The following is a 57,671-nucleotide window of genomic DNA, read 5'->3' on the forward strand; positions in this document are numbered from 1 at the left end:
TTGTTTCATGAGAAGGCCTCTTTCTATATGTATTTGCCGTCGAAGCATACATATATGATAGAGTGCCTTCTCTTTTTTTACTAGTTAATTTTTGGTAATTTAACCTCGAGAACTATTTTACACTTACAATCATTTATGCGATGATTTTCTATCCAATTGTTCAGATGGCTCTAGAAGAAAGATTTTTTATTAATGTTACTTCTATTGCTGGTATTTATAATATATTTGCAATGGTTCTGGTTTGGTATCTTTTTAATAAAAGGATTAGAAAAAAACAACTTGTTATTTCAAGGGCAAAAACTAAGAAGAATAAATATTAGTGGCAGGAAAATACAATCTTATTGCAGGTTTACTAAGCTATTAACAAAGCTATTCCTATTTTGTGATGATAAGAAAGTTTATCTTTGTATACTTTATCTTTTAGCTAAACTTTATTTTTTAAAAATTCAGGGCGCGACGAAAGAATGATGGTTAATATTTATTGTGTAAAATTTTATTATGAGGGATGAGTTTTGAATAATAAGGCAATTACTTTTGTGAAAAACTTCTCATATACCTTGTCATCAAACTTAATATCAATACTTATTTCAACATTAGTTATCTTAATTGTACCGAAGTTGATAGGTGTAGAAGAGTATGGGTATTGGCAGTTGTATCTATTTTATTCATCTTATGTAGGTTTCTTACATTTTGGCTGGAATGATGGAATATATCTTAGATTTGGCGGTAAGGAATATAAGGAGTTAAATAAAAATCTGCTTTTTTCACAGTTTTGGATGTTAGCAATTTTTCAAGTATTAATAGGTTTGATTATTATTGTCATTTCAATTGTATTTAGTACGGATGTTAATAAGCTATTTATACTTAAAATGACCGCACTATGTATGTTGATAGTTAATGTAAGGCTCATGTTGATTTATATTTTGCAGTGTACGAATAGGATTAAAGAATATGCACAAATAACAATGATGGAAAAGGTACTTTATTGTTGTCTCATTCTAATATTTTTATTAGTGGGAATTAGGGAATTCCAGATATTGATTATTGCCGATATAATGGGAAAACTTATTGCCCTAATTTACTCAATATATTGCTGTAGGGATATAGTATTTAAAAAAGTTTCTGCATTCTATTTCAATTTTAGAGAAACATTCGATAATATTAATGTAGGAATAAAGCTGATGTTTGCTAACATTGCAAGTATGTTCATTATTGGAATTGTTCGATTTGGCATTGAACGAACCTGGGATGTTTCAACATTTGGTAAAGTATCACTAACCTTAAGTATCTCCAATTTCATGATGGTTTTTATCAATGCTGTTGGTATCATTATGTTCCCGATACTTAGACGTACAAACGAGGAAAAACTTCCAAATGTATATACAACTATGAGAACCTTTCTAATGGTTCCTTTGCTTGGTTTACTTTTGGCATACTATCCACTGAAGGTTATTTTATCTGGGTGGTTGCCGCAATATTCTGATAGCCTTCAATATATGGCGCTTCTTTTCCCATTATGTGTATATGAAGGGAAAATGGCTTTGTTAATTAATACCTATTTGAAAACTCTAAGAAAAGAGAAGTTGATGCTTGCTATTAATCTAGTATCGGTGGTATTAAGCATATTTCTTACAATTATGTTTACTATATTCTTAAAAGATTTATCATTAGTTATAGTGTCAATTGTGGTACTTCTAGCCTTCCGGTGTGCTTTGGCGGAGTTATTTTTATCAAAAATTCTTAATGTCTCTGTAAGTAAAGATATATTACTAGAAATGGCAATGGTACTAATATTTATTATATTGGGTTGGTTTGCAACCTTATGGGTTGGAATAGTAATTTATTTAGTTGCATATTGTTCATATTTGTTGTTTAAGAAAAAGGATATTAAGTTTACACTAAAAAATGTAAATCAATTAATGAGAGGGTAGAAGTAACTGCTTAGGAAGTTAATTTTTTTGTAATTTGATAAGGTAGCTGGAAATGCATTTAAAGTAGTAATACCGGATTCAAATAATATTAATACTAAATACCCAAGAGAAATCTTTGCCATATTTGGGTGGCAATGTGTAGTAACAGAAAGGAAGTGCGGAATGTAATGAAGGGAATAATATTAGCGGGGGGCAGTGGGACTCGTCTATACCCATTAACTATGGTAACAAGTAAGCAATTATTACCGATATACGATAAACCAATGATTTATTATCCGTTATCAACGTTGATGCTTGCTGGAATACAAGATATATTAATTATTTCAACTCCAGAAGATACTCCGCGTTTCGAATCCTTATTAGGTAATGGTTCACAATTTGGAGTAAATTTAGATTATAAAGTTCAGCCAAGCCCTGATGGATTAGCTCAGGCTTTTTTAATTGGGGAAGAATTCATTGGTCAAGATTCAGTTGCTATGATTCTAGGGGATAATATTTACTACGGTAGTGGTATGAGAAAAATACTTAAACGTGCTGCAGCTAAGGAAAGTGGCGCTACAGTATTTGGTTATCATGTAAAAGATCCTCAACGGTTCGGTGTTGTAGAGTTTAATGAGGCTGGAAAGGTGATTAGTGTCGAAGAAAAGCCAGAAGTACCAAAATCTAATTATGCGATTACTGGGTTATATTTTTATGATAACCGTATAGTTGATATCGCTAAAAATGTCCAACCTTCAGAACGTGGTGAACTCGAAATCACCTCAATAAATGAAGCGTATTTAAATATTGGAGATTTAGACGTAGAGCTATTAGGTAGAGGATTTACTTGGTTAGATACTGGAACACACCAAAGCCTGGTTGAAGCTACAAATTTTGTTAAGACTGTTGAAGAACATCAAGGAATTAAGATTGCGGCTCCTGAGGAAGTTGCATTTATAAATGGTTGGATTACCAAAGATCAATTGTGGGATTGTGGTGAAAAGCTTAGTAAGACTGGTTACGGACAGTATTTAATGAAAGTAGCCAACGGAGAAATACAATATTAAGAATTGAAAGAAGTGAAATTAAAAGTGAAAATTACACAGACTAATTTAGATGGTGTTGTCATTGTAGAGCCAAATGTATATGGTGATCATCGTGGTTGGTTTATGGAAACATATAATAAATCAGTGCTTGCTGATTATGGAGTTAATATAGAATTTATTCAAGACAACCAATCTTATTCAGCAACAAAGGGTACTTTACGAGGGTTACATTATCAAATGAATCCTAAAGCACAAACGAAACTTGTAAGATGTACAAAAGGTATTATTTTTGATGTGGCAGTTGATATTCGTGAAGGAAGTCCTACATATGGGGAATGGTTTGGCATTGAATTAAGTGCTGAAAACAAAAAACAATTACTTGTACCAAAGGGCTTTTCACATGCATTTATGACATTAACGAACGATGTAGAGGTTCAGTATAAAGTAGATGAAGTATATTCTCCAGAGAATGAAAGAAGTATTTTATGGAACGATCCAGAAATCGGTATAAAGTGGCCCAATGTTATACCTGTATTGTCTGCTAAGGATGAAGTTGCTCCATTATTAAAAGATGCTGATAATAACTTCGTGAGTGGTGAATAAATGATGAAAATTCTCGTAACTGGATATGGAGGTCAGCTTGGCTATGATGTAGTCAGGGAAGGTACCAAGCGCGGGTTAGAAATGATTGGTACAACATCGAGTGATTTGAATATTACAGATGAGAATAGGGTTTCGGAATATATTCATCAATTAAACCCGGATGCGATTATTCATTGTGCAGCTTATACTGCAGTTGATAAGGCAGAAGATGATAAAGAGAGCTGTTATGATGTTAATGTCAATGGAACAAGGTATTTAGCAAAAACGGCTAAGGAAATAAATGCAAAGTTTGTCTATATTAGTACGGATTATGTTTTTGATGGAAAAGATGAAATCTCTTTTGCAGAGAATTCTATCCCAAATCCAGTTGGCTACTATGGAAAAACGAAGCATCAAGGTGAGCAAATAGTTCAGTCATTGCTAGACCATTTTTTTATTGTACGTATTTCATGGGTTTTCGGTATAAATGGAAACAATTTTGTTAAGACAATGCTAAGATTAGCAGAAACTCGAAATGAGTTAAGTGTGGTTGGTGACCAAATTGGTTCCCCTACCTATACATTCGATTTAGCCCGTTTTTTGATAGATATTATTCAAAGTGATAGATATGGAATATATCATGCTACTAACGAAGGTTTTTGTAGTTGGGCTGAATTTGCAAAGGAAATTTTTAAACAAGCAAATGCTGATGTAAAAGTAAACTCCATTTCTACAGAAGAATACCCAACACGTGCAGTACGACCAAAGAACTCGAGAATGTCAAAGAAAAGGCTTGTAGAAAATGGCTTTGCTTCTTTACCACATTGGAAAGATTCTGTAAAAAGATATCTTAAGGAATTAACACAGGAGGTGAAATAGATGAGAAAAAAGAAAGTACTCGTAACGGGTGGAGCTGGTTTTATTGGTGGTAACTTTGTTCAATATATGGTTAACAAGTATCCTCAATATGATATATATAATTTAGATTTATTAACTTATGCAGGTGACTTAACAAAGCATAAGAATATAGAAACGAAAGATACTTACTTTTTTATAAAAGCAGACATAGCTGACCGTGAAACAATATTGGCACTGTTTGAAAAAGAGGAGTTTGACTATGTTGTCCATTTTGCTGCAGAAAGCCATGTTGATCGTTCAATTACTGACCCAGGAATCTTCGTTCAAACGAATATTACTGGAACACAAGTTTTATTAGATGCGTCAAGAGCAGTTGGAGTAACTAAATTTGTACATGTATCGACAGATGAAGTTTATGGTGAATTAGATTTTGACCCAACAACATTTTTTACAGAAGAAACACCTTTGCAACCAAATAGTCCTTATAGTGCAAGCAAGGCATCATCTGATTTATTAGTTAGAGCATATCACGAAACATATGGATTGCCTGTAAACATCACTCGCTGTTCTAATAATTATGGACCATATCACTTCCCTGAGAAACTAATTCCATTAACGATTTCTCGTGTATTGAATGACAAGAAGGTTCCAGTTTATGGTGATGGAAAAAACATTCGTGATTGGTTACATGTAATTGACCATTGTGCTGCGATTGATTTAGTTATGCATAAAGGTATAAATGGTGAAGTATACAATGTTGGTGGTCATAATGAACAAACAAATTTAGAGGTTGTTAAGACGATTATTAAAACGTTAGGTAAATCTGAGGAGTTAATAGATTTTGTTAAGGATCGCTTAGGCCATGATAAGCGTTATGCAATCGATCCTACTAAGTTAGAAAATTTAGGATGGAAACCTACTTACAATTTTGAAACAGGAATTGCTCAAACTATTCAATGGTACCTAGATAACAAAGAGTGGTGGGAGCAAATTATTAGTGGCGATTATCAGAATTATTTTAAGAAGCAATACAATATAAATAAATAGAGTAATAACATCAATAATTGAATCGGAAGTTATTGAAATTTGGAAGAGGTAATGTTCATATGAAAATTACAATCGCTGGAACAGGTTATGTAGGCTTATCAAATGCTATATTATTGGCTCAAAACAACGAAGTAATTGCATTAGATATTATTCAAGAAAAAGTAGATATGATTAACAATAAAAGGTCTCCAATTATTGATAATGAGATTGAAGAATATTTAGCAACTAAAGAACTAAATCTAACTGCTACTACAGATAATTATAAAGCCTATAAGGATGCAGATTATGTAATCATTTCTACGCCAACAAATTATGATCCAGAGAAAAACTACTTTAATACTAGAACTGTTGAAGCGGTTATTGCTAATGTACTATCTATTAATCCGGATGCTGTAATGGTAATCAAATCAACCGTTCCAGTTGGTTATACAGAAAAAATAAAAGAAAAATTTGAAACCGAAAATATTATTTTCTCACCTGAATTTTTACGTGAAGGGAAAGCTTTATATGATAACTTATACCCCTCACGCATTATCGTAGGTGAACAATCAGATAGAGCTCGAGTATTTGCTGACTTGTTAGTTCAAGGAGCTATTAAGGAAGATATTCCTGTGTTGTTTACTAATTCAACAGAAGCAGAGGCTATTAAACTATTTGCCAACACTTACCTTGCGATGAGAGTCGCATTTTTTAATGAGCTCGATTCTTATGCAGAGGTTAGGGGATTAGACAGTAAGCAAATTATTGATGGTGTAGGTCTGGATCCGCGAATTGGTAATCATTATAATAATCCTTCCTTTGGCTATGGTGGATACTGTCTGCCTAAAGATACAAAACAACTATTAGCGAATTATGAAGATGTTCCAAATAATATAATGACAGCTATCGTAGATGCAAACAGAACAAGAAAAGATCATGTTGCCGAAATGATTATTAAGAAGAATCCAATAATAGTTGGCATCTATAGGCTTACAATGAAAATGGACTCAGACAACTTTAGACAATCAGCTATTCAAGGTGTCATGAAGCGAATTAAAGCTAAAGGTATTGAAGTTGTTGTATATGAGCCTGCCCTTCATGAAGAGACATTCTATAATTCAAGAGTAATAAATGACTTTGAAGAGTTTAAGAAAGTATCAGATGTAATTGTCACTAATCGTTTGTCTGATGACCTACGTGAAGTAGAAGATAAGGTGTATACTAGAGATTTGTTTAGTAGAGATTAATAAATTTTTACCCGCTGAGCTGTCTTATTTGGCAGTTTGGCGGGCTTATTTGTTTTGGTCTTATACTTTAATTCGTTAATATATTAAAGCAGCTTATTGAATCACGTATTAAACGTAAGTTCATTTTACCACTGTTATTTTCGATCCCAATATTCTAAAAAGGTAAATCCCCATCAAAAACATCGTCTTCTGATTCTGATGTTTCTTCCACACCGTCTAGGTTATGGTACTCCAAGATGTTCATTTCATTTTTTTGTTCAAGCTCAGCTTTTTCTTCTTCCCAATCTTTTAGAAACCCCTGCTTGAAGAAATAAGTAGGTTCCCCACAAGTTTCACAAAATCGTGCATTACCGGGATTATTGTGGAATTGGTGATCTACCACATTGCCGTAGCCGTCATATTCTGGTGTACCCTCACACGTATTATAAAGTTTCGTAGAACATAGTTTACAATGGCTAGCATTAGTTGAAAAAACTTCATTTTCACATTTAGGGCATTTCACTACCCTCATATTATGATCAACATCGTATCCCTTTTCATATCTCATCTTCGATGCTCTCCTTCCCTTGAATGTAAAATGTGTTAGTTTGGCCGATACTTTGGTGATCTCTTTTCAGCTACTGTCCCATAAATAGAATTTGGTTCATCATATTTTGTAACCATTATATCTTTCCAATCCTTCAAAAAGCCTTGCTTATAAAATAGTGTTTGGCATGCAGCTGACCGCTACTGGAAATGAAAAGATGGCATGGCGATTGAGGAAGAAAGGTAAGCCTCGTAAGAAGAAAAAGTAAATATAGTTCCAACTTAAACCACTGAGTTAGCTTAATCGGCTACTTGGTGGTTTTTTTATTTTGTCTGAGGTTAGTTATATTTACGCAAAATATGATATGGTAAAATTATCAAATAAACTTGTCTTTTTTGGGAGGCAATCAATATGTACAATGTATCCAATGATAAGGCGATAAAAATTGGTGCAACTACTTTTGCAGAACTGAATTACAAAGAAAGTGATATCGAAGAATTGCTTAGAAAAAATATCGATATGATATGTGATGAAGAAGAATCGATGCTCATTGTCGGTAAGCAAGTTAGAAACGCCCAACATGGAATAAGCGATCTTACGGCTGTTGATAATAAGGGGAATATTGTTTTAGTTGAGATTAAAAGAGATCGTAAGGATATCGAAGGGCGAAGAGAGGCCTTTGAATTTCAAGCCATACGATATGCAGCCAGCTATGCAACTATTGAGGACCCAGAGGATTTGGTTAATAAAATATACGCTCCATACATCGAAAAATATCGTAATGAATTTGAAGAGAGCTCCTTAACTAGTGCCGAGCTTGGGACTATAAAACTGACTGAGTTTTTGCGGGAAAATGGTGCAGAGAGCAACTTTAATAAGAGTCAAAAAATCATACTAGTTGCTTCTGACTTTGATGAACAAACATTATCGGCTGTTGCTTGGCTCAATAGTAACAATGTTGATATCAGTTGTTTTAAAATGACACCGTACAAAATTAACGATCAAGTGTATATAAACATTGAAAAGGTTTTACCATTAAGTACATATAAGGATTACTATGTAAATTTCTTAGACAGCCCAATAAAAAGCAGTTCGCAGAAAAAAGGCTTCACACGGCGAGCACTGCCTAAAATTAATGAAATGCTCGAATGGGGCGTTGTTAAGGCCGGTGACACGATCGTTGCAAAAGGTCGGGAAGATGAAGGCACGCTTTTGGCTAATGGGAACGTTGAAGTGAATGGCGAAGAAATTTCCATGCAGAAATGGTTAAAGGAACTATTTGGCTGGTCTAGTATTCAGACTTATGTGTTTGCTGTTCATAAAGAGACTGGAAAGACACTTTCACAAATACGGGAAGAGTATATGGAGAAGGAACAGGAAAAAGATATATAAAAACAGTTTATAAAGGAAAAAATTATACTGTTAGCGTATAATATAGTAAATGGGAGTATTTTGAGGATAATAATACATTTAAGGGAGGGATTCAGAATGGATTTGTATGGCAAAGTCTTTAGAGATATAAAAACAAACGATATTGTTTTACGTCCATATAATCCCGATAAAGAAAAGTATTATGAACTCATAAAGGCTGCCAAAAACGAGGGGTTAAAACAAGTCATAATTAATTCCGAAATCATGACTAGTATTTTATATAACACTATTGAACAGGATGGAATAGTCCTTAAAGTAAATATGACGGAAAATACTGATCAAGACGTAAAAGACAATGTGCAATTAATTATAAAAAAATTAAGATATGATAAATTGGTTTTTTCAAAACTAAAAGATGAACTTGAGTGGGCAGAGGATAGCAATTCAATTGACATAACTAGCATAGAAATATATTTGCATAATAAAAAGTACCAAATATTCTCAAATGGGATTGTTGCTGGTAGCGATTTAAATAAATTGTTTGTTAACAATATTAAGGCCGTATTGGAAGAATATTTTAATGGCTAAATCAAAAGCTGAAGTGAAAAAGGAAGTAAAAAAAGAAATAAGAAGTAATCTAAGGGCTATGTCAATATTGGTCATTAGCCTAATATTAATAAACTTTGATATTTCTATTGCACAATATTTTAACCTTGGCGATAATCCTCGTATTAAATGGACGCTTGACTTTGGTATTTTTAGTAGCATTATAGGCATCATTTTTTCAGTCATCCATTATTTTTATGTAGCTAAAAAACTGTATATTGATATTAACATTGTAAATAAAATTGAAGATATTAATAAGATAACCATACAGGGTGACAAAACTGTTGTAATCTCATTAAAGCTAGCCATTAAAGGAAAGTTTAAGGATTTAGCTTCTCCTGTAATAATATACTTCCCTGATTGGCTTGATTTCCAAACGAAACCAAAGCCATACATAGAAGTAGTGGAAAGTGAAAATAAATGCTTAATACATTTAAATAAACTAATTGCTAATAAAGATAATATTGATTTGGACAAGGTAATAAACTTTGATTTAATGGGAAACGCAGAGGAAGAGGATACGGACTTAATAGAAGCCCAAATTATATCCTTGGGTGTATAAGTTTTTTAACCTTAGTATTCACAATTCAGGAATTAAAGTAAAAAGAAAGTGAGTGTAATAAATGGCTCTTTCAAGGTGGACAGATAACTCAGACAATGATATGAATCAAATAATTGAAAACATGTTAAATTATCAGGAATGGCACACACCTGAAAAAGATCCACTTACCAATGAAAATCTGAATTTTTCAGTTAGCAAATCATTTGCTGAAAATAAAGAAATGATTATTAACGGCAGTACTTTGCATTACAACTATCTAAAGTATGAATATGAAAGAGTACGCCCTGGTGAAGAGGAAAACGAGCTGCGTTCTTCTAGGATCTATCCTTTATCTGGATTTGTTATAATTTATACAGATGGTGTTAAAACGCAATACATTATTAATCGTTCCGGCAATGCTTTTACAAAAACTATATTAAGAAAACTAAATGATTACAGTGGTAAGCTAGAAGTAACAGAAAATCCATTTAAAATAAGTGAGGACCTATTTATTTGGATGATCTCTCAGGTTCTAAACGAAGGTGATGAATCTATTGATGAAGACACAGTAATTTATTTAAAACAAATTATTGGGTTTAAAGGTGCTACTACTGATAAACTAGCAACTGTTATAGGGTCAGGAAATAGAATTATGAATTTGTTAAGTACGTTGGCTTTTTTATTTGAAAATGAAAAAGTTACTTACATTAAACCAATTGTTGAATATGAGAATGATACAATTGAATTTTCAATGGATATAAATGGAACAATTGATATAGATTTAGAAAGCTATGTCGGCGATTTTATGATGGATCCTGAAGAAGAAAGAGAAGCGAAAGTAATTCTTAAAACGTCGTTAGAAATTCTGCCGAAAATTATAACTAACTATTATTTAGATCGGGAAAATGAGGTATGGTCAGATAGTATTAGAAAAGAGTTTTTCAAGGGAATAGGTGAAAAAATACAATACAAAATAGATGAATTAACTAGTTAGTATTTAGGATTATATCCTATAGAAGAAACTCGTCTAAGATAGCTCATTGCCATTAATGGTGATGGGCTTTTTTGTTTGCCTTCATTACATATGTACATCTATTACGCATAGTATCTATTCTTGCAAAAATATCATTATATAAAGATAAAAAAGATGAATTAGATACAATATCTAGTATTTTGAGGTTGGTAATAATTCTATATATAGTTTTTTATCTTTATCGAATCATGGGGTTATTAATGAATCAGAACTTATATAGCGAAGCCTTACAGTACGAACAACTCACACAGACGATATACCAAGCTATTTTACAGAATGAAGCGAGTAATAATAACCAGGTTGAGCATAATGTTGAAGTGATGGGTCGATCAGGTGTTAAACATCAGATTGATGTTTTATGGGCTTTAAGCAAGCCGGAATTGAACACACTGTGTTAATTGAATGTAAAAACTATACCACCAACTTAACCCTAGAAAAGGTCAGGAATTTTTTTGGAGTGCTTCACGACATTGGGAATGCTCAGGGGATTATTGTAACAAAAACTGGTTACCAAAGCGGAGCCGCAGAGTTTGCTAAATTTTATGGTATTAGTCTTAAAGTATTAAGGAGACCAAACGATGAAGATTGGGAAGGCCGAATCAAAGATATTCATATCAATATTATTGCAAAAACTTTAGCAAGTAGTGAGGATAAGCCGTTATCAGTCCAAATGTTTTTGAGGGCAGAGAATGAAGAGCAACGGGTTCACCTCCAAAAATTTCAAGAGTATGGACGGTTAAATGCACCATCGGGCCCTGATTTGCAATTCTTAGATAAGAATGGTCAGGTTGTTTGCGAAGAAATACGTTGGTGGCTCCCTAAACACATAGATACCTTGAATAAAGAAGATGGTGGACCTTATAGCCAGGATATAAAGCTTGAGGATAAGTATGTCCTAATTAATGAAGGGGAACAAGGTGAAACTTTGGTAGCTGTTGACGGACTTAAAGTAACTTACTATGTTGAATCATATAGCAATGAGGTCATTAGTCATGGGGAGCAAATTGTAGAAGCAATTCTAAAGGAATTTAATACTAATGATGTCGAATATGTAAAAAGAAAACGTTAAATTTCTGAATATCATAAATGGATTCTAATATTTAATAACCCGTTGAGCTGTAAATGTAAACTATACCCCATTTAGTGGACTGATTAAAAAAGTCCTAACTGGGGCTTATTATGTTATTTAATTATTACAGTTATAATGAGACTTTTAGTTGATTGAGTATGTATTTCTTAAGCTGAATGCTAAGGCTGCATTTCAAACGATTCGAATGATTTTGGAAAATGAGCACCCCGCTTCTATTCCCCTCAATTGATTTGTCCTTTTCATGAAGTGAATGGTTCATACTATCACTGAAATTATCCGAATCACTATATCTTTATTCCACTCCTTTTGCAAAAGAGTCATATAGTTGGACATCGAATGCCAATAGATAACAAGTTGGCTCAACAAATTAAATTAATTATTTATGATAAAGATAAAAGCCAAAGCATGCCTTCAACAAGTTACCTTTTTGTAAGAAATCAAGGACCGAGGGTGGGACGACCATTTGGTCAAAGTTTTGTGCGATTAAAATTAAAAGAGTTTGTTAGACGTAATCAAATTTTGGATGAGTCTGGTCAACTTTTTAATTTGAAACCACATCAATTTCGTCATACTTATGCAGTTAAAATGTTAAATGGTGGCGCTGGTCTGGTAACGGTACAAGACTTGCTAGGGCATGCTTATCCAGATATGACTTTGAGATATGCAAAATTATTAGACCATACTAAGAGAAAAGTTTTTGATTCAGTCATTAATCAAGGAGTATTTGAATTAGACTAAAGGAGTTTGTCGGATGTTAACCATTTTATCTTGGATATTTGTCGTATTATGGATGATGCTTATATTTTACTTATCACACCAGCCTGCAAAGAGTTCACAAAAATTAAGTTCCAGTGTGACAGATGCTGTATTTGGTAGACATAAAGGGACGAAGATGAGTCAATTACATCATTATATAAGGAAAGGCGCACACTTCTTCGTTTATTTTGTGCTTGGAGTTTTAATTATGATTGCATTATTGGTGAGTGGATGGAGTGATCTTAATGCAGTAGGTATTACTTTTGTAGTGTGTTCGATTTATGCTATGTCTGATGAATTCCATCAACGTTTTGTACCTGGAAGAGGTGCACAGGTGAGTGATGTATTGATTGATGTCGCTGGGGCTAGTTTGGGGATTTTATTGGTGGCTTTATTTGTAGTGTTATAGATTGAAGGCACTGGGTTGGTGTGATTTACCTGGAAATTTAGTGGATGAAGCATGGATTCAGTTAGGCAAGTAAGGTAAAATATAGGTAATGTTTTTGTTTGGGGGAGTGGTTAGATGAATTGGAGAGACCAATATAATAGATGGAATCAGTATAAAGAACTAGACCAGGCTTTGAAGAATAGCTTAGTAGAGTTAAGTGAAAATGAACAACTTTTAGAAGAAGCCTTCTATAAACCATTAGAGTTCGGTACAGGCGGAATGCGTGGAGTGTGGGGACCTGGTACAAACAGAATGAACATTTATACTGTTCGTAAAGCGGCTAAGGGTTTGGCTTTGTATTTAGAGAAGCAGTCTGCAGGCTTTAAAGAACGCGGTGTGGTGGTTGCTTATGATTCGCGGTACATGTCGAAAGAGTTTGCGATTGAAACTGCACGCGTGTTAGGTGTGCACGATATTCCTACATATATTTTTACGTCATTAAGGCCTACACCTGAGTTATCGTTTGCGGTTCGACATTTGGGTACAGCAGCAGGGGTTATGATTACCGCAAGTCATAATCCGCCTGAGTATAATGGTTACAAGGTCTATAATGAGACAGGGGGACAGTTGCCACCTGTTGAAGCAGATGAATTAATTAAGCACGTTAATTCGGTTGAAGATGAGCTCATGATTGGTGTTTTATCTGAACGAGAACTTGAGGATGCGGAATTATTGAAGTGGATTGATCAAGAGGTGGACAAAGCTTATCTTCAAGAGTTAGATCAGCTTGTAGGACAAGCAGGGGATAGTGATTTAAACATTGTTTTTACCCCATTACACGGGACGTCCAATCAACTGGTGCGTGAAGGGTTGAAGCAAGCTGGTTTTGCAAACGTTCATGTAGTTGATGAACAAGCTGAACCAGACCCGGAATTTTCAACTGTCGCATCTCCTAACCCCGAAGAGCACCAAGCGTTTGAAATGGCCATAGAGAAAGGCGCTGACGTTGGGGCTGATATTTTAGTCGGAACGGACCCAGATGCCGATCGATTAGGAGTTGCTGCGATTAATGCTGAAGGTGAGTATCAGGTATTAACCGGTAACCAGTTAGGTGCGTTGATGCTGGATTATATTTTGTCTAATAAAGAGGAAATTCCCAGGAATGCTGTTATGATCAAGACCATTGTTACGTCTGAACTAGGACGAGCCATCGCGAGTGCTTATGGAGTTGAGACGTTAGATGTGTTAACCGGCTTTAAATTCATCGGAGAGAAAATTGAAGAATTTCATCAAAGCGGCGAGCGTGAGTTTGTGTTTGGCTATGAAGAGAGCTATGGTTATCTAATCAAAGATTTTGCGAGAGATAAAGATGCCGTGCAGTCGACACTTGTTGCGGCGAAAATGGCTGATTACTATAAATCACAAGGTAAGACGCTATTTAGTGCATTAGAAGATCTGTATGAGCGGTTTGGATATTATTTAGAGGACTTACATTCGATTAAACTTGAAGGCATTAACGGTTCGAAACAAATTGATGCCATGATGAATGACTTTAGGTCAGAGCCTATCGAGCAAGTAGGAGAGTTAACGGTTAAAGCAGTAGAAGACTACCAAACTAGCACGAGGACTTGGCTTGATACAGGTGAAACAGAAGAGATTGATTTACCAAATTCTAATGTTGTGAAATTCATTTTAAGTGATGATTGCTGGTTCTGCTTACGCCCATCTGGTACTGAGCCAAAGATTAAGTTTTACTTTGGTGTTAAGGGTGAGACGAGGGAAGAGGCGGGAGAGCGATTGGCTGAACTGAAAAGTTCAGTATTGAAACGTGTTGAAGTTCTTGTATAATCAATTCAAATTAAACGTATTTTAATACATTATAAAGACGGGGATTTCTTCCCCGTCTTAATTTTATTTCCATTCACCATAATAGGCATGTGAAAAGATTTCATAAATTTCTTTTTCTCCTAATGGCATTGGACTTCTAGCTAATAAACGTGTTTGTTTAACAGCATTTTTAGTTAGTCTTTCTAGATCTTTCTCTTCGATTGCATAATCAGATAATCGAGTTGGTAGTCCAACATCTGATACAAGATTATAAAGTTCTTGTATAACCTCATGTACGATTTGTCGATTTGTTTTATTGTTTGTTGATATAGAAAAAACATCTGCTAGATCTGCCATTTTATTTAAACATGATGGCCAGATATAATTATAGACATAAGGTAACAATACAGCGTTTGACTCTCCATGTGGTATTTTAAATAATCCTCCAAGTGGATAAGCCATTCCGTGTACTCCAGCTACTCCTGCATTATAAAATGACATCCCAGCAATTAAGCTTCCTAAAGCCATCTCATCACGAGCATCGTAAGCTTTAGGGTTCCAAACTGCTTCACGTAAATTACCTAAAATTCTCTTCATTGCATCTTTTGCAAGTGCATCTGTAATAGGGGATGCATTTACTGAGGTATACGCTTCAATCGCGTGTGTTAAAGCATCGACACCACTAGCTGCTGTTACTTTTGGTGGTAATGTATAGGTTAAAACTGGGTCTACAATAGCGTAATCAGCTAAAAGATATTTATGTGTGATGACGTCTTTTGTATCCTCTAATGAAAAGACTGCAATATCAGTAATTTCAGCACCTGTACCTGCTGTAGTTGGTATAAGAACTGAAGGAATTCCTTTTGACTTTAATTCTTTTGTTCCAGATAGATTGAGATAATCTTCAATGCTTCCTTCATTACCGGCTAGTACAGCTGAAGCTTTTGCCAAATCTAATGCACTACCACCGCCAATACCAATAACTAAATCTGGATCATGACCTTTAACGTCACTTAAAACCTCATTTCCTACATTAATAGGTGGCTCGGGCACGACGTTTGTGGAAATGGTATAACTAACGTTTTGTTCTTCTAGTAAACTTATAATAGGGTTAATGACATCTAATTCTTTTAAAATTGGATCAGTTAAGATATATACTTTTTGAATAGCTAATACTTCTGTAATAGATTTTAGTTCGTTTATAGAACCCTTTCCGTGGAAAATGTTCTGTGGAGTAACAAATTTGCTCATTTTATAACCTCCCATAAGATGTTAAGATGCTGTGTGCATTTGCGCGCGGTTTTCTTCCTTTTTTGTGGTTAGAATCGTATATATATACATAGTGGCCATACCGATTAGTACTCCTGAACCAGCAGCGGCAAATGGATTGCTGACGTTGAAACCAATTGGTAAGTAAATGACCCAATAAGAAACCGTTCCAGCTAATAGTGAAACAATTGCTGCTGAACGTGTTGCCCGTTTCCATAGTGCACCAACAACTAGAGGTCCAGCCGTTGCGGATACGATTCCACCAATACCAATCCACATGAAAATAGATAAATATTGTGGTGGGTTCCAAGCAATTAATGCTGCAGCAAAAATTACTACGAAAGTTGAATAACGACTAAGTAGTAACTCAATACGTTCTGCTTTTTCTTTTTGCATACTGATTTTTGGAACAATTGTTTTTCTGAATAAATCGTTAGCTAATAACTGTGTTAACGAAACAATTAACCCATCGGATGTTGACATAATTGCTGATAATACTGTCACTGCTAAGAAAGCTGCAATCACTGGTGGGAAAATTTCAGTGAATAATACAGGAATAACAGCGTCTGCTCTAATGTCAGCTGAAGGGTCTATAACAGCAATTCCTAACATACCACCTAGACCCATGAGTGGTAGGATGGTAGCAAATATTGTACAGTACATAATAAGACGCTTCATATCATTATTTGATTTTACAGCTAAAAACTTATTACCTAAATGTGGTAAAATAGCAAAAGGTAAGTGGGCAACAAATAATAATGCCACTAGCCAAATACTTCCGTATGTTGCATCGCCAGGAATGAATAAGTTATCAAATCCACCCGATGGATTTCGTTCATTAATTGTATTTATCATATCTCCAAAGTTTCCTGGAACTCCAACGGCAAATAAGAAACAAATGACAACCACAATTGATGTAATAACCATTAAGAAACCTTGGATTGAGTCCGTTAGAATATCTGAGTGTGAGCCACCCATAAAGACATAAATCGCTAAAACAATCCCGGTTAAGATGATTCCGACTGTATAATCTACTCCCATCATCATTTGGAACATGGTAGCTGCAGCGACTAATTGAGAAACTACATAGAAGATTAATAGAATCGAAATGATGGTTAAGATAATTCTTAAGAAATCACTTTTGAAACGATCACCAATAAACTCTGGTATTGTACGAGTACCAAATTGGTCACCGTATCGTTTAATTGTTTTTGCGACAAATAACATACCAATGACTGTTGCAACAGGGTATAGTAATGGGTACCATAGGCTTGGCGCACCTAAATCATAAGCTAGCCCAGGCATACCCATAAATGTAGAACCACTTGAAATCCCAGCACTTATAACTAATGCAATGACAATTGGTCCATAACTTGATCTCGCAGTCGCGAAATCCTCCGCATTATTTGTTCGTTTCATTCCTACAAAACCCATGGCAATCATTAAACCGATAAACAGTGCCATGAATATCCATGAGTAAATTACAACATTATTATCCAATGTTTTCACTCCTCTTAATTTAAAGTAAATTACTTATCTAATAGATTTGTTTTAAAAAGAACTAAAGCCATACCGATCCAAGTTGACAGGATGACAGCAATCATAATGTATAAAAAGGTCACTACGCTCACCTCCAATTAATTAATTTTTATATCAATTGTAGATTTTGTTTTCTACATTGATTTCAAATATTACCATTATTCAGACATTAATTTATAAAAAATTTTTCTAACTCTTTGTGCTTTTTTAAAAGATTTCTTGTATTTGTGTATAGCTCGTGTAATATTAGTTTTTGACTGTTAGGGTCTTCATATATTGCATAAGGTACGTAAAATTCATAAGTACTTTTCATATCAATTTTTGGATTTGACCAGACTTTCTTTTTGTGAATGTAATAGTTCCTAATAAAGGCTTTTGCAACGTCAGTACGCTCATGTTCAGAGTAATTACTATTAGGTATAATAGAATTTTTTTCTTTAGTAAGCGGTTTCAAATCTTGTGAAGGTAAATCGAAAAACGCGGTCTCTTGTCTTAAGAGATTAGTAACTATACGAACCTTTTCTTTTCGTTTTTTCGAAAAGGGAAGAGGCTTATACTCTATATCCCATTCCGTGATGGAATAGGGATAGTAGAGTAGTTGATATGTTTTTGGTAGTTCCAATTGTTGAGAAGTTGTGATTGTATACATTTTTACCACCTAAAATTTATGATTTAGACTAATCATTTTTAAATTTGTCATTTCTTTTATGGCATATTTAACACCTTCATGACCATAACCAGAATTTTTCCGTCCACCATATGGCATATGGTCAAAGCGTAAGGTTGGAACATCATTGATTAAAACTTGCCCAACATCTAGTTCATGTCCGAATGTTAGTGCTTGACTTAAATCACTTGTAAATACACCGGCATTTAATCCATATTGACTATTGTTCATTTCTTTTAGAGCTTCCTCACCGTTTTTAACAGTATTAATAATAACCACAGGTCCAAAAATTTCTTCACAAGAGACTTTGGCTTGTTGGGGTACATTTAATAGTACGGTCGGTACAATTGTGTTTTCTTTAGGAGAACCACCAGTAATGACCTCTGCACCAGCTTGTTGTGCTTCATTAATCCACTCTAAAATTCTTGACTGCGATTTCTCATCAATTAGGCCAGATAAATCTGTATTTTCATCTAATGGATCACCGTAGACTAGCTTTTCTACTCGGTCTTTAAAATGTTGAATAAATTCCTCTTTTATATCCTCATGTAAGTAAATGCGTTGTGTACTTATACAAACCTGACCATTATATGAAAATCCTCCAATGACTGCTTGATTGGCAATGGTCTCAAGCTTATCCTTCTGGCTCTTATCCACGTATAAAGCTGAGTTATTACCGAGTTCTAATGTAACTTTCTTTAAACCGGCTTGAGATTTAATTAGCTTTCCAACAGTAGGACTACCAGTAAAGGTGATTTTTTTGACAAGTTCACTGTTAAGTAGTACTTTTCCTAATCGTGGTCCATCTCCAGTTATAACGATATAGGCCTGTTTTGGTAATCCTGCTTCTATAAATGCTTCCATTAATAATATTGCGCTTAATGGGGTTTTTTCTGCAGGCTTTACAATAATCGAATTTCCTGCTGCCACTGCAGGTCCAACTTTGTGTACGACTAAATTAAGTGGAAAGTTAAAAGGTGTGATGGCGCCAATTACACCTATCGGTTGATGGATCGTATAAGCATCACGTCCTTGTCCATTGGGTGCAGCATCCAACCTAATGGATTCGCCTTCAAGTTTTCTAGCTTCAATTGCTGAGAACTTTAAAGTTTCTATCGTGCGGGCTACTTCGCCTGTCGCAAATTTAATAGGTTTGCCTGATTCAAGACTTATTGTTTCGGCAAATAGTTGTTTGTTATCAGTTACGATTTCACTAACGCGCTCAAGAATCTGTGATCTCTTATAAGAGGTTAGGTTCTTCATTTTTTGAAAGCCTTCTTGAGCATCCAGAATAGCATCTTCCATTTGCTCATTTGTACACTCTGGGATTTGCCTTATCTCTGATTTAGAGTGGGGATTAACTAAAGGGTACGTATTCTCAGTTTTTTTATTCAATTCATCTAAGTAATCCTTGTATCCTAACATAATGACACTCCTTTTTAGTAAATTTAAATTTTGAATACGTATTCAAATTGATTTGAAATTAAATCGCTCGTGTTGTTGAGCGATTAAAAAGCTTTGTAGAATAAGTTTTTTGAGTAAGTTCGAATTTACCAGTTTCAATTTGGTCAATTAGTGTTTCTATAGCTACTTGACCTAAATTAATACATTGTTCTGTTCCCACAGTTGTTAATTGAACTGAGTGGTGTTGGCTTAGTTTAGTATTATCAATACCTATTAAACTAACATCTTCAGGTACTCGATACCCTTTTTCTAATAGAAAGTCTAGAATAAATATAGCGATAGAATCTGTTGCAGCAAAAATAGCAGTAGGTCTGTGGCGTTTTGACATTAAGTCTTTTACCACATCTCGAATCCCTTGTTCGCTTGTATCAGTTATGAAGGTGTTATTGGTACCTACCGTTAACCCATGTGCCTTCATTGATAGACGAAAACCTTCATAACGCCCGTGAAAAGTTGACATGTTTAATGGTCCACCGATCCAAACAATGTCTTGATGATTTATTTCTAGTAAATGTTCTGTTACTTGTTGGCCGGCTAAAATATTATCCATTTCAAAATAATTTCCAGGTTCATTATGTTTTCTATTGAACATAACAAATGGAATGTTCAGAGCCTTTAAATCATAGTAGATTTTATCGTCCATAAGAATAGAAGACAAAATAATGCCATCAACCTGCATCTCACTAACATCTTTAATAATTGAGGAATTATCCCCAAATACCTCAAAGTGAACATTAGTGTTATAACCCTTACTTTTGCAATAATTTACAATAGAAGTGGTTGTCTCAGCGAAAAAAGGATTGTGAATCGGTCCGGAAATAAGGGCGATTGATTTAGTTTGTTTTTTTACCAATGAACGAGCGATAGCGTTTGGTCGGTAGTTAAGCTCTTCCATGGCTTTGACAACTTTGTCGTACTTATCTGTTCGAACTTTTTCAGGTGTATTAAGAACTCGGGAGACGGTAGACTGAGAGACTCCTGCTAATTTTGCTACATCTTTTGATGAAACCATTTTTAATTACTCCTCTAAAAGCGCTTACAGATAAAATAAAACATATTCTGAAAATTGTCAAATGTTGAATTTTTATAGAGTGATGTTTTTTAAAAAAAGGAAAATTGTGATGAGACTGCCTTACAGTTCTTGATTTAGGTTTCAACCTTAAATTTGTAACTTCCACCACACCCCACCGTCTAAATTGGGTGAAGGGGGCTTTTTAATGGTGAAGACGTTATGGGTATTAATTATTTTTAGTCTAATATTCTTAATGGCTTGTAATTCAGAGGGGGAGGGGGAGCAACAAGAAAATAGCGTCATCGCGGATGAGAAGGTTCTACCCGCTGATTTTGAACAGATTGCTTTTGTACGTGATACATCACAGATGCATCGGTATTATGTTCAGAAAGCTAGTAGTCAAGATGAGTTAGAAATGGCGTGGGAATTTTATCGTTTTGAAGGGCAAATGCCTGAGGTGAATTTTAATCAACAACAAGTTGTTTTTGTTGGATTTCAAGAGTCTGGCAGCTGTCCTTATGAGGTTACAAAGATCGACCTAGAATCAGACAATTCAATAGTGAACTTGAAACTTACACAATCTCAGGAAAATTGTACGGCTGATGCGACACCAAGAACGCTAGCGTTTGAGTTTAATCATGAGGCGTTAGAGTCTATTAATGAAATCGTCATTACTCAAGGAAAAGTTGAAACAACCGTTCCTATTGAATCTACTAAGTAGTATCCATGGTATAATGGTAGTTAACCAGAATGATAGGAGCGATGGCATGCAATATTCGGAGATCGTAATAGATCGGTTAATGAGCGCAGATGAACTAAGCACAGAAGAGGAAATATGCGTCAACATTTTAAACTTTATTAGAACGATTCAACATAACCAATTGGACTTTATATCTACGGAATATGATTCACAATATTTCGGAGAACTTCCGATGACGTTCCGTAAAGAAGCTGGACAGGTCTTTGGCATGATTACCGCAACGGTAGAGGGTCACGTGAAGAAATATGTGTTTAATGAACGGGGCTACGAATCGATGGATGATCTGGAGCGGCTAATAGAATATTAGAGTAGGGACACGGCTCACCGTGCCCCTGGTTTTATAATCCATAAGTTTCTTTTAATAGTGGTTTTAATTTTCTCCTAACTTCTTTCCCCCAACCTTTGACAGCATCAGGAGTAGTTTGTTCTTGTGCGGCGATGTCTCTAACCGGCTGTCCTTCTATTATTCTTTTTTGAACGTAAATCCATTGTTTTTGTGTTAACACTTGTTTGATTTGAAGTAAGATGTATGGGTCTAGCGTGTCTTGAAAAGGAACATCCACATAACTTTGATGAAAGTCTTGAGATGCGAAACAGTGATCTGAGTAGCGTTTTTCTTTTCGAATGCGATCGATTAATCGACTCTTAACGACAATATAGGCCATTCTAGTAAATGTATCTCGTCCATAATATTTTCGATATGCTTCGTAAAATGCAACCAATCCTTCCTGATAGAATTCTCCGTCATCATCTCGAATGCCTAGTTTATAGATGACGTGCTTAATTAATCCATTGTATTGCTCTAATAATTGATTGAATTTTAGATCCTTCGTTTCCATTTTTCCTACCCCATGAGAAATGGTAGGCATGCCCCCGGTACTGAATGAATATTCACAATAAAATTATAGTCAAAAAGTCCTTAATTGTCATTATTTTCTTGTAACTTTTTTGCAGCAAAATTACTAAAACACGGACCACAGTCTGATTGGATTGTGATCCGTGTTTGTTATTAGGGTTTTAGACGCTTTTTTGTTTATTTTTTAATAAAGATCTTATAGACGCCAATGGTGAGGAGTGGCAGCATGAAGACGGCGATCATCGCATAAGCCATGGCCGTATAACCAGTTGCGATTAGATCAATGATACCGACCTGGGCTAGAATTAACGCTAACACTAACGCTCCAACGGCGATGAGGCCTTTATGTGTTTGGCTAAGTTGTTTGTCTGTTGCTTCTTTTAGCTGTCCGTCGACTCGGTCTACAAAGGCGTGGATCATGCCTGATGATGTTTCAACGAGTGTCCAACCTACGACCACGCCAAAGATAATGATCACGATAGCTGGGAATCCTTGCAGCATTTGTAGCCACGGAACAGAAGCACCGAATACGTCTTCGTTCGGGTAGTGACCTAATAGACTGAAGTAAGTTAAGAACCATGGTACGGTCATGAAGATACCGGCTAATAGCCCAGCTACGACTGATTCTTTTCGGCTCGTTTGTCGTTCAATCGAGAATAAGGTGGCTGGATAGACGGCTAAATTATACCCAACATATAGAATGCCAGTCCATAGTACGGTACCAATTGTCACATTGTTTCCGACAAAGCTCGTATCACCTGTGGAAAGAACATTGACGGCTTCATCCCAAGTGGTTGAGATGACTAAGATGGCAAATAGAATATAACCTAACATTAAGGATAGTGTTCCAAATGTTTTAAAGCGTTCGATTAGGCCTTTACCATAGAAGTTTAGTAAGCCGACGATGATAATGATGAGACCGACACCTACCCAGTAATTTAGCCCTAACGTGTTTTGTAAGATTTCTCCGGTCGCAGAGGCCATGATGGCAATGATTAAGATAGCGAGCAGGATATAAATGATATCAAATAAAAACCAGAGTGGACCTATTAGTTCTTTTAAAAAATGTCGGTAGTTGTATGTTTTGAATTTCCTGGCGAATTCAAAGGTTAAGATGGATGCGATGGTGAAGCCTAAAAAGATACCGATTCCAGCCATCCAGCCCATGGCTCCGAATTTTGCTCCAAACTCAACAATTTCGCGTCCGGTCGCAAAGCCGCCACCGATTAATACGGATTGTAGGATGATGCCGGGTAAGATGTAGCGTCCGAATTTGCCTTCTAATAATTTTTGCATGTTTGACCTCCTTAATTGTTCATTGAAATGGTTTCTTGTTCGACGGTGAATTGTTCTAGAGCGTCCTGATCAATCTCAAAGCCAATGCCTGGCCCGTTTGGAACGGTAATCGTGCCATCTTGAACCGTAACTTCTGGATTGATGATGTCCTGCTTCCAGTACAGGCTTGATGCTGCGGTGTCGCCTGGTAAGGTAAAACCTGAAAGTGTCGTTAGTGCAATGTTGTGAGCGCGTCCGACGCCAGCTTCTAACATACCGCCACACCAAACATCGATGTTGTGGGCTTGGCAGTAGTCGTGAATGCGCTTGGCTTCAGTTAGACCACCGACACGACCAATTTTAATATTGATGATCTGACAGCTACCCAGTTCAATCGCTTTTCGTGTATCCTCTAATGAGTGGATGCTTTCATCGAGACAAACGGGCGTTTGAATCGCTTTTTGTAATGTGGCGTGATCGATAATGTCATCGTGCGCCAAGGGTTGTTCGATCATCATTAAGTTCAAATCGTCTAGTTGTTTTAATGTGTCGATGTGGTCGAGCGTGTAAGCGGAGTTCGCATCGGCCATCATGTCAATGTCAGGAAACTCGTCACGGACTTTGGTAAGTACGTCGACATCCCAGCCCGGTTTGATTTTTATTTTAATGCGTTTATAGCCTTGCTCGACGCTACGACGGACGGTGTCGATGAGCTCGTCAGTTGTGTTTTTAATCCCAATGCTGACACCGACGTCGATTTTACTGGCTGTGCCACCGATGGCAGTTGCGAGTGGGATATTTTCCTGCTTCGCGTATAGGTCCCAAATGGCTCCTTCGATTGCGGCCTTTGCCATGTGGTTGCGGCGGAATTTTTCAAATAACGGATGAACGTCTTCCGGGTGGTTCAGAGTTGTCTGTTTTAATGCTGGAATCAAAAAGTCCTTGATGATATGTTCATTTGTTTTAACGGTTTCTTCGTTATACCACGGGCTTGAAAAGGCAACCGACTCCCCGTAGCCGATGTTCCCATCTTCATCCTTTGTTTCAATAATGTAAAATTGCTTATCGTGAAACGTACCAAAACTCGTGGTAAAGGGGGCGACAAGGGCCATTTCAAGTTTTCTGAGTTTAATCGATTGAATGGGTTTCATGGTGGTCCTCCTTAAGGAAATAGTAATAGGCGAGTTGCTGACTAAAGTTCGGGATGACCGCACGAGCCTGATAGCCGTTGTTGAATAACCAAGTAAAGGATTCGCGAGTTTCAGCGCGCCACGTTTTCGCAAGTGGAAGTTGGTTTGTTTTGATGTCGTGAAAGTTTGTCGGAATCGGGACTAAATAGGCATGCTGGTTTTTGTTGAAGCGGTTTGGTTTTGCTTCAGGTGTTCCGTTGTTAACTTCCACTAAAGAAATATGATCGTCAATGTTAGGTTGTTCTAAAGGCTCGTCGTCGTTAAAGTGCCACTCAATAACGATGCGGTCGGTCTCAAGTCCTTTATTCAGCCTGTCATCCATCGTTCCGTAATGGTTCACTTTATAACGGGCTCCGCGTGCGCCAAGTTTGGTTAAGTTCAAGTATGCGTTCAGGCTTTGAAGTGGGTCGAACGTCCACGTCATCATCTGATAGCCCATGTCTGTTGCGTGCTTGGCTTGTTCATGCTTCATGCGTACGCCAAGACCGCTTTGTTGGTACTTGGGTAAGATTCCAAGCATGTGTGAGCATAAGTATGTTTGTTCACCGTTAAAGCCCGGAAAGCTGTAACTGAACGCGACGATACGATCACCGTCAAACGCTCCTAAAATTAAGCCGCCGTTGTTCACTGTAGTGTAAAGTTGGTGTACAGGGATTGGGCTCATTTGCCAAACGGCTTCTTCAACCTCTTGCATGAGGGGCATCTCATCCATGGTTGTGAGACGTCTTATGGTAATGTGCTCACTCATTGGGGCGACCCTCCTTGGTTTAATGTGTTTTGGATCGTGGTTGTGAGAATCTCAACCGCTTTCGGGATTGCTTCAAAATCAAACGTCATATCCGGGTGATGCAGGCCAGGTTTGAGATTGCAACCAATCGCGAGCATCGTCGCTTTGATTTGCGGTTTTTTAATCGTGTAAAAGTGAAAATCATCTCCACCCGTTGTGACGATTGGATCTCGCCTTTGAGACGGGAAGTGAGTCTTTATCCCTTTATCGAGTAAGTGAGTTGCTTCATCGTTGTAGATTGCGGCGGGCATGTGTGCGCCGGTTTCTAAATTGATGTTGATATCGTGATACGACTCAAGGTGACGGGCTATGCTGGTGACCTTGTCCGTCATTTGTTCCATGAGCTCATTCGTTTGCGCGCGAAGATCAATGGCGAATTGCGCTTTTCCAGGAATAATGTTTGTGTTTTTCCCGCCTGCGTGTAGCTCGGTCACTTTCATGGAGTGGGGAACCATGGGATCAAAATTCGCGTGTCTCATATGATGAATCAGATCTGCTGCAACCTCGATGGCGTTAATACCGAGATGTGGGCGTGCCCCGTGAGTATCAGCAGTCTGAATCGTCCCATTAATAAATTTAGCTGACCCGTGTTTTATGGCAGGTGCGAATTCGCCAGTGCTCAGTTCCTGAATCGGGCGGAGGTGCATCCCGTAAAGGTAATCAAGGTCATCTGCCACCCCGTGCTCAACCATCGTTAACGCGCCGTTACCTTTTTCTTCTGCTGGTTGGAAAATAAAACGAACCGTCCCGTTTAGAGGTTGGTCGGCGAGTTTTTGGAAAACCCCAATGACGGTCGTCATATGAGCATCGTGACCGCACGAGTGATTCGCCTGATGTGTGCCGTTTACCTCTTGCCATAACGCATCAATGTCAGCACGGATTCCGACGACTGGCTTTCCTTCACCAATTTCAAACACCACTCCTGGGATGTCTTGAAAGGTTTGAATTCTAGGGTTGTACGGTTTGAGCAGGTCGATTAAGTACTGAGTCGTCTCATATTCCTGCCAACTGATCTCCGCATGGTTATGTAAGTGCGTCCAAATGTCTTTTAACGATTGAGTCAACGTCAATCCCTCCTAATCCTTTATAAAAAATCCTTCTGGTTGAATCGATTCGAACGCGTTAATACGTTCTTGGAAAGCTTCACCTTGTTTAATCGACAGTGCTGTTAACACGGCGTTTAGGAACGACATCGTGACCGGTGCTGCATCGAGCGTTGACCGAATCGGCAGTTGAATCGGAATCGTCACGTCTGCAAACTCTGTGATCGGTGCTATGTCACTATCCGTGACTGCAAGGACCTTGATGCCGTGACGCTTGGCTTCACGTGCTAGGTGCAACGTTTGTGACACGTAGCGGTGGAACGAGAAGACGATGAGTGTCGTGTCTGGTTTTAGGTCTGTGACAAGAGTAATGAGGTCGCTATGTTGTTGGTCGTAAAGGTGACCTTTACCTGTTACTAGATTAAGTCCGAACGTAAACCACTGCGCAAAACTCGCCGACGTCCGTACTCCAGCTACATAAACTTGACTCGACTGATGAATCGTCTCGATGAAAGTTTCAATGACGTCCTCAGATAGTTTTTCTAACACATTTTGAATGTACGTTTGATCACGCTGCATCAGCTCGTGCACTAATGACCTAGAGTCCTGCTGATTTGGTTTCCCCTCCGTAAACGCCGATAAACTTCTTTCGGTGTGAAAGACCTCTTTTTGAACGGCCTTTTGGAAGTCACGAAATCCTTTAAAGTCAAGCAACTGTGCGAAGCGGATGATTGTCGATTCACTGACGCCGATGAGACGACCCAACTGCTCAGCCGAGTGTGTTGCAAACACCTGAGGCTGCCGCTTGTAGTAATCCACAACTAACTGCATCTTCTTTGATAGTGAATGAGTGTCGATCTCTTCTAACATGAGAAGTGGCTCCTTTGGAATATTTTGAAGGGAAACCTTCATATTTTATTTATATGAAGGAAAAGAATTATTTTGTATAAGTTATCACAAGTTTTAAAAATTCGCAATATTTAAATTAGGTAAATGAAACTTTGTATGTTTTAGTAAAGGTAAGGAATTTGCCAAATTCATAGATACTTGAAAGTTGTCATAAGACAAATTATTCAGCGAATACCCATTATATAAAATACAAATGGGTGGGTATTCTATGTCTAAGCAACTTAAGATTGTTAAGCTTTCTCAGATTAAACTAGAAACTAAGTATAGGCAGAGAGAGAAGGATCTGAGTCTAGAGTTAGATCTTTCTAGGAATGGATTGAAAGAACCGTTAATAGTAGAAGCAGTAAATAAAAATTTGTATATATTAGTTGATGGTTATCGGCGTTATTACGCTCTTGATTTTTTAGAAATAGAAGAGGCATGCTGTATCGTAGAGGAACAGACGTCTAAAGAACACCGAATTATAAAGAGATTAGGGAGAGAGTTGCAAACGAAAAAGAGGACCGCTTATGAATTGGAAAGAATGATCAAAGACTTACTGAGGCATAAAGACTATAATTCAATGATAATTTCACAGCTTTGTGGTGTTAGTGAAGAGACTATTAATAAATATCTACTTGGTTCTGATGTTAACCCGGAATGGCTAAGAAGAGGAGCCACTACGGGAGCAGGAAGGCATGGATTTACCGTTATCCACCATTTAAATGTAAGTGATGATATAAAAGGGAAAATTGCTGAGCGCTATATTAATCGAGAGTTTCCTAAAACAACACTTGATGTTATAAATAAGATAACAAAAGAAAAAGGATTTAATAGTTTATCAGAAGAGTATGTGGAGGCATGTATTAATGATATTATTTTGCACCAAGCAAGTAGTTACCAAGGCGCTAAATATATCGTTGACGAATACGCGCTGAAATTAAGGTTTTCGAAAAGCAATCATGCCTCTATTCATGACTTGGTATTCAAACTACTAATGAGGATTGAAGCGTTCTTTAACAATAAACACTATGTTAATCATTTGACGAACAAGCAGAGGGCAAGACTAATTATACAGCTCCATAAACTGTTGTCGAAAATAAGACCCCATATAAACTGGGCTGATGTTCATGCTGAGGAATTAAAAAGGAGATCTAAGAAATGAATAAGGTTTAATATACCCTTTCCCAGCAAAGCTTGTCATAGAGAAGGAAAGAGTTTTAGTGGAAAATAGTAATAAACCACATGGAAATGGTACTATTGATCCTAATAATTTTTCACCATTTCCTAAAAACCCTACTATTGCAAAGTTTTTCAAAGAAATAGGACGTGTTGATGAGCTTGGTTCAGGTGTCCGAAACACTTATAAATACAGTAAAATTTACTCTGGTGGAGAGCCTGTATTTATTGAAAGTGATGTGTTTAAGACTATTATTCCATTAAAATACATTAGCAACCAAAATAGTGACCAAGTTAGTGACCAAGATGAACGTACTGAGAAGTTACTAGAATTCTGTAAAATTCCTAAAAGTAGAAGTGAGATACAGGAATTCATGAATATTAAAAGTAGGCGTTATTTAAGGAATAATATCTTACGACCTTTAATTGATGGTGGTCAACTTGAATTAACAATACCTGATAAACCAACTAGTCCTAAGCAAAAATACTATACGAATAACTAATGAAATTACTCTTTATGTTATTTGACATGTTTATGGATAAATATTAGGTTCACTTTACTTCGGTGGGCTATTTTTATTCAAACAAACGTTTGTTTTAAATATGTAAATGTCATTTCGTATACCGATTCGCATAACTACTCGCTACAAACGCATCTGGTTTGATCTTAGGTTCCGCGCCCATGGATTCAATACGTGCAACCATTTCGTTAATGAACACACGAGTTTTGTTGCGCTTGCCAGCTCCAATATCAATATGTCCTTCCATCGTAAAGCTCGCACCACGATCGACGTATGGGAGGACGATTTCATACATATCATCTTTACGTTCTTGTGTGAACATGCTAAACACACCTTCTGAGTAGGACGTTTCATAAGAAATTTTTTCATGAAGGTTTGTCATTTTTCGTGGAACTTTATTCTTCTGAAAGCACGCCCAAACTCCTTTACCTTCACATTGAATGACGATTCCAGTAATGAACGATGTATAATCATGATGCACCTGAGAATCCGTCCCGATCATGAGTTTGTAGTTTCCATTAGGGTGCCGCCTCATAAAGGCTAGGATATGACGGAAGACTTGTTCAAACGTCATACTTTTCTCTTGAGAATTTTCAAACGTATAGTTGTGTAACTGAAAGTTGAACATGAGCCAACGACCTCTCATAACGACTTATTGTCATTATTATTCACTGTTGGGTATATTTTATGAGGGAGAGCTGGGAATAGTGTGGGATTGAACTAGTTTAAGTCACTAACATAATTTTTAAAGGTGTTCGTCATGAATTGTAGAATTATGTTAAAGAGGGGGCTATTTAATGAATGAACATAATGAATCTAGATCGAATAAGAAATTCTACAATATTCTAAGAGGGACGCGTAACAATGATATTAATGGTGAAGAAATAACGTCATTTGAGCGGTTTGAAAAGCTTTTAGAAAAGGTAGGTAAGATTGAGCTTGATGAATTAAAGGTCATTGCTGATAAAATACCAAACTTCAATACGCTTGCAGAAGGGTACTTTAATACATTAAGTATTTCAAGTGAGAGATACTTTGAAATATTAGGGGAGCAAAACAAAGAACTATTAAAACAACTGGAACGTGCTAAAAAACCTGAAGAAGAGGTTGAGATTTTGTATGAGCTTAAGGAATTTAGAAAAGAGAGTCAAAAATTAACTAGTGCTATAAACCGACATGCAGATAAGCTTGTCTTAGGTGGAGGAGTTATGTTAGCTGTTGTTTTAAAAGCATAGATGAATAAGAAGTAAGTGGATGTTTTCTAATAATAGTATATACACAGAGAAATAAGCAGACCCTTCATTAGGATCTGCTTAATTTTGCTTTCGTTTTCCTCGTTTGCCAAATAGTGAAGGCAATCGACACAACCGTAAGGACTAAGAATGTTGCTGAGATTGGGCGTGATAAGAAGAGTGTCCAATCTGGGTTTGTCATGAACGCACGTCGTAAGTTAACTTCTGCGATTGGACCTAAGATGACACCGATAATCGCAGGTGCCAGTGCGAAGTTGTACTTCGTGAATAGGTAGCCTATGATGCCCATCGCTAGTAAAATATATAAGTCTGTGACGCGGTTATTTAAGACGAATGTTCCAATGACGCACAATACTAGAATTATTGGAACGAGTAAGTGCGTTGGTACCTGAGTAACTTTTACAAAATAGCGCATGCCGGCAAATTGTGTCAGTAACATCCCGAACGAAGCGATGAAGAAGGCGACGAATATACCTCCAACGATATTCGGTTCATCAACGATTAGTAATGGACCAGGTGTGATGCCGTGAACCATTAGTGCTGATAACAATACAGCTGTTACGGCTGAGCCTGGGATGCCTAATGCGACAGTTGGGATTAAGTCACCACCGACTGTTGAGTTGTTACCTGCTTCGGATGCGACCACACCTTCTTCGCAACCAGTCCCAAATTTCTTAGGATCCTTAGACCATTTTTTCGCCTGGTCATATGCGACGATGTTGGCAATACTACCTCCAGCACCGGGAATGGCACCGATAATCGAACCGATGAATGATGAGCCGACGAGTGTGCCTGGTTTCTTTAAGACGGCTTTTAAAGTCTGAATCGGCTTTAGCACAAATTTGACTTCTGCCGCATCTTCTTTTTGTTTGTCTTCTAAACTTTTGTCTAACTGTGATTTTTCCAATGATTCCATTAAGCGTGAGATCGCGAACATTCCGATTAAGACGACTAGAAACGGGATGCCTGCTCGAAGGACGCTCATGTCAAATGTGAAGCGGGCGAATCCCATAATCGGATCGGCTCCGACAGTTGAAATGAGTAGTCCGAATAGTCCTGCGATGAGACCTTTGATCATCGAGGAGCCTGTGACGCTGGCGATGATTGTTAACGCTAAACAAATTAAAGCGAACATCTCCCATGGCCCGAATTTTAGGGCGAATCTGGATATTTGTGGAGCGATGGTTACAAGTATGAACAAGCTAATAATCGAGCTTAGGAAAGACGCCCAAATTCCGATTGATAGTGCTTTTCCAGGTTCGCCTTTTTTCGCCATTGGGTAAGCGTCAAAGGTGGTCGCAACGGATGATGGTGTACCAGGAATACCGAGAAGTGCAGCACTAATTAACCCTCCAGACATTCCACCGACAAAGACGCCGATCATGGCTGCGATTCCTGTGACGGGATCCATTCCGAATGTTAGTGGGAGGGTGAGGACGATGGCCATGGCAACGGTGAATCCAGGGATCAATCCAGCGATCACGCCCACAACGACTCCTATGAAAATGACAAGTAATATTTTAATGTTTAAAATTTCTCCAAAGCCTAAATAAAGTAAATCAAACATGGCGTGTCCCTCCTCTTAGAAGAATAATCCTGTTGGGAATCTGACTTGTAAGACGTTCTGAAAGAAAAGATATAGGCTCACAGTTAAAATGAGTGCGATGCTTGAGATTGTGATAATATCCTTTTTTGTTCTAGGGCCGATGATTAAGGCCGTTGTGACCACGAATAGAATGGTCGATATAATAAATCCGATTATTTGGATCGCTAGGATGTAAACGAGTAATAATGCTAGAGTGATGAACACTAGTTTATGTTCGATTAATATGGCGCGAAGGGATTCCTTTAATGGTTTTCCTTCGCGTGTTTTTATGAGTTGAATTGATTTTTGAATAACTAAAAATAATGATAGTAGACCTAATAGAATCGCGATGAGCTGTGGGAAAGAACCTGGATCTAATTGGGATTCATTCATCGATGGTAGGTCTCCGGTTTGTGTGTAGATTAAGATGGACAGAATGACAAGCATGATTGCCAAGATTAATTCGCCCATGTGGGTTCCTCCTAACTAAAAATAGAGGGAAGACGAGTTCCCTCTATTCATTTATTCTTCTGAAATTTCCGAGATAATATCACTGATGATTTGGTCTTGGTTATCTAGGTACTCGTTATATTCATCTGTTCCCATGAAGTTAACGCTTGCACCAACGTTTTCAACAGCTTCGATATAGTCTTCATCATTTGCAGTTTCTTCTAATGCTGCTTCTAGCTTTTCAATGACTTCAGGTGGTGTGCCTTCTGGTGCCACGTAACCACGGTTGATTCCCATCGTGATGTCGTAGCCTTTTTCAACAAATGTTGGAAGGTCTGGTGTACGATCAACGCGTTCTTCAGTTCCGATGGCGATGAATTTCATATCGCCTGATTCAACAAAGTCGCTACCTGATGGGTAGTCAACGATTGCTGCATCGATGTGGCCACCTGCAAGTGCTTGAATGGCTTCAGCGATTCCTTCATATCCGACTAGATTGTAGTTGATATCTAATTCACGTCCGATTTGTTCCACCCAAACGCGAGGGATTCCGGCAACGGTTCCGCCGAATTGAATCTCGTTTTCTTGTCCATATTCAACGAATTCTTCTAATGTATCGACACCTAAGTCGTCGGATACGGCTAAAATCTGATCAGATGATGACATCGATGCGATTGGTTCAAAGCTATCGTAATTGATTTGGGTTACATCGGAGTGGTGTGCGACAAGTAGTCCTTCGTGTATTTGTCCGATGTTATATCCGTTTGCATCTTTATCTGTTAGTTCTTCCAAACCAACTGTACCGCCGACTCCGGGCACATTGACTGGAACTATGTCTGTTCCGATTTGGTCTGATGCGTGATCGGCTACGAGTCGACCTTCGATATCACTTCCGCCACCTGGTGACCACGGAATGGTCATTTCAATTTCTTGTGATGGATAATCCTCGACTGATTCTTCGTCGCCACCGCCACATGCAGCTAGTGAAATGGCTGCAGCTGGTAGCATGGCTGTTGCTATTAGACGCTTCATCTTTTTCATTTTCGTACTCCCCTTTGTTTATTTTATGTGTTAAAGGTTTTCTAACAATTTAGATTGTTTCAAACATTATAATTGAAACAAAATTAACCGTCAACAGGTAAAACGCTTTCTTTTAGTTAAAAAAATATTATTTTTAACAACATTTTGTTTATTTGATAGATGTAAGCATTAACAGACTATAACTAAAAAGCCTATTAAAACGCTAGTGTAAGCGATTTCTTTCATAAAATGAATTGTGTCGGCATAATGTTTACAAAATGTAATTTAAGCGCGATTAATTTTATTTTTTTGTAAATAATCTGATGATTTTTATTTCTTTGTGTGATAGTATGTTCTACAATTACAAAACAAAAGAAGGGGAGATGACGATGGTTCAATATGATCCAATGTATTACCCGTACGCATCTAGGCGTAATGCTGTCTATGGAAAAAACGGGATGGTTGCGACATCTCAACCGTTAGCAGCAGAAGCGGGAATTGAAATTTTGAAAAAAGGCGGAAACGCGATTGATGCAGCGATTGCAACGGCAGCGGCTTTAACAGTCGTAGAGCCAACGTCAAATGGAATCGGGTCTGATTCGTTTGCGTTAGTTTGGGTGGACGGTAAGGTTCATGGATTAAACGCGAGTGGCTATGCGCCAAAAGGAATTTCAATTGAGAAGTTAAAGGATGCAGGTTATGAGGAAATGCCGACTTTCGGTAAAGTGCCTGTCACTGTGCCAGGAACGCCTAAAGGTTGGGCGGAGTTGTCGGAGCGATTCGGTAAGTTGCCGTTTGAAGAGCTGTTTGACCCGGCGATTCGTTATGCGGAGGAGGGTTTTCCGCTTACGCCGACGTTAGGTTTCCATTGGAAGAGTGCTTATAACAAGTTTAAGAAGATTTTTAAAGACGATATCTATGACGAATGGTTCAAGGTGTTTGCGCCTGATGGCCGTGCGCCAGAAACTGGTGAGTTGTGGAAGTCACCGGGCCATGCGAGAACATTGCGTGAGATTGCTGAGACTAAAGCTGAGTCGTTTTATAGTGGACAATTAGCTGATGAGATTGATGCTCATTTTAAGAAACACGAAGGATTTTTAACAAAAGAAGATTTGGCGAGCTATCAACCTAGTTGGGTCGATCCGATTAAGGTCAATTACCGCGGCTACGATGTGTGGGAGATTCCTCCAAATGGGCAAGGGATTATTGCACTGATGGCGTTGAACATTCTGAAAGGTTACGATTTTAACGAAAAAGAGAGTGTCGACACATATCATAAACAAATTGAAGCGATGAAATTGTCGTTTACAGACGGGCTAGAGTATATCACTCAGCAGGATCACATGGATGTTGGTGTGGAGGAGCTGTTGTCGGATCAGTATGCGGATGTGCGCCGTCAGCTGATTGGCGATGAAGCACTTGACCCGACACCAGGCGAACCACAGCGCGGCGGGACGGTTTATCTGTCTGCAGCTGATGGGGAAGGCAATATGATTTCGTATATTCAAAGTAACTACATGGGCTTCGGTTCTGGGGTTGTCGTGCCAGATACGGGAATTGCGATGCAGAACCGTGGGCATACGTTCTCGTTGGACCCTGAACACGTGAATTCACTTAAGCCAGGCAAGCAAACGTATCACACGATAATTCCTGGATTTTTAACAAAAGATGGTGAAGCAGTCGGGCCATTTGGTGTGATGGGTGGGTTTATGCAGCCACAAGGCCACGCACAAGTTGTGATGAACATGGTTGATTTCGGATTGAACCCTCAGGCCGCGTTGGATGCTCCACGCTGGCAGTGGATGAAGGATAAGACCGTGAAAGTGGACCCGCTATTCCCAGAGCATCTCGCTCAAGCGTTACAGCGTCGCGGACATCATGTGGAGCGCAGCCTTTATCACCATGAGTTCGGCCGCGGACAGATTATCGTGCGCGATCCAGAGACCGGAGTGTTGTGCGGTGGAACCGAACCGAGAACAGATGGCCACGTGGCGGTTTGGTAAAGTTAGATAAATTAACAATAAGGGTAGATAAAATAGCGTTTTTTACTGCGTCGACAAAATTCGCGGTAGATATTTTCGGATATAGGGTAGATAAAATGGTTTTAGGGGTCGATAAATTAACATTTAGGGTCGATAAAAAAGCGATTTTTACCGAGTCGACAAATTTCGTGGTCGATATTTCTCTAAATGGGGTCGATAAATTTGAAACTGGGGTCGATAAATCTTGTTTTGAATCAGTAAGTCCCCCATTAAAGCTGGCACAAAGACCTTAAAAATAAAAAAGCTTCCTCGTCATGAGGAAGCTTTCCCTATAGTTTCAACCCAGTCCGGCTCTTGAAGCGGCGAAGCAGGATGTGACTCTCGACTCGCGTGATACCATCTAGTGCATACAGTTCTTCGTTAATAAACTTCTCTAGTTCGTTGAAGTCTTCAACGAGAACGTGGGTATGTAAGGTGCTTGGGCCTGTCATTTGGTAACAGCTTGCGACCTTTGGATTTTCAGCTAGTCGTTCAGCCACGTGTACGAGGTGGGTTGGGTCGCAGTCAACGTTGAAGAACGCTGACACGCCTTTACCGACTTTTTCTGAATTAATGACGACGCTGAATTTCTCGATGATGCCAGCTTCTTGCATTTGGTTAATACGATCGCGGACAGCGACTCGCGATAGATCGAGTTCTTTAGCTAAATCGACGTAAGACATTCGGCCTTCGTCGCTTAAGATATTCAGGATTTTAATATCTGTCTCTGTAAGTTTCATGTGTTTTCACCACTTTTAATAGATTAATATATTTCACATTATAAGAGAAAAAGTGGATTGTGTCACACTTGATTTTTGAAAAATTTGAAAGTTATTACATCCGAGAGTGAGGTGAGCCCTATGGATTTCACATTGCAGAAAAATATTTTTATCAGTTTTTTCCGTTCTAGCATGCTAGGTTTCGGGGGTGGTCCATCAACAATACCGTTAGTGCACAAAGAGGTCGTTGACACGTACAAGTGGATGAACGATGAAGAGTTCGCTGACGTCTTAGCAATTGGTAACACGTTGCCAGGCCCGATTATGACGAAAATGGCGGGCTATATTGGCTATAAAGTTGGCGGTACGTTTGGGATGCTTAATGCGCTTGCGGCTGCAGTCCTTCCAACCGTTCTCATTATGATTACCCTCATTGGTGTGCTCATTGCCTACCGTGACACCGCGGTGGTGCAGGGAATGACTCAAGCGATTGCGCCAGTTGTTGGGGTGATGCTATTTGTGCTAGCTTACTCGTTTATTACGAAGTCAAAAGAAGCACTCGGCTGGACCCTAGCTATCATTTTAAGTGTGGTCAGTTTAATCGCATATGTTTGGCTGAACATGCATCCCGCAATTTTAATTGGTGCTTTAATTTTATATGCACTTTTCAGTAAACCAAAACAAACATCATGAGAGGAGGAACATTATGATTGATCTGTGGTATTTGTTTTTAGCTTTTCTCATACCTGGAATTGTTGGGTATGGTGGTGGCCCAGCATCAATTCCGTTAATTGAGCATGAAGTGGTGAAGAATTATGGGTTCTTGACGACGACTGAGTTCGGTGAAGTATTAGCTCTTGGGAATGCACTTCCAGGTCCAATTGCGACGAAAATGGCAGGGTACATAGGCTATAACGTGGCTGGCGTACCGGGGGCGATTGTCGCATTAGTCGCAACCATCGTGCCATCACTTATCGCGATGATCTTGCTATTGGGCTTGATTATGAAATTTAAAGATTCGCCTAAAGTGAAGAAAATGACGTCGCTCATTCGTCCAACGATTGCAATACTATTATTTGTCTTAGCCTTTCAGTTTGTTGATACATCCTATCAATCGGCAGGTATTTGGCAGACAGTCATTCTCGTTGTAGCTAGTTATCTTTTACTTGAAAAAGTTAAACTGCATCCTGCATTCGTCATTATGGGGGCCTTAACATATGGGGCCATTTTCTTAAGTTAATATATCACATTTTGTTATTAAAAATTTTCATAATTAACCAAAAAGTGAATATTTATTCACTAAAAATAATAAAAAAGTAATTTTTCCATTGATTTTTGTTTATTTTTGTTTATAATATTCTTTAAAATCTTTTTTGTCTGACTATTAGATTAAATCAGTAAAGGGGGTAAGAGATTGTGTTAAATTTAATCGTTTCGAGGTTTGTGCAAATGTTCTTCTTGCTTATAGGGATCTCATTTATCGTCTTTATGAGCATGCATTTCGCCCCTGGTGATCCTGCTCGAATCATTGGTGGACCGACAGCTTCAGCATCGGATATCGAAAGTATTCGTACGAACCTCGGGTTAGATCGACCCGTATTGGTTCAATACTGGGACTACTTAGTTGGCGTTCTACAAGGTGACTTAGGTTATTCCTATCAATCTAACGAATCGGTGAACGCTGCTATTGCAACCAGGTTCCCTAACACTCTTAATCTAGCGATTGCGAGTATGATTGTCGCCGTCATCATTGGCGTGGTCGCAGGGATTATTTCAGCGTTAAAGCAAAACTCTTGGTTGGATGTTTTTACAACAACTGGAGCCTTAGCTGGAATCTCCATCCCGAACTTCTGGTTAGGGACGATTTTAATCTTAATTTTTGCGGTTAACCTTCAATGGTTTCCGGCTGGTGGATTAAGCGCACCGTTCTGGACAGCACAAGGAATGAAAGAGTTAGCCCTACCAGCCATCACACTTGGGACAGGGTCAGCAGCTCTAATCGCCAGAATGACAAGGTCTTCAATGCTCGAAGTCATACGTTCTGATTACGTTAGAACGGCCAGGGCTAAAGGTGTTAAAGAGAAAATCGTCGTGTTCGTCCATTGTATGAGAAACGCCATGATTCCAGTGATCACCGTCATCGGGATGAATTTTGGTTTCTTATTAGGCGGCACGATCATTACGGAACAAGTTTTCGCAATTAATGGGGTTGGTCGTTTAATGATTGATGCGATTGCGAATCGTGACTTTCCGATGGTGCAAGGATCAGTCTTACTTGTTGCAAGCTTATTCGTTGTCGTGAATTTAATTGTTGATATTGTGTATGCCTTCATCGATCCAAGAATCAGTTATGACTAAAAGGGGGGAGTTGAGATGTCAACACAAACAGCAACTGCTGGAAGTATTAAAAACATAGAGAAAGATAGCGTCGTTAAGGATACGTTTAAACGAATGATGAAAAACAAATTGGCCGTCGTTGGAATGGTTATCATCATCATTCAAATCATTCTTGCCGTCTTCGCACCTTTATTGACTGGCTACGCACCGGATGCTCAGAATTTAACTGCTCGGGAGTTGCCCGTTGGTTCAGAAGGGCACTGGCTAGGAACAGATAACTATGGGCGTGACATGTGGAGCCGAATTGTCTACGGAGCTCGAATCTCGATTCTCGTTGGACTTGGGTCAGTTGCATTAGGGCTCATTGGCGGTGTGATTTTAGGATTACTATCCGGCTATTATAAAAAATTAGACGCTGTGATCATGCGTTTTATGGATTTACTTTTCTCATTCCCAGGAATTTTACTAGCGATGTTAATCATTGCAATTCTTGGGACAAGCTTAGTAAACGTTGTGATTGCGATTAGTATTTGGTCGATTCCAAACTGCGCAAGAATTGTTCGCGGAAGTGTTTTATCAGCGAAGAAGGAAGAGTACATCTTAGCACAACGATCACTCGGTTCTAGTGACCGACGGATTATGTTTAAACATATTTTGCCGAATATAACGGCACCGATTATTGTATTTTCGACCATGCGTATGGCAACAGCGATTTTATCGACGTCGTCGTTAAGCTATTTAGGACTCGGTGCTCAACCGCCGACGCCTGAATGGGGCGCGATGATTGCAGCTGGTCAGGATTATATGTGGACATCACCTCATATGACAATTGTGCCAGGGATCGCGATTATGCTCGTTGTGTTCGCGTTTAACGTTGTCGGTGATGGATTAAGAGATGCATTAGATCCAAATATGGATTTGAATTAAAAAGGAGGACTTAAAGTGAAGAAATTTTTACTAAGTATGGTCGCTATGGGAGTTCTAGTATTAGCGGCTTGTAGTGGAGGAAGCGAGAGTCAACCAGAAGGAAATAGTGGACAAGAAGGTGGAGATGGTGGTGATGTCGATCAAACTCTTACATACGCCACAACATCAGATGCACCAGGGTTATCTCCAATTGATACGAATGACAGTGTATCATCACATGTCATCGAGCAAGTCTATGAAACTCTTTTTGTAAGAAATGCGGAAACAGGAGAAATTGAACCGCGTTTAGCAGAGTCTTATGAAAACCCAGATGACAACACTTGGGTAATTAAGTTAAAAGAAGATATCGAATTCCAGGACGGGACACCTTTTAACGCTGAGGCAGTTAAGTATACGTTTGAAACATTTTTAGATCCAGACCGTGCGGCACCGCGTGCATCGCTTTTAGCACCAGTTGAAAGCATTGAAGTAGAAGATGAATATACGGTCGTCATTAAGACGGAAGAACCATACGGCGCGATGCTAGCGGCCTTATCACATTCGAATGCAGCAATCGTAAGTCCTGAAGCAGATCAGAATGGCAACATTAATGAAGATCCAGTTGGAACAGGTCCATTCCAGTTTGTTGAGTGGACGAAAGGCGACGAGATTGTGTTAGAAAAGAATCCAGACTACTGGAGAGGCGAAGCAGATCTAGAACAAGTGACATTCAAGGTTGTGCCATCTGTTTCAACAGCCATTTCTATGATGGAAACAGGTGAAGTTGACTTTATTGACGGTGTGACGTCTGAGCACACAGCTCGTTTAGAAGGTAATGATTCAATTGAACTATTAACTAAAGAAGGAACACCTGTTTATTACCTCGGTTTTAACATGGAAAAAGAACCGATGAACAATCCTGAGTTTAGAAAAGCACTAGCACATGCGATTGACCGTGATGCGTATGTTGACTCGTTAGATGGATTAGGTGTTCGCTCTAACAGTTTCGTCGGCCCACAAGTTTTTGGATATGATGAAGGTGCTGAGGATGCAGGCTATGATTATGACCCAGAGAAAGCTCAGGAAATCATTGAAGAGAATGGGTTTGGTGATCAAACATACCACATGTTAGTGGCGAACCGTGACATGTACATCAACATGGCTGAAATCGTACAAGCGCAATTAGGTGAAGTTGGGATTAACGTTGAGATGGAAATGATTGAGTGGGGCACATTCTTAGATATGACAGCTGAAGGTAATTTTGAACTAACCTTTATGGGTTGGTCGAATGTCACAGGTGATGGTAGTGAACTTCTTTACCCGAACCTACATTCAGACAACGTTGGAGCGTCTAATAGAATGAGATATTCAAACGAAGAATTCGATCAATTAGTGGATGCTTCACGTAATACGACTGACCAAGAAGAACGTCAACAGCTGATTGCTGAAGCTAACGAAGTTCTTTTACAAGACGCACCAGTCGTTCCAATGCACCATGGTGTGATTGCAGGTGCAGTAGTAGATTCTGTTAAAGGGCTAGAGCTTTCACCAACAGGAAGCTGGGAACTATACCAAGTTACTAGAGAGTAGGGATGGTAATGACAGAGCATATATTAGACGTCAACAATCTAGTTACTTCCTTTCGAACAGCTGATGGGGACCTCACAGCTGTTCGTGGGGTTTCTTTTTCCGTTGACCAAGGCGAAACGCTATGCATCGTTGGTGAATCTGGTTGTGGAAAAAGTATTACCTCGTTGTCCGTCATGCAATTGCTCCCTAAAAACGGTCAAATCGTCGATGGGTCAGTTCGTTTTTATGGTCGTGAATTGACAGGTTTAAAGGATGAAGAAATGCGCCAAATTCGTGGAAATGAGATCTCAATGATTTTCCAAGAACCGATGACAGCGTTGAACCCTGTGTTTACAATCGGATTTCAAATCCGTGAGCCATTAAGAATTCATGAAGGACTATCGAAAAAGGAAGCGACCAAACGAGGGATTGAACTTTTAAACCAAGTAGGGATTCCGTCACCAGAGAAACGAATGAACCAATTCCCTCACGAGTTAAGTGGCGGGATGAGACAACGTGTGATGATTGCAATCGCCTTAGCTTGTAACCCGAAATTGTTGATTGCCGATGAGCCAACGACCGCACTAGATGTGACGATTCAATCGCAAATACTAGATTTAATCGATGATTTAAAGAAAAAGTTCAACATGGGCGTCGTCATGATCACCCACGATATGGGAGTGGTCGCAGAGGTAGCCGACCGCGTCATGGTGATGTATGCGGGTGAAAAAATTGAAGAAGCAGATGTTGAGACAATTTTTAATAACCCACAACATCCTTATACGAAAGGGCTGCTAAAATCGGTCCCGAATGTTGATGATGCGGATCATAACTTAGAGCCTATTCCAGGATCACTACCTAGTTTGAAAGAAGAAATAGTCGGGTGCCGGTTCTATGATCGTTGCGAATTTGCGACGGAAAAATGCCGCAGTCAATCACCACCGAAATTCAATGTAGGAGACGGTCATGCCGTCAGATGCTGGTTACAGGAGGAATCACAAGATGAGCGAACAGCAAACTATACTTAAACTCGATCAGTTAAATAAACATTTCCCTGTACGCGGTGGTTTGTTGAAGCGAGTGAGGAATCATGTCTATGCGGTCAATGATGTTTCGATTGACGTGAACGAAGGTGATTCAGTTGGCATTGTTGGTGAATCCGGTTGCGGGAAGTCGACACTTGGGCGGACGATTTTACGTTTGGAAGAGCCTACTAGTGGTGAGATTTGGTTTAAGGGTGAAAATATTACTAATTTAAGCGAGCGGCAGCTTAAAAAGTTCAAACACGACATGCAGATGATTTTCCAGGATCCTTTCGCTTCGTTGGATCCGCGTCAACGAGTGGGCGACACGCTAGAAGAACCGTTTGTCGTTCATACGGACTTATCGAAGGAAGAGCGTAAGGAAAAGGCGATTAAGTTGTTGCGAGAAGTCGGTTTGGACGAAACGCACTACTATAAATACCCGCACCAGTTTAGTGGCGGGCAGCGCCAACGAATCGGGATTGCACGTGCTATAGCATTGAACCCTGAGATGATCGTCTGTGACGAAGCCGTATCAGCGCTGGACGTGTCGGTACAAGCACAGGTCATTAAATTGTTGAAAGAACTACAGGAAGAGTACGACCTGACGTATCTGTTTATCTCACACGACTTGGGTGTTGTGCGCCACTTTTGTAATAAGGTGCTGGTCATGTATTTAGGCAACATGGTCGAGTGGGCGCCGGTTGATGAGTTGTTTGAGAACCCGATTCACCCTTATACAGAAGCTTTATTGTCGGCGATTCCGAGACCCGTGCCAGGACTTGAACGAAACAAGATTGAGTTAAAAGGAGATCTCCCAAGCCCAAGCGAACCACCAACAGGCTGCCCATTCCATACGCGTTGTCCAATCGCCACCGAAGTATGTAAAGAGGTGAAGCCCGAATGGCGCGAGGTCAGACCGAACCATTATGTCGCGTGTCATGAGCGCGGGTAGGTTGGTTAATTGTTGTAAGAGTGGCTTCTATCGACAATTCTGTGCGCCTAATCGATAGTTGAGCTGTTCCATTCGACAATTGGAGCACGCCAATCTACATTTCGGGGCTGCCAATCGACAATAGAACGTTCCCAATCGACAATCGGGGCTCGCCAATCGACAATAGAACGTTCCCAATCGACAATCGGAGGTCGCCAATCGACGAAAGAGCGCTCCCAATTAACATTTGAAGCTCGTCAATTGACAAACGAGCGGTTCCAATCAACATTAGTGAGCTGCCAATCGACGAAAGAGCGTTCCCAATCGACAATTGGAGCACGCTAATCGAAAGAAGAGCGTTCCCAATCGACAAACGGGGCTCGCCAATCGACAAACGAGCGCTCCCAATCAACATTGGAGTTCGCCAATCGACAAATGAGCGATCCCAATCTACATTTCAGGACTGCCAATCGATAAATGAGTTTTCCCAATCGGCAATCGGAGCTCGTCAATCTACATTTCGGGGCTGCCAATCGACAATAGAACGTTCCCAATCGACAATCGGGGCTCTCCAATCGATAAACGAGCGTTCCTAATCGCCAATCGGGGCTCTCCAATCGATAAACGAGCGTTCCCAATCGACAATTGGAGCACGCTAATCGAAAGAAGAACGTTCCCAATCGACAATCGGGGCTCGCCAATCGACAGAAGAGCGTTCCCAATCGACAATCGGGGCTCTCCAATCGATAAACGAGCGTTCCCAATCGACAATTGGAGCACGCTAATCGAAAGAAGAGCGTTCCCAATCGACAAACGGGGCTCTCCAATCGACAAACGAGCGCTCCCAATCGCCAATATGAAACTACCAATCTACAATTGAGCAAATTCAATGTACAAATCGAAGTTACTTATCAACAATTAAACGTTATAATGAAAGGAAGGAGGTATAGATATGGGTAAAACACCTAAAAATCTGGTTGCAACGTTTTCAATCGTAGGATTTGATCCGAACACTGGGGAACTTGGCGTTGCGACGCAGTCGAAGCTCCTAGGAGTGGGCGCGGTTGTTCCATGGGCGGAGGCGAATGTTGGAGCGGTGGCGACGCAGTCATTGGCGAATACGGCGTTCGGTCCGGATGGTTTGGCGTTACTCAAGGAAGGTAAAACGGCTCAAGAGGCTATTGATGCTTTAGTCGAAAACGATCCGGATGCGTCGATGCGTCAGGTTGGGGTCGTGGACTTCAATGGTAATTCTGCGACGTTTACTGGTGATGGTTGCTATGACTGGGCAGGTGGACGAGCAGGGAAGAACTATGCGGCTCAAGGTAACATTCTAGTTGGAGAAGACACCGTCACCGCAATGGCCGAAACATTTGAACAGTCGGAAGGCAAGCCTTTACCCGAGCGATTAATCGCGTGTCTTCACGCGGCGCAGAAGGCTGGTGGCGACAAGCGCGGTATGCAGTCAGCTGCAATTTATATCGTAAAAGAAAAAGGCGGTTATGGTGGGTACAACGATCGTTACTTAGATCTACGTGTGGACGAGCACGAGACGCCGATTGACGAGCTCGAGCGAATCTATCGTTTGCATCAGTTATATTTTAACCGTCCTAAGGAAGAAAACATTGTCGAGTTGGATGATGAGAAGAAGTTTGCTTTATCTAAGAAGCTAGCAGAATTAGGTTTTTTAGATGAAGGCGGAGATTTTGATGAAGCATTCCGTAACTATATCCATACCGAAAACTTTGAAGAACGTGAGCAAGAATCAGGTAAGATTGATTTAGAACTCTACTATTATATAGTAGGAAAAAATTAACCCCCCTTGTGATATATAAGAGAAACTCCCGCCGTAGCGGGAGTTTCTCTGGTTTTAAATAGAATGAGGTTTTTGCGCGTGATACGCAAAAACTATTGCTTATAAATCTTAGGCACGCGACTATCAAAAATCGGCACGTCTTTTCGAACTTGGTCGACTTTTTCTAAATCAAGGGAAAGGGTGACGACCTGTTCCTGGTCGTCTGAGCCTTCCGATAAGACGTCTCCCCAAGGATCTACTGCCATCGAGTGACCGGCGAAATCGGTTCCGTCATAGCTGCCGACACGATTGCCAGACACCACATACATTTGGTTCTCAATGGCACGTGCGATTTGTAGCGTTCGCCAGTGGTTCTTGCGTGCTGATGGCCATTCAGCAACAGCGCATAGGACTTGGGCTCCGTCGAGTGCGAGTGGTCTGATGAGTTCCGGGAATCTGAGGTCGTAACAGATAATGAGTCCGAACTTCAGTCCATCTAGTTCAAATACTTCCGGAGCATTTTGGCCACCCGATAAAAACTTATGCTCATCTAACATCGGAACCAGATGCACCTTGTCATACTCATAGATAAGCTCACCTTTACGATTTACAACCATAGCCGTGTTGTAGATTCCACCGTCTTTTTTATTCGCGATGGACCCGCCGATAATGTTGACGTGGTGTTTTTTGGCTAGATTTTGTAAAAACGGAATGGTCGGATGTCCGTCTTCATCAGCCAAGCCGTCTAATTCAGGTAACGTGTAAGCTGTCGTCCACATTTCTGGCAAAACAACGGTGTCTGGCTGATTATCTTGCATATCTTTTTCAAGCCAATTGGCCACGCGTTGTCTATTTTCATCAGGCTGTCCTGAAATGATATCCATTTGATAGATTGAGAATTTCATCAAAAGCACCTGCCTATTTTATTTATTGATAAACCCCCCGACAATTCGTTCTAACATTTTTTGATTCATATTCAGTGGCTCGAAGCCATGTTCCTTCAGTAAGTTCTGAGTGTTGTTATCTTCAAACCTCACTGACGTATTCAAGTATTCTTTAAACACCTCAATTGGCTTGTGCATGTTGAGTTCCTCTTGAGTTAACGTGTGTTTTTCTTCGTTTGGAATTAATTTCACTTTATCAAAATTTAACGCGTTTACGATCGCGTTAAACGTCATTTTGTTCGTTGGCGGGTTCGGGTTCGTGATGTTGTAGACGGTTTTGGTCTGGCCATGTGTTAACCCTAACGTCAGTACGCGAACGACGTAATCGACAGGCACGAGGTTCGACACTGAATTTTCGTTTAATACAAGTCGGTACATATGGTCACTCGACTTACGCTCAGACTTTTTCTTCAAAATTTGAATCGTACGAATGATGCCGTAAAGACCGAATGTCGTTTTCGCTTCACCTGTATCAGAATCGCCAATAATAATCGCTGGTCTCATTACTAAGACGTCAAATTTTTCTTTGTATGACATAACGAGGTGCTCGGCTTTCGCCTTCGTTTCCTCATACGAATTGCGGAAATCCTGTGTTTCAGGGTAAAGCTCCTCGACACCTGTGTCACGCGTGCCAAGTGTATAAGCTGTGCTGACATGGATGAAACGTTTAATGTTTATGCGGTCCGCGAAGGCCAACACATTTTTTGTACCGTTGACGTTCACGTGAACCAATTCCTCGCGCTTAGATTCATCAAAGCTTAGAAGCGCTGCTGTATGGTAAATAACATCAACTTGTCCTGTTAGCTCTTGAATCGTGTCATCGCTCATCCCCAGTTTTTCATCAGCTAGGTTGCCCAGTAGAAAAGTAATATTTTCCTTATATGAATGAAGACTTTTTAATAAAGTATCTGCTTTTGGTTGACTTCGAACAATTAAATATAAATGATGACCTTGTTTTAAAAGGTTTTCAGCTAACTTTTCTCCTAAAAAGCCAGTCGACCCTGTGATTAAAATACGCATAAAATCTCTCCCGATGGACGTTGTCATTGCACATCACATTATAACGGGTTGACAAGGTCCGGGCAACTGAAAACTAGTTTGTTGATATCTTGAAAAAATTAATTGATAATGGTTGGTAATGAATTTTTAATTAGGAGACGTTTGAGATGGAGCAATGGATGAAGCAAAAGTGGGTCCAATGGTTGCTGATTTTAGTGATCACGGTGTTATGGGGATATTCATGGGTGCTCATGAAAGATGCGCTACAATTTATGGGGCCATTTACGTTCTCGGCTTTGCGTTTTGTGACTGGGGGTGCCACGATGATGGTGATTGTTTGGTTAATGAGAGTGGGGTGGCCGCCACGTGAAGCGATGCCTCATTTAATGGTCGTTGGAATCTTGCAAACTAGTATCGTGTTTATTTTAGTCATGTATGCGTTGAGATTTATAGATGCAGGGAAGTCGTCGTTATTGTTATATTCCATGCCATTATGGAGCGGGTTACTAGCGGCTATTTTTCTTAGAGAGCGGATTTCAGCTGTTCGATGGGGAGGCGTAGGACTTGGCGTTGTAGGATTGTTGATTGTCATGGGAGCGGATGCGCTTAGCCATCAGTCGGCGGACGTCATCATCGGAGAGCTGCTCATTATTTTATCCGCCGTGTCGTGGGGCGCATCGAACGTGTATTATCGTTTGAAGTTAAGTGTACTGTCGAAGCTTCAGGTCAATGCTTACCAGATGTTGTTCGGTACAATTGGAATCGGGCTGGTTGCGTGGTTTGTTGAAGGCGGGGAGTCGATCACATGGACGCCTGAGAGTGTTTACTATGTACTCTTTACCGGTGTGCTGGCAAGTGCGCTGTGTTTCACCGTTTGGTTCATGTTGCTAGGGAGCTTGGATATGATTGGGGCCACCATGCCGTCGTTATTAGTTCCCGTGTTCGGGCTGTTTTTCGGGTGGTTGCTGCTGGATGAAGTGGTGACGATGAGCGTAGTGTTAGGTGCTGGGTTGATTCTGAGCGGCGTGTTTTTGGCGAGTGTGAGGAAGTGAGTTTGGGCGCGTGCTGGAGATTGGCGAAAGTATGCACAATATTGGCGAAAGGTTGCTGGGGTTTGGCGAAACGTAGCCTAACTTTGGCGAGACCTCACCTGATTTAGGCGAAAGGTTGACCAAGATTGGCGAGACCTCACTCCACTTTGGCGAAACCCGGCTCAAGTTTGGCGAAACATATTACAATAGAGGCCAGTCGGCGCTTCATTAAACAAAAAGACTTCCAGCAGTTGCCGGAAGTCTTTACTAGTTTAAAAGATTAATAACGCAAATGCGATTGGGATAAAGCTGTAGAGCAGAATGACCATACAAAAGCCCATGATGTCTTTAACTTTAAGCCCTGCGATCGCAAGTAGCGGAAGTGCCCAGAACGGTTGGATCATGTTCGTCCACGCGTCACCCCAAGCCACAGCCATGGCTGTTTTTGCGGTATCCACACCTAAATCAATTGAAGCTGGGATCATAATCGGAGCTTGAACAGCCCACTGACCTCCGCCTGATGGAACAAAGAAGTTCACAATACCCGCGCTGATGAAAGCGAATAGTGGGTACGTTACTTCATTTGAAATGCTTACGAACCAAAGTGACATCTGTTCTGAAAGGCCTGACTCGACCATCATGCCCATGATTCCCGCGTAGAATGGGAACTGGATGATGATGCCGCCCGCGTTTTTTACCGCATCACTTACAGTATTCAAGAAGCGACGAGGTGTTCCGTGTAGTAGAATTCCTAGGAATAACATAATGAAGTTGACGATATTGATGTTGATGTCGAGTCCATTATTGGCAAAGTGGAACACGATAAATACGAGACCAAGAAGGCCGATTAGCATGGAAACAATTCTACTATTTTCAAGTTTTTCAGCTGGAGTAGAAGCTGCTTCGGTAGTCGCTGCTTCTTCCACATCAGCCATTTGTTCATTTAAGAACTCTGAGTCGATGGTGCCCGTGTAATCATTCGAACGGTTCATCAACCAGTTCATGAGTGGCAACGTGACTAATAGAAAGATAACAATAAATAAGTTCATGCCACCGAAAATAGTTTGTGTAATCGGAATGCTACCAATCATGTCGATTAAAAAGTGATCGTCTGTCGCAATCGTTAATGGAATCGAGCCTGACATCCCGCCGTGCCATAGAAGAAAGCCACTGTAAGCAGCTGCGATCAGTAGTCGGTAGTCAATCGTCGGGATTCGTTTCGCGACATGAAGTGCAAGAAGCGCACCAACGACTAGCCCGAAACCATAGTTGATTAAACAAGCAATCGACGCGACAATCGTTACGAGCAAAATTCCTTGACCGGGCGTATTGGCTAACGTACTAATTCGTTGCAAAAGTCCTTTCACAAACGGGGTGTTAGCTAGTATGTAACCCGTGACAACGATTAAGGACATCTGCATGGCGAATTGAAGCAAATTCCAGAACCCAGTTCCCCAATGATTGACCATTTGAGACGGCCCACTGCTAGTGAAGAAAACACCAAGCACGTACACAATAAATGTTAAAATAATAGCGAATAAAAATGCGTCCGGTAAATACCGCTGGACAATGCGGTTAAAGAAAGACGTTAATCCCTTTAACATAAATTCCCTCCTAAGATGTATTTTGAGAAAACGCTTTCACTAGAAAGTCTGTTTCTCATTATATTTAATCTTAAGAGGTTGTTCAAATGATTATTCTTAGTTTTCTTAAAAATCCGTAAAATTTTCAAGCATTAAAAAAAGTGACCTTAGTCTTGGTCACTTTTTTGGATTCTTAATCGTTTGATACCATGTTCTTCAAATTCATCTTCATAGGTTGATTCTACTTGAAAACGATGTTGCATGGCTTCTTCATGTGTCTCAAATGTTTCTCCAGATTCTTCAATATCTCTATTAGCAAGTCTGATTGGAAGCTCTCCCCAGAAGGAATCGTTGTCATATTGATTAACGTAATTAATAAATTGTTCCTCGTACTCTTTGGTAGGATAGTATTCATCATATTTCTTCGATTGCTCTACCAAGTGGTCCATGTGAAAGTCTTTCGCAAAAGATAAAATATATTGATAAACCTCGTGAATTTCCTAAAGTAACTAGATCTAATAATTGTCGGTATTGTTCTTTGTGATATTAATCTTCATGATTTACCTCCATTCTAAATTTAGCTTAGTTTTTACTAATATAATGAGTTGCATACAGTCTCTCAACTTGTGGTTGGCCTGATTTTGAAAAACGTAGTGATTGCTTAGGCCCTTTTCCCCAAGATTGGTAATGTGTTTGGGAAGGCTTAAGATTTTGTTGCTTAGCTATCTGACTCAACGTGCTTAAGATTATATTCAGCTTGTTTAAATTGCCGGCCACCACTCGTTCAAGGTAAGGTACACGTTTGCGCCGCCAATCCTCCACTTGTTTAGGCTTCAGCCTGTCCATTTTGATCAGTAAATCGACCGGACTGACATAACCTTTTTCGTATAAAAGTTGCTTGGTGTGATGTTCGACTTGGTGTTCTAATTTTTGTCGGCTCATAAGATCATCCTTAAGATTTAATGCGTCTAGTATACTAGTTATGAACGATGATTAAAAGCCGAACTAGATATCGTTTGCATTTCATGGCGAGATCAGGCCCGGGTTTGGCGAGATTATGCTCGGGTTCGGCGAGATTATGCTCGGGTTTGGCGAGATTATGCTCGAGATTGGCGAGATAAGGCTCGAGTTCAGCGAGATTATGCTCGAGATCGGCGAGATTATGCTCGGATTCGGGGAGATTAAGCTCGAGATTGGCGAGATAAGGCTCGAGTTCAGCGAGATTATGCTCGAGTTTGGCGAGATAAGGCTCGAGTTCAGCGAGATTATGCTCGGTTTTGGCGAGATTACGCTCGAGTTCGGCGAGATTATGCTCGAGATTGGCGAGATAAGGCTCGAGTTCAGCGAGATTAAGCTCGAGTTTGGCGAGATCACGCCCCGCTTCGGCGAAATCTCATCCCACCTCGGCGAAATCAGGCCCGACTTGGGCGAACCCCTGTTACCTTGGCGTAGCCACAAAATCAAAAATGTTGCCAGTCGGCCCTTGCCGACTGGCTTCCTCTTAATTTAAAAAATATGGTAGAATAATAGAAAATTATGAAGAATTAAAGGTAGGTACATATATGATTGAACAGGTGACGAGGGAGCTTCTAGATCAGTTAAGGCCCCAAAAGTCGAAGAAGAAGATTGATATGATTGAATTGGAAAAAAGTGTTCGTACGCGTGTGCCGGATTATTACGGAATGGGTGGTTATCAAGCGTTTTACGACGTGATGATGAGTATGCAGCATGATGAGGTATTAGTGCCGCTTAAGTCAAAGGCAGAAAACGGTAAGTCCCCGGCTCTTCCTCGTTTTTTCTGGTTAATGCCTCCAGTTCACGAGCCTCAGTGGACAGGTGTGCAAAAGATGCAGGTTCAAGATCTGCTCAACTTATCCTTCTATGACCAAAATCCCGAGTTTCAGTCTGAACAAGAGTGGAATCGCATATTAAACATCTATCATTTTTTAAAAAATAAACATAACCGTGAGTATGTGTCGGTTGCGGAGAGAAGTTTGGAATTATTCGGAGATGAGAAGGCGGTCACGAAGGAAAAACGGGGCATCTTAAACAGGCTTAAGCTCTCCTTGGATGACATTAAGGCGGTGAGTTACGGAGAACCGTTTGTATATTACTTGAAACCAGGCACAGATATCAATCAAGTCAAGCGGGTTCTGATCGTTGAGAATCTATCGTTTTTTCATACGGGTGTGACGTTATTAAATCGGAATGAGCTTGATTATCAGATGTTGATCTATGGTGAGGGGAAGAAAATCGAAAGTAGTTTTCAATTCTATTATGATCATTTTCCTGGCCAGGCGTTTCAGTTTTATTATGTAGGTGACCTGGATCCAGAGGGATATAATATTTTCGCGCGATTAGTGAACAGGTATGAGCATGAAGATTTTCAATTAGCTCTAGAAATCTATCAACAAATGTTGCGTTTTAAACGGTTGGCGAATGACGTTAAGGGGCAGAATGAAAATGAGAGATTGAGAGACCGTTTCCTTGAATTTGTGACAGGTGATCTCAGGACACACATCATCGACCTTTGGGAGCGTCACGAACGGATCCCTCAAGAAGTGATTACAGTCGAGAGTTGGCAGGTGTCAGATTGTGATTAATCCTTGGAATAAATTTGAAGAGCGTATGAAGCGCTTAAATCCTTTTTTCATGCTAGGAAAAGGGATGAATATTGGCGAGCACCTCAATCCTTATGTTCCTTCGATTTTGTTTCGGACGATTTTAGAGGTGTTTTTCCGTGAAATTGATGAGAGTTTGGAGCGGGACAAGCAGTCGATTTATTATATTGTCCAACAGGTCGTGAAAGATATGGGGCTTGAGGCGAGTCCTGAGCAGATTGAACGGATGAGAAATGGGCTGTTGTATTTTGGTGATGAAAAAATGAATCGACCGTTCGAAGCGGAGGTGTTCGTGCCAGAGAATAAGGCGTGGGAGACACAGACGTTTCGTTATTTGGTGACGGATGAATATTTTACCGATTTGGAATCGAATCGAAAGGTGATTTATAAATTATCGGATGCGGCTCAGGAAATGGTGTTTATGAGTCGTGAGATTACGGAAGAGTACTCGATTAGTGTCGAGCAGCTTTATAGTATTCAGTTGATTAAAAACGGTAATTTTAGAAAAGCCACGGATAACCAGACGAACTTGATTGCCAAGGTTAAGCGTTTTATTCGTGATGAGGAAATGTTTAAGAATGAAATTTTACAAGATCCTAGATTGCTTGTGTCTGATGAAAATAAGCAGAGGGAATCTCGACGTAATGAGATTGAATCGCAGTTTGAGGAAGAAAGTAAGTATTTCAAGACAATGTTGTCATTAGTCGAAAAAGCGCAGACGGATGGCCTAAGCGAGAATGTTCGGAAAGAGTTATTTGAGCTTCAGGAACAGGTTGAGTTGTCCAGGCGTTTGCACGATCGGTTTGCGAGATTAGTCATCCAAAACATCGAAATTGAAATGCGTTTTAAAACGGAGAATCCGTCGTTATTTTGGGAACAATCAAAAATGTCATTTAAAGAAACGATTTATGAAGAGTGGGTGGTGCAGAAAGGGATTACGGATTTCGAGCCTGTGCACGCTTTAGTGAATTCACTGTTTTCGCCGCAACATGAATTTATATTGCCGCTAGAATGGGTTTGGGATGAGCAAGAAATTATTGAACGAGTGTTTGAAGAAGACGAGACAGACGTGAAAGATGAGGAAGAAGAGTTTAATAGGGAAGAAGTGGATTGGGAATCGGTTGCCGCAGCGTGGGAGCCTGTTTTCCAAGGACTACTAGACTCTGGTGAGTTTTCCTTGACGCGGTTAAAAGAACTGCCACTAGATTTGCAGGATCAATGGTTTGAAGAGCGTATTACATATGAGCTTTGGATGTTGTTTGACCAATCCCCGTTAACGATCCGGGTGATGGATGAGGATGCGTGGAATGATGAGCGAGAGAAGTTAATGATTGAGCTCGTAAAACGAAATCGTAAGTTTGAACAATTGTACGGTTGCGGGATTTATACCGAATACGACCCGGATGCACCTGTGTTTCACTGGTATGGAACAAAAATGACGCCATTTAAATTGAAAATCAAGGAGATGAACTAGATGGATGTGGAAACGATGAAGATTGCGTCGAATATCTTTTTTACGTTATTAGACCAAAAAGTACTGACGGATGAGGATGAGCGTTTCAAGCAGTATTCTGAACCGGATGTCCGCTCAGCCGTTAACGTGATGGCAGACGAATCCAAGACCTATATTATTGAAACTCAAACAAAACTTCATCTCGTCACCAAACCTGATGGGTCCGTGTTTGCGACGCATTTTTCCCATTTGAAGTCTAAATATCCTGATGTTGAAAATAAGAAAAAATTCAACTTGATTTCGATGATTATTATGACGTATTTGGCCGAAATTGATCAGAGTGTGGCGTCTAAATGGAAGCGGAAGCGTGAAGGGATCACGTACTATGTCATCGAACAACAAGTGTCGAAGCTAATTCAGCAGTGGGAGCAAACATTGAATGAGAACCCTGAGTTTAGTAAGGAAAAAGGGATTGCGATGAATGAGATTATTACGCTATGGCATAATCTTGAGACTTTAGATGAACGTGATCAAAGACCGAATAGACGGACGCGAATCGGGATTATTATGACGGCAATGAAACTACTGAAGGATGAAGGACTCGTTCACATTACCGAAATGGAGGACATCCATCATATTTTTCCAAAAGATGAGTTGTTTGAACGAGTGGAATCGTATTATCAAAACCAGCGGAGATATCAAGAAGTGAAACAGTTAATATTGGAAGGAAGTGAGTAACATGCCTCGTATAAATCGAATTCGGATTGCAGGACTGTATTATAATTCAATGAAGAAAAAGTACGATGACTTAGTCTTCGATTTTAATGATGGTGAAGCGTCTGGTAACGGTTTGATTTCAATGATGAACGGTGGAGGAAAAGGTGTGTTACTTCAGACGGTATTCCAACTGTTTAAGCCGGGTACTTCATGGGGAGAAAAAGATAACCGTGTGTATCAGCAATTTTTCCATAATGAAAGGCGAACGTTTAAGCCTTATACATTTCATGTTGTAATCGAGTGGCTCCTGGATGGTGATGACGAGCGGTACTTGTTGACGGGCGTAGCGTGTTCGGCGAAAAAGGTCGTATCAGAGCATGAGGATGAGAATGACCATGAGATTAAGCCTGATTTTCTTTTTTATCAAAAGGAGTATGGGACCAATGAGGATTGGTTGAGTCAAATTAATTTGTATCAAAAAGGTGAAGGGGTTGAGATTGAGAACTTAAGGGCGAATTTGAGGGTGCTTGGACTTGATCCGTTTGTGGACCGTAAAAAGCATTATAAAATTTTAAAAAGTTACGGTGTTGACCGAAAAGATTTTGATACGCAGAAGAAAATTAATAAAGCTGAAGGTGGTGTCGGTAAGTTCTTTGAAGGCGCAGAGGATGATTATACGCTCTTTCGCAATAAAGTGATTCCGATTATTAGTGAGTCGATGGAGCAGCAGTCGTCTCAGACCCAGGACCTTGTTGAAATTTTTAAAAGTCAAGCGAGTATTGCGAAGAACCTGCCTGTGTTGTTGTCTCGCGAAGGGTCACATAAAGAGTTTTTGGAATTGATTAAGCCTGTTGAAGAAGCGGTTGATGCTGGAATTGAGCTACAACAGGACATCCGTCATCATATGCTTCGCGGAAATCGATTGTACAGTAGCTTGAGTCACTTGATTGAACGTCGAAGTGAGGATATTTCTGAGTTTCAACAAGAGATTGAGCAGGTACAAACGAAGATTAATGACTTATATTTTGAAAAAGACAATATTGAATATATACAACAGAAGAAAGAGTTAATCGAGCTAGAGCGCCAATTGCAAGAGCTGGAAGAGGAGAAAGAGGCCTTATCTCAATCTATTGACGATTTAGAAGCAAAAGAAAAGGATTTTAACATTCAGTTATTGTTATTAGATTGGAATGAGGTCAATCAAGTGGTTAAGTCGATTAAGGAGAGGATCGATCAGCTCGAGAGTAGCCAAGACATGCAAGATACGAAAGAAAGTATTCGTAAGCTTGAGGAGGACACCGCTCATGAGTGGGAGAAATCTCAGGTGTATTTGTCGGATACGGTGAACCGCTATGAAACGTTAATGCACCAATTCGAAGATCAGCTAGAGTCTTTGGAGAAAGATCGAAATCGTTTAAAAGATGAACGAGCGATTTTTTCTGTTAAAATTGATAATTTAGAAGAAGAAAGTCAGAAGTTTAAAGAGAAAGAAGATGAGATTTTAGAACAGTTTGGTGAGGCTGTTATATTTGATGTTGAATCAACCCTGACAGAAACGAAGCAGGACATAAGCAGTAAGCAAAAGGAGCAGTATACTTTAGAAGCCCAGCTTGAAGCGAGTCAGCAACAGCTTCATACGCTTGAGTTAAAGGAAAGAGAATTACAGACGGGTAAAAAGACGGATGAAGAAACGTTGAATCAATTGCAGGAAAAACTATCGCAACAGGAAGAAGCTGAGCGTCAGTTAAGGCAAAGGTTGGTTCCTTATGTTAAGGAAGACCTTTCCAGTGACGTACGGTCGTGGCTTGAGCGGGCGTTACGGTTAATCAAACAAGAAGAAACTCACATTCGTGAAGAGCTTGAGGCTAACCAGCGAAAGTTATGGCAAAAACAGATCAATCACTCGCTTAACCAAGAAGAGTTTTGGGTCGCCAATCAAGATTTGAAACTTGTGAAAGAGAAGCTTGAACAGGATATTGAGATTTATTACGGGACGGAGTTTTTACTAGATTTAAATGAAGCTGCCCGACGAAATGAGTTAGCACAACATCCGTTATTACCTTATGGACTCATCGTAGCGGACGAGAAAAGTTTAAGTCTCGTTAACGACGAATTAAATCAATTATTTGTTCAGTCACCAGTTCCGATTTTTATACGGGAGAAAATGAGTGAGCCTTCCACTACACAGTTTCATATTTTAAATGGAACGGGACACGAATTTGCGGTTGACCCAAAGCAGTACAAGGAATGGAAAGGTCAATTAACGGATGAAGTGGAGGAGATCCTAGCGTTAATTGAGGAACTGAAGGAGTCTAATCAGCATGTCGTTGAGCTATCTCAACAAACGCAGACAATGCTTGCTCAAGAGCTGAGTGGAGATATTCAAGAGGACGTTCAACGTGTTCAGTTGCGTGTAAATGATTACACTGAGCAGTTGAACAACATTGATGTTGAGAAGGGCCAGCTTGAGGACCGAATTGAGATCGCTAAAAGTTCGTTAAGTCAAATCGCTAAAACGATGGCAGAACTGGAAGAGCATGTTAAAGAGCTTGAAACTTATCAGAAAGAATTAGAGCAAGAGAACCAGCGACAGCAAGAGCTTGAAGCGAGTCGGTCTAAGTTGGATACCGTCAAGCAGTCAATACAGAAAAAGGATGAAGAAATTAAATCCTTAAGTAGTAGTCGTGAAAGCTGGAGTGACAGTTTTAGAGGATGGAAATTTGATTACGGAAAATTAGTTGATCGGCTAAAAGACATTGTGTCGGATGCGAGTATGCCTGAAAGTGTTGGTGCGAGTGATGATGTTGACGAGCCAAGGTTTGACTGGGAAGCGTATCGTAAGTTAGAAAATTTACGGAGTCAACACGATTATTTAAAACAGTCACTAGAAAATCAGGATAAAGAGTTGGCTGTACTAGAAGAAAAACGTCGCCATAAGCAGGAATCTCAGGGGAACATTGAGCAAGATTTAGGTAAGCTTGATGTGAATTGGAAATCACGAGATATCCCAAGCACTCCAAGAACTGTGATAGAGAAGCGTTTGGAAGAACATACGGTCAAATTGCATGAAAGTAAGTCGCGATTGTCTGACGTTGATGGCGATATAAAAGGTATTGTTGGCCAGCATTCAACAATGTCAAAACACCTCGAACAAATGAACGAGAAAATTGAAAAGGCTCATCATCGAGCACCTTATTTTGAAGCTGTCGATGTCGACCGCATGAGAATACACATCAACCAAGAGCTCCAAAAACACGATCAACAACAGCGCGAGTATCGGGACGAACTCGATCGTTATGAACGTGAGATTAGAGTGTATGAGACCAAACAAAATCAGCTGTTTGGGGCCGGTGTGACTGAGAACGATACGCCTTTTGAACAGAGTGAACTTGAATTGGTTCGAAAAGAAGAGTCGACGGTGGTTGAAGAGTGGATTAACAACAAACAACAATTTG

58 protein-coding genes (1 of these 58 running past the window's edge) are annotated in these 57,671 nt (G+C 39.7%); 36 read left to right on the plus strand and 22 right to left on the minus strand.

Annotated features, from left to right (window positions below; genetic code table 11):
- Nucleotides 1–512: 512 nt before the first annotated feature.
- The 6 genes from ACTWQB_RS11830 (at nt 513) to ACTWQB_RS11855 (ending at nt 6,669) form a co-directional block, all read left to right on the plus strand.
- On the plus strand, nt 513–1,931 hold the full coding sequence (locus ACTWQB_RS11830; protein WP_443139396.1) for a hypothetical protein: 1,419 nt from the start codon (nt 513–515) through the stop codon (nt 1,929–1,931).
- A gap of 167 nt (nt 1,932–2,098) precedes the next feature.
- A complete protein-coding gene (gene rfbA, locus ACTWQB_RS11835; protein WP_443139397.1) occupies nt 2,099–2,977 on the plus strand; it encodes a glucose-1-phosphate thymidylyltransferase RfbA in 879 nt (292 codons plus the stop codon).
- A gap of 24 nt (nt 2,978–3,001) precedes the next feature.
- Nucleotides 3,002–3,559, plus strand: a complete 558-nt coding sequence (rfbC, locus tag ACTWQB_RS11840; protein WP_443139464.1) for a dTDP-4-dehydrorhamnose 3,5-epimerase — start codon at nt 3,002–3,004, stop codon at nt 3,557–3,559.
- A gap of 3 nt (nt 3,560–3,562) precedes the next feature.
- Nucleotides 3,563–4,417, plus strand: a complete 855-nt coding sequence (gene rfbD, locus ACTWQB_RS11845; RefSeq protein WP_443139465.1) for a dTDP-4-dehydrorhamnose reductase — start codon at nt 3,563–3,565, stop codon at nt 4,415–4,417.
- Nucleotides 4,418–5,443 carry a dTDP-glucose 4,6-dehydratase gene (gene rfbB / locus ACTWQB_RS11850; protein ID WP_443139398.1) on the plus strand — a complete coding sequence of 342 codons (1,026 nt, stop codon included), beginning with the start codon at nt 4,418–4,420 and terminating at the stop codon, nt 5,441–5,443.
- Nucleotides 5,444–5,502: 59 nt separating this feature from the next.
- The gene (locus tag ACTWQB_RS11855) at nt 5,503–6,669 is read left to right on the plus strand and encodes a nucleotide sugar dehydrogenase (protein ID WP_443139399.1); all 1,167 of its coding nucleotides are present in this window, start codon (nt 5,503–5,505) and stop codon (nt 6,667–6,669) included.
- Between the two features lie 154 nt (nt 6,670–6,823).
- Here ACTWQB_RS11855 and ACTWQB_RS11860 read toward each other — a convergent pair whose 3' ends face one another.
- Entirely contained in the window at nt 6,824–7,216 is a 393-nt protein-coding gene (locus tag ACTWQB_RS11860) for a hypothetical protein (protein ID WP_443139400.1), read from the minus strand.
- Between the two features lie 390 nt (nt 7,217–7,606).
- On the opposite strand from ACTWQB_RS11860, the gene ACTWQB_RS11865 reads away from it, so the two are divergent.
- The 9 genes from ACTWQB_RS11865 to ACTWQB_RS11905 all read left to right on the plus strand — a co-directional run bounded on the left by ACTWQB_RS11865 (nt 7,607) and on the right by ACTWQB_RS11905 (nt 14,828).
- Nucleotides 7,607–8,587: a hypothetical protein gene (locus ACTWQB_RS11865; RefSeq protein WP_443139401.1), complete on the plus strand. Its 981-nt coding sequence runs from the start codon at nt 7,607–7,609 to the stop codon at nt 8,585–8,587.
- A 96-nt stretch (nt 8,588–8,683) separates the two neighbouring features.
- Nucleotides 8,684–9,154 (plus strand): hypothetical protein, encoded by a 471-nt coding sequence (locus ACTWQB_RS11870; RefSeq protein ID WP_443139402.1) that lies wholly within the window; start codon nt 8,684–8,686, stop codon nt 9,152–9,154.
- Entirely contained in the window at nt 9,147–9,734 is a 588-nt protein-coding gene (locus ACTWQB_RS11875; RefSeq protein ID WP_443139403.1) for a hypothetical protein, read from the plus strand. Before ACTWQB_RS11870 ends, ACTWQB_RS11875 begins: the two co-directional genes overlap by 8 nt.
- Nucleotides 9,735–9,795: 61 nt before the next feature.
- Nucleotides 9,796–10,707, plus strand: a complete 912-nt coding sequence (locus ACTWQB_RS11880; RefSeq protein ID WP_443139404.1) for a hypothetical protein — start codon at nt 9,796–9,798, stop codon at nt 10,705–10,707.
- Between the two features lie 239 nt (nt 10,708–10,946).
- Nucleotides 10,947–11,144 carry a hypothetical protein gene (locus ACTWQB_RS11885; RefSeq protein WP_443139405.1) on the plus strand — a complete coding sequence of 66 codons (198 nt, stop codon included), beginning with the start codon at nt 10,947–10,949 and terminating at the stop codon, nt 11,142–11,144.
- Nucleotides 11,105–11,815, plus strand: coding sequence for a restriction endonuclease (locus ACTWQB_RS11890; RefSeq protein WP_443139406.1), 711 nt, complete (start codon nt 11,105–11,107; stop codon nt 11,813–11,815). Before ACTWQB_RS11885 ends, ACTWQB_RS11890 begins: the two co-directional genes overlap by 40 nt.
- A gap of 357 nt (nt 11,816–12,172) precedes the next feature.
- Entirely contained in the window at nt 12,173–12,574 is a 402-nt protein-coding gene (locus tag ACTWQB_RS11895) for a tyrosine-type recombinase/integrase (RefSeq protein WP_443139407.1), read from the plus strand.
- A 13-nt stretch (nt 12,575–12,587) separates the two neighbouring features.
- On the plus strand, nt 12,588–13,001 hold the full coding sequence (locus tag ACTWQB_RS11900; protein WP_443139408.1) for a VanZ family protein: 414 nt from the start codon (nt 12,588–12,590) through the stop codon (nt 12,999–13,001).
- A gap of 114 nt (nt 13,002–13,115) precedes the next feature.
- Nucleotides 13,116–14,828 carry a phospho-sugar mutase gene (locus ACTWQB_RS11905; protein WP_443139409.1) on the plus strand — a complete coding sequence of 571 codons (1,713 nt, stop codon included), beginning with the start codon at nt 13,116–13,118 and terminating at the stop codon, nt 14,826–14,828.
- A gap of 63 nt (nt 14,829–14,891) precedes the next feature.
- On the opposite strand, the gene ACTWQB_RS11910 is transcribed toward ACTWQB_RS11905, so the two are convergent.
- From ACTWQB_RS11910 to ACTWQB_RS11930, 5 genes are all read right to left on the minus strand, one after another.
- Entirely contained in the window at nt 14,892–16,058 is a 1,167-nt protein-coding gene (locus ACTWQB_RS11910) for an iron-containing alcohol dehydrogenase (protein ID WP_443139410.1), read from the minus strand.
- 21 nt (nt 16,059–16,079) lie between these two features.
- Complete coding sequence (locus ACTWQB_RS11915; RefSeq protein ID WP_443139411.1) at nt 16,080–17,576, minus strand: sodium:solute symporter family protein; 1,497 nt, start codon at nt 17,574–17,576, stop codon at nt 16,080–16,082.
- Between the two features lie 208 nt (nt 17,577–17,784).
- On the minus strand, nt 17,785–18,264 hold the full coding sequence (locus tag ACTWQB_RS11920; protein ID WP_443139412.1) for a hypothetical protein: 480 nt from the start codon (nt 18,262–18,264) through the stop codon (nt 17,785–17,787).
- 9 nt (nt 18,265–18,273) lie between these two features.
- Nucleotides 18,274–19,707 (minus strand): aldehyde dehydrogenase family protein, encoded by a 1,434-nt coding sequence (locus ACTWQB_RS11925; RefSeq protein WP_443139413.1) that lies wholly within the window; start codon nt 19,705–19,707, stop codon nt 18,274–18,276.
- A gap of 58 nt (nt 19,708–19,765) precedes the next feature.
- Nucleotides 19,766–20,758, minus strand: coding sequence for a LacI family DNA-binding transcriptional regulator (locus ACTWQB_RS11930; protein WP_443139414.1), 993 nt, complete (start codon nt 20,756–20,758; stop codon nt 19,766–19,768).
- Between the two features lie 205 nt (nt 20,759–20,963).
- Here ACTWQB_RS11930 and ACTWQB_RS11935 point away from each other — a divergent pair, with 205 nt between their 5' ends.
- On the plus strand, nt 20,964–21,479 hold the full coding sequence (locus tag ACTWQB_RS11935) for a hypothetical protein (RefSeq protein ID WP_443139415.1): 516 nt from the start codon (nt 20,964–20,966) through the stop codon (nt 21,477–21,479).
- Between the two features lie 46 nt (nt 21,480–21,525).
- Entirely contained in the window at nt 21,526–21,825 is a 300-nt protein-coding gene (locus ACTWQB_RS11940; RefSeq protein WP_443139416.1) for a hypothetical protein, read from the plus strand.
- A gap of 31 nt (nt 21,826–21,856) precedes the next feature.
- On the opposite strand, the gene ACTWQB_RS11945 is transcribed toward ACTWQB_RS11940, so the two are convergent.
- From ACTWQB_RS11945 to ACTWQB_RS11970, 6 genes are all read right to left on the minus strand, one after another.
- Complete coding sequence (locus tag ACTWQB_RS11945; protein ID WP_443139417.1) at nt 21,857–22,357, minus strand: sigma-70 family RNA polymerase sigma factor; 501 nt, start codon at nt 22,355–22,357, stop codon at nt 21,857–21,859.
- Between the two features lie 194 nt (nt 22,358–22,551).
- Entirely contained in the window at nt 22,552–23,670 is a 1,119-nt protein-coding gene (locus tag ACTWQB_RS11950) for a YkvI family membrane protein (RefSeq protein WP_443139418.1), read from the minus strand.
- Nucleotides 23,671–23,681: 11 nt separating this feature from the next.
- Nucleotides 23,682–24,800: an o-succinylbenzoate synthase gene (menC, locus tag ACTWQB_RS11955; protein WP_443139419.1), complete on the minus strand. Its 1,119-nt coding sequence runs from the start codon at nt 24,798–24,800 to the stop codon at nt 23,682–23,684.
- Complete coding sequence (locus ACTWQB_RS11960) at nt 24,778–25,587, minus strand: GNAT family N-acetyltransferase (protein ID WP_443139420.1); 810 nt, start codon at nt 25,585–25,587, stop codon at nt 24,778–24,780. The genes menC and ACTWQB_RS11960 overlap by 23 nt, the downstream gene beginning before the upstream one ends.
- Nucleotides 25,584–26,690, minus strand: a complete 1,107-nt coding sequence (locus ACTWQB_RS11965; RefSeq protein ID WP_443139421.1) for an amidohydrolase — start codon at nt 26,688–26,690, stop codon at nt 25,584–25,586. Before ACTWQB_RS11965 ends, ACTWQB_RS11960 begins: the two co-directional genes overlap by 4 nt.
- Before the next feature lie 12 nt (nt 26,691–26,702).
- Complete coding sequence (locus ACTWQB_RS11970) at nt 26,703–27,581, minus strand: MurR/RpiR family transcriptional regulator (RefSeq protein WP_443139422.1); 879 nt, start codon at nt 27,579–27,581, stop codon at nt 26,703–26,705.
- 205 nt (nt 27,582–27,786) lie between these two features.
- Here ACTWQB_RS11970 and ACTWQB_RS11975 point away from each other — a divergent pair, with 205 nt between their 5' ends.
- Both ACTWQB_RS11975 and ACTWQB_RS11980 read left to right on the plus strand, forming a co-directional pair.
- Nucleotides 27,787–28,722: a ParB/RepB/Spo0J family partition protein gene (locus ACTWQB_RS11975; protein WP_443139423.1), complete on the plus strand. Its 936-nt coding sequence runs from the start codon at nt 27,787–27,789 to the stop codon at nt 28,720–28,722.
- A 37-nt stretch (nt 28,723–28,759) separates the two neighbouring features.
- Entirely contained in the window at nt 28,760–29,239 is a 480-nt protein-coding gene (locus ACTWQB_RS11980) for a Fic family protein (RefSeq protein WP_443139466.1), read from the plus strand.
- Between the two features lie 109 nt (nt 29,240–29,348).
- Here ACTWQB_RS11980 and ACTWQB_RS11985 read toward each other — a convergent pair whose 3' ends face one another.
- The gene (locus tag ACTWQB_RS11985) at nt 29,349–29,885 is read right to left on the minus strand and encodes a ribonuclease H-like YkuK family protein (protein ID WP_443139424.1); all 537 of its coding nucleotides are present in this window, start codon (nt 29,883–29,885) and stop codon (nt 29,349–29,351) included.
- A gap of 169 nt (nt 29,886–30,054) precedes the next feature.
- Between ACTWQB_RS11985 and ACTWQB_RS11990 the strand changes: the two genes are divergently transcribed.
- Nucleotides 30,055–30,492, plus strand: a complete 438-nt coding sequence (locus ACTWQB_RS11990; protein WP_443139425.1) for a hypothetical protein — start codon at nt 30,055–30,057, stop codon at nt 30,490–30,492.
- 67 nt (nt 30,493–30,559) lie between these two features.
- On the opposite strand, the gene ACTWQB_RS11995 is transcribed toward ACTWQB_RS11990, so the two are convergent.
- From ACTWQB_RS11995 to ACTWQB_RS12005, 3 genes are read right to left on the minus strand one after another with little or no spacing between them, the layout of a single operon-like run.
- Nucleotides 30,560–32,077: a tripartite tricarboxylate transporter permease gene (locus tag ACTWQB_RS11995; RefSeq protein WP_443139426.1), complete on the minus strand. Its 1,518-nt coding sequence runs from the start codon at nt 32,075–32,077 to the stop codon at nt 30,560–30,562.
- Between the two features lie 15 nt (nt 32,078–32,092).
- A complete protein-coding gene (locus ACTWQB_RS12000) occupies nt 32,093–32,566 on the minus strand; it encodes a tripartite tricarboxylate transporter TctB family protein (RefSeq protein WP_443139427.1) in 474 nt (157 codons plus the stop codon).
- A gap of 51 nt (nt 32,567–32,617) precedes the next feature.
- Nucleotides 32,618–33,586 (minus strand): Bug family tripartite tricarboxylate transporter substrate binding protein, encoded by a 969-nt coding sequence (locus ACTWQB_RS12005; protein ID WP_443139428.1) that lies wholly within the window; start codon nt 33,584–33,586, stop codon nt 32,618–32,620.
- Nucleotides 33,587–33,954: 368 nt separating this feature from the next.
- Between ACTWQB_RS12005 and ggt the strand changes: the two genes are divergently transcribed.
- Nucleotides 33,955–35,568, plus strand: a complete 1,614-nt coding sequence (gene ggt, locus ACTWQB_RS12010) for a gamma-glutamyltransferase (RefSeq protein ID WP_443139429.1) — start codon at nt 33,955–33,957, stop codon at nt 35,566–35,568.
- Nucleotides 35,562–35,840 carry a hypothetical protein gene (locus tag ACTWQB_RS12015; protein WP_443139430.1) on the plus strand — a complete coding sequence of 93 codons (279 nt, stop codon included), beginning with the start codon at nt 35,562–35,564 and terminating at the stop codon, nt 35,838–35,840. The genes ggt and ACTWQB_RS12015 overlap by 7 nt, the downstream gene beginning before the upstream one ends.
- Before the next feature lie 36 nt (nt 35,841–35,876).
- On the opposite strand, the gene ACTWQB_RS12020 is transcribed toward ACTWQB_RS12015, so the two are convergent.
- Nucleotides 35,877–36,326 carry an Lrp/AsnC family transcriptional regulator gene (locus ACTWQB_RS12020; protein WP_443139431.1) on the minus strand — a complete coding sequence of 150 codons (450 nt, stop codon included), beginning with the start codon at nt 36,324–36,326 and terminating at the stop codon, nt 35,877–35,879.
- A gap of 120 nt (nt 36,327–36,446) precedes the next feature.
- On the opposite strand from ACTWQB_RS12020, the gene ACTWQB_RS12025 reads away from it, so the two are divergent.
- The 8 genes from ACTWQB_RS12025 to ACTWQB_RS12060 all read left to right on the plus strand — a co-directional run bounded on the left by ACTWQB_RS12025 (nt 36,447) and on the right by ACTWQB_RS12060 (nt 44,889).
- On the plus strand, nt 36,447–36,998 hold the full coding sequence (locus ACTWQB_RS12025) for a chromate transporter (protein ID WP_443139432.1): 552 nt from the start codon (nt 36,447–36,449) through the stop codon (nt 36,996–36,998).
- A 13-nt stretch (nt 36,999–37,011) separates the two neighbouring features.
- Nucleotides 37,012–37,545: a chromate transporter gene (locus ACTWQB_RS12030; protein WP_443139433.1), complete on the plus strand. Its 534-nt coding sequence runs from the start codon at nt 37,012–37,014 to the stop codon at nt 37,543–37,545.
- A gap of 176 nt (nt 37,546–37,721) precedes the next feature.
- Nucleotides 37,722–38,663 carry an ABC transporter permease gene (locus tag ACTWQB_RS12035; RefSeq protein ID WP_443139434.1) on the plus strand — a complete coding sequence of 314 codons (942 nt, stop codon included), beginning with the start codon at nt 37,722–37,724 and terminating at the stop codon, nt 38,661–38,663.
- A 15-nt stretch (nt 38,664–38,678) separates the two neighbouring features.
- On the plus strand, nt 38,679–39,569 hold the full coding sequence (locus ACTWQB_RS12040; protein WP_443139435.1) for an ABC transporter permease: 891 nt from the start codon (nt 38,679–38,681) through the stop codon (nt 39,567–39,569).
- A gap of 36 nt (nt 39,570–39,605) precedes the next feature.
- Nucleotides 39,606–41,138, plus strand: coding sequence for a glutathione ABC transporter substrate-binding protein (locus tag ACTWQB_RS12045; protein WP_443139467.1), 1,533 nt, complete (start codon nt 39,606–39,608; stop codon nt 41,136–41,138).
- Between the two features lie 8 nt (nt 41,139–41,146).
- The gene (locus ACTWQB_RS12050) at nt 41,147–42,145 is read left to right on the plus strand and encodes an ABC transporter ATP-binding protein (RefSeq protein WP_443139436.1); all 999 of its coding nucleotides are present in this window, start codon (nt 41,147–41,149) and stop codon (nt 42,143–42,145) included.
- Complete coding sequence (locus tag ACTWQB_RS12055; protein WP_443139437.1) at nt 42,120–43,094, plus strand: ABC transporter ATP-binding protein; 975 nt, start codon at nt 42,120–42,122, stop codon at nt 43,092–43,094. Before ACTWQB_RS12050 ends, ACTWQB_RS12055 begins: the two co-directional genes overlap by 26 nt.
- A gap of 931 nt (nt 43,095–44,025) precedes the next feature.
- Nucleotides 44,026–44,889: a DUF1028 domain-containing protein gene (locus ACTWQB_RS12060; protein ID WP_443139438.1), complete on the plus strand. Its 864-nt coding sequence runs from the start codon at nt 44,026–44,028 to the stop codon at nt 44,887–44,889.
- Between the two features lie 92 nt (nt 44,890–44,981).
- On the opposite strand, the gene ACTWQB_RS12065 is transcribed toward ACTWQB_RS12060, so the two are convergent.
- The gene (locus tag ACTWQB_RS12065) at nt 44,982–45,773 is read right to left on the minus strand and encodes a carbon-nitrogen family hydrolase (protein WP_443139439.1); all 792 of its coding nucleotides are present in this window, start codon (nt 45,771–45,773) and stop codon (nt 44,982–44,984) included.
- Between the two features lie 18 nt (nt 45,774–45,791).
- Entirely contained in the window at nt 45,792–46,832 is a 1,041-nt protein-coding gene (locus tag ACTWQB_RS12070; protein ID WP_443139440.1) for an SDR family NAD(P)-dependent oxidoreductase, read from the minus strand.
- A gap of 146 nt (nt 46,833–46,978) precedes the next feature.
- Here ACTWQB_RS12070 and ACTWQB_RS12075 point away from each other — a divergent pair, with 146 nt between their 5' ends.
- Nucleotides 46,979–47,863, plus strand: a complete 885-nt coding sequence (locus tag ACTWQB_RS12075; protein ID WP_443139441.1) for a DMT family transporter — start codon at nt 46,979–46,981, stop codon at nt 47,861–47,863.
- A gap of 251 nt (nt 47,864–48,114) precedes the next feature.
- Here ACTWQB_RS12075 and ACTWQB_RS12080 read toward each other — a convergent pair whose 3' ends face one another.
- The 3 genes from ACTWQB_RS12080 to ACTWQB_RS12090 all read right to left on the minus strand — a co-directional run bounded on the left by ACTWQB_RS12080 (nt 48,115) and on the right by ACTWQB_RS12090 (nt 50,367).
- Nucleotides 48,115–49,446, minus strand: coding sequence for a short-chain fatty acid transporter (locus ACTWQB_RS12080; protein ID WP_443139442.1), 1,332 nt, complete (start codon nt 49,444–49,446; stop codon nt 48,115–48,117).
- 146 nt (nt 49,447–49,592) lie between these two features.
- Entirely contained in the window at nt 49,593–49,874 is a 282-nt protein-coding gene (locus ACTWQB_RS12085; protein WP_443139443.1) for a hypothetical protein, read from the minus strand.
- A 133-nt stretch (nt 49,875–50,007) separates the two neighbouring features.
- Complete coding sequence (locus ACTWQB_RS12090; RefSeq protein WP_443139444.1) at nt 50,008–50,367, minus strand: hypothetical protein; 360 nt, start codon at nt 50,365–50,367, stop codon at nt 50,008–50,010.
- Between the two features lie 115 nt (nt 50,368–50,482).
- Between ACTWQB_RS12090 and ACTWQB_RS12095 the strand changes: the two genes are divergently transcribed.
- The 5 genes in view from ACTWQB_RS12095 to ACTWQB_RS12115 are tightly spaced (at most 52 nt apart) and all read left to right on the plus strand, a layout consistent with a single transcriptional unit that may run on beyond the window.
- Entirely contained in the window at nt 50,483–50,935 is a 453-nt protein-coding gene (locus ACTWQB_RS12095) for a hypothetical protein (RefSeq protein WP_443139445.1), read from the plus strand.
- Between the two features lie 52 nt (nt 50,936–50,987).
- Nucleotides 50,988–52,028 carry a Wadjet anti-phage system protein JetD domain-containing protein gene (locus tag ACTWQB_RS12100; RefSeq protein WP_443139446.1) on the plus strand — a complete coding sequence of 347 codons (1,041 nt, stop codon included), beginning with the start codon at nt 50,988–50,990 and terminating at the stop codon, nt 52,026–52,028.
- The gene (locus ACTWQB_RS12105) at nt 52,021–53,520 is read left to right on the plus strand and encodes a hypothetical protein (RefSeq protein WP_443139447.1); all 1,500 of its coding nucleotides are present in this window, start codon (nt 52,021–52,023) and stop codon (nt 53,518–53,520) included. The genes ACTWQB_RS12100 and ACTWQB_RS12105 overlap by 8 nt, the downstream gene beginning before the upstream one ends.
- Nucleotides 53,521–54,237, plus strand: coding sequence for a DUF6063 family protein (locus ACTWQB_RS12110; RefSeq protein ID WP_443139448.1), 717 nt, complete (start codon nt 53,521–53,523; stop codon nt 54,235–54,237). It begins immediately after the preceding gene.
- Nucleotide 54,238: 1 nt separating this feature from the next.
- A protein-coding gene (locus ACTWQB_RS12115) for a hypothetical protein (protein ID WP_443139449.1) crosses the window boundary here: on the plus strand, nt 54,239–57,671 show its 5' portion. It continues 980 nt past the right edge of the window; only the first 3,433 of its 4,413 coding nucleotides appear in the window; it begins with the start codon at nt 54,239–54,241; its stop codon lies beyond the right edge, outside the window.

The sequence above is a fragment of the Piscibacillus sp. B03 genome, from assembly GCF_052246295.1.
Lineage (GTDB): Bacteria > Bacillota > Bacilli > Bacillales > Alkalibacillaceae > Piscibacillus.

Excerpts from the sequence above, each read along its gene's own strand:
- rfbA (WP_443139397.1), top strand. The coding sequence starts at position 2,099 with ATGAAGGGAATAATATTAGCGGGGGGCAGTGGGACTCGTCTATACCCA.
- rfbD (WP_443139465.1), top strand. The coding sequence starts at position 3,563 with ATGAAAATTCTCGTAACTGGATATGGAGGTCAGCTTGGCTATGATGTA.
- rfbB (WP_443139398.1), top strand. The coding sequence starts at position 4,418 with ATGAGAAAAAAGAAAGTACTCGTAACGGGTGGAGCTGGTTTTATTGGT.
- ACTWQB_RS11855 (WP_443139399.1), top strand. The coding sequence starts at position 5,503 with ATGAAAATTACAATCGCTGGAACAGGTTATGTAGGCTTATCAAATGCT.
- ACTWQB_RS11860 (WP_443139400.1), bottom strand. The coding sequence starts at position 7,216 with ATGAGATATGAAAAGGGATACGATGTTGATCATAATATGAGGGTAGTG.
- ACTWQB_RS11865 (WP_443139401.1), top strand. The coding sequence starts at position 7,607 with ATGTACAATGTATCCAATGATAAGGCGATAAAAATTGGTGCAACTACT.
- ACTWQB_RS11870 (WP_443139402.1), top strand. The coding sequence starts at position 8,684 with ATGGATTTGTATGGCAAAGTCTTTAGAGATATAAAAACAAACGATATT.
- ACTWQB_RS11875 (WP_443139403.1), top strand. The coding sequence starts at position 9,147 with ATGGCTAAATCAAAAGCTGAAGTGAAAAAGGAAGTAAAAAAAGAAATA.
- ACTWQB_RS11880 (WP_443139404.1), top strand. The coding sequence starts at position 9,796 with ATGGCTCTTTCAAGGTGGACAGATAACTCAGACAATGATATGAATCAA.
- ACTWQB_RS11885 (WP_443139405.1), top strand. The coding sequence starts at position 10,947 with ATGAATCAGAACTTATATAGCGAAGCCTTACAGTACGAACAACTCACA.
- ACTWQB_RS11890 (WP_443139406.1), top strand. The coding sequence starts at position 11,105 with ATGGGCTTTAAGCAAGCCGGAATTGAACACACTGTGTTAATTGAATGT.
- ACTWQB_RS11895 (WP_443139407.1), top strand. The coding sequence starts at position 12,173 with ATGCCAATAGATAACAAGTTGGCTCAACAAATTAAATTAATTATTTAT.
- ACTWQB_RS11900 (WP_443139408.1), top strand. The coding sequence starts at position 12,588 with ATGTTAACCATTTTATCTTGGATATTTGTCGTATTATGGATGATGCTT.
- ACTWQB_RS11905 (WP_443139409.1), top strand. The coding sequence starts at position 13,116 with ATGAATTGGAGAGACCAATATAATAGATGGAATCAGTATAAAGAACTA.
- ACTWQB_RS11910 (WP_443139410.1), bottom strand. The coding sequence starts at position 16,058 with ATGAGCAAATTTGTTACTCCACAGAACATTTTCCACGGAAAGGGTTCT.
- ACTWQB_RS11920 (WP_443139412.1), bottom strand. The coding sequence starts at position 18,264 with ATGTATACAATCACAACTTCTCAACAATTGGAACTACCAAAAACATAT.
- ACTWQB_RS11925 (WP_443139413.1), bottom strand. The coding sequence starts at position 19,707 with ATGTTAGGATACAAGGATTACTTAGATGAATTGAATAAAAAAACTGAG.
- ACTWQB_RS11930 (WP_443139414.1), bottom strand. The coding sequence starts at position 20,758 with ATGGTTTCATCAAAAGATGTAGCAAAATTAGCAGGAGTCTCTCAGTCT.
- ACTWQB_RS11935 (WP_443139415.1), top strand. The coding sequence starts at position 20,964 with ATGGTGAAGACGTTATGGGTATTAATTATTTTTAGTCTAATATTCTTA.
- ACTWQB_RS11940 (WP_443139416.1), top strand. The coding sequence starts at position 21,526 with ATGCAATATTCGGAGATCGTAATAGATCGGTTAATGAGCGCAGATGAA.
- ACTWQB_RS11945 (WP_443139417.1), bottom strand. The coding sequence starts at position 22,357 with ATGGAAACGAAGGATCTAAAATTCAATCAATTATTAGAGCAATACAAT.
- ACTWQB_RS11950 (WP_443139418.1), bottom strand. The coding sequence starts at position 23,670 with ATGCAAAAATTATTAGAAGGCAAATTCGGACGCTACATCTTACCCGGC.
- menC (WP_443139419.1), bottom strand. The coding sequence starts at position 24,800 with ATGAAACCCATTCAATCGATTAAACTCAGAAAACTTGAAATGGCCCTT.
- ACTWQB_RS11960 (WP_443139420.1), bottom strand. The coding sequence starts at position 25,587 with ATGAGTGAGCACATTACCATAAGACGTCTCACAACCATGGATGAGATG.
- ACTWQB_RS11970 (WP_443139422.1), bottom strand. The coding sequence starts at position 27,581 with ATGAAGGTTTCCCTTCAAAATATTCCAAAGGAGCCACTTCTCATGTTA.
- ACTWQB_RS11975 (WP_443139423.1), top strand. The coding sequence starts at position 27,787 with ATGTCTAAGCAACTTAAGATTGTTAAGCTTTCTCAGATTAAACTAGAA.
- ACTWQB_RS11985 (WP_443139424.1), bottom strand. The coding sequence starts at position 29,885 with ATGTTCAACTTTCAGTTACACAACTATACGTTTGAAAATTCTCAAGAG.
- ACTWQB_RS11990 (WP_443139425.1), top strand. The coding sequence starts at position 30,055 with ATGAATGAACATAATGAATCTAGATCGAATAAGAAATTCTACAATATT.
- ACTWQB_RS11995 (WP_443139426.1), bottom strand. The coding sequence starts at position 32,077 with ATGTTTGATTTACTTTATTTAGGCTTTGGAGAAATTTTAAACATTAAA.
- ACTWQB_RS12000 (WP_443139427.1), bottom strand. The coding sequence starts at position 32,566 with ATGGGCGAATTAATCTTGGCAATCATGCTTGTCATTCTGTCCATCTTA.
- ACTWQB_RS12005 (WP_443139428.1), bottom strand. The coding sequence starts at position 33,586 with ATGAAAAAGATGAAGCGTCTAATAGCAACAGCCATGCTACCAGCTGCA.
- ggt (WP_443139429.1), top strand. The coding sequence starts at position 33,955 with ATGGTTCAATATGATCCAATGTATTACCCGTACGCATCTAGGCGTAAT.
- ACTWQB_RS12020 (WP_443139431.1), bottom strand. The coding sequence starts at position 36,326 with ATGAAACTTACAGAGACAGATATTAAAATCCTGAATATCTTAAGCGAC.
- ACTWQB_RS12025 (WP_443139432.1), top strand. The coding sequence starts at position 36,447 with ATGGATTTCACATTGCAGAAAAATATTTTTATCAGTTTTTTCCGTTCT.
- ACTWQB_RS12030 (WP_443139433.1), top strand. The coding sequence starts at position 37,012 with ATGATTGATCTGTGGTATTTGTTTTTAGCTTTTCTCATACCTGGAATT.
- ACTWQB_RS12040 (WP_443139435.1), top strand. The coding sequence starts at position 38,679 with ATGTCAACACAAACAGCAACTGCTGGAAGTATTAAAAACATAGAGAAA.
- ACTWQB_RS12045 (WP_443139467.1), top strand. The coding sequence starts at position 39,606 with ATGGTCGCTATGGGAGTTCTAGTATTAGCGGCTTGTAGTGGAGGAAGC.
- ACTWQB_RS12050 (WP_443139436.1), top strand. The coding sequence starts at position 41,147 with ATGACAGAGCATATATTAGACGTCAACAATCTAGTTACTTCCTTTCGA.
- ACTWQB_RS12055 (WP_443139437.1), top strand. The coding sequence starts at position 42,120 with ATGAGCGAACAGCAAACTATACTTAAACTCGATCAGTTAAATAAACAT.
- ACTWQB_RS12060 (WP_443139438.1), top strand. The coding sequence starts at position 44,026 with ATGGGTAAAACACCTAAAAATCTGGTTGCAACGTTTTCAATCGTAGGA.
- ACTWQB_RS12065 (WP_443139439.1), bottom strand. The coding sequence starts at position 45,773 with ATGAAATTCTCAATCTATCAAATGGATATCATTTCAGGACAGCCTGAT.
- ACTWQB_RS12070 (WP_443139440.1), bottom strand. The coding sequence starts at position 46,832 with ATGCGTATTTTAATCACAGGGTCGACTGGCTTTTTAGGAGAAAAGTTA.
- ACTWQB_RS12075 (WP_443139441.1), top strand. The coding sequence starts at position 46,979 with ATGGAGCAATGGATGAAGCAAAAGTGGGTCCAATGGTTGCTGATTTTA.
- ACTWQB_RS12080 (WP_443139442.1), bottom strand. The coding sequence starts at position 49,446 with ATGTTAAAGGGATTAACGTCTTTCTTTAACCGCATTGTCCAGCGGTAT.
- ACTWQB_RS12085 (WP_443139443.1), bottom strand. The coding sequence starts at position 49,874 with ATGGACCACTTGGTAGAGCAATCGAAGAAATATGATGAATACTATCCT.
- ACTWQB_RS12090 (WP_443139444.1), bottom strand. The coding sequence starts at position 50,367 with ATGAGCCGACAAAAATTAGAACACCAAGTCGAACATCACACCAAGCAA.
- ACTWQB_RS12095 (WP_443139445.1), top strand. The coding sequence starts at position 50,483 with ATGCTCGGGTTCGGCGAGATTATGCTCGGGTTTGGCGAGATTATGCTC.
- ACTWQB_RS12100 (WP_443139446.1), top strand. The coding sequence starts at position 50,988 with ATGATTGAACAGGTGACGAGGGAGCTTCTAGATCAGTTAAGGCCCCAA.
- ACTWQB_RS12110 (WP_443139448.1), top strand. The coding sequence starts at position 53,521 with ATGGATGTGGAAACGATGAAGATTGCGTCGAATATCTTTTTTACGTTA.